General features: G+C 67.7%; 45 protein-coding genes, 1 tRNA gene and 2 pseudogenes. 25 read left to right on the top strand and 23 right to left on the bottom strand.

Going from position 1 to position 41,190, the window contains the following annotated elements:
• Nucleotides 1-117: 117 nt before the first annotated feature.
• The 7 genes from AC0IYU_RS28410 to AC0IYU_RS28440 form a co-directional block, all read right to left on the bottom strand.
• A complete protein-coding gene (locus tag AC0IYU_RS28410; protein ID WP_472124039.1) occupies nucleotides 118-273 on the bottom strand; it encodes a hypothetical protein in 156 nt (51 codons plus the stop codon).
• 104 nt (nucleotides 274-377) lie between these two features.
• On the bottom strand, nucleotides 378-1,448 hold the full coding sequence (locus AC0IYU_RS28415; RefSeq protein WP_472124042.1) for a rolling circle replication-associated protein: 1,071 nt from the start codon (nucleotides 1,446-1,448) through the stop codon (nucleotides 378-380).
• Nucleotides 1,449-1,560: 112 nt separating this feature from the next.
• Entirely contained in the window at nucleotides 1,561-1,710 is a 150-nt protein-coding gene (locus tag AC0IYU_RS28420; protein WP_472124045.1) for a hypothetical protein, read from the bottom strand.
• Complete coding sequence (locus AC0IYU_RS28425) at nucleotides 1,707-1,964, bottom strand: hypothetical protein (RefSeq protein WP_472124048.1); 258 nt, start codon at nucleotides 1,962-1,964, stop codon at nucleotides 1,707-1,709. Before AC0IYU_RS28425 ends, AC0IYU_RS28420 begins: the two co-directional genes overlap by 4 nt.
• Nucleotides 1,961-2,143 (bottom strand): hypothetical protein, encoded by a 183-nt coding sequence (locus AC0IYU_RS28430; protein ID WP_472124050.1) that lies wholly within the window; start codon nucleotides 2,141-2,143, stop codon nucleotides 1,961-1,963. The genes AC0IYU_RS28425 and AC0IYU_RS28430 overlap by 4 nt, the downstream gene beginning before the upstream one ends.
• Nucleotides 2,140-2,343: a hypothetical protein gene (locus AC0IYU_RS28435; protein WP_472124052.1), complete on the bottom strand. Its 204-nt coding sequence runs from the start codon at nucleotides 2,341-2,343 to the stop codon at nucleotides 2,140-2,142. Before AC0IYU_RS28435 ends, AC0IYU_RS28430 begins: the two co-directional genes overlap by 4 nt.
• Before the next feature lie 10 nt (nucleotides 2,344-2,353).
• Nucleotides 2,354-2,647: a single-stranded DNA-binding protein gene (locus AC0IYU_RS28440; protein WP_472124055.1), complete on the bottom strand. Its 294-nt coding sequence runs from the start codon at nucleotides 2,645-2,647 to the stop codon at nucleotides 2,354-2,356.
• 115 nt (nucleotides 2,648-2,762) lie between these two features.
• Between AC0IYU_RS28440 and AC0IYU_RS28445 the strand changes: the two genes are divergently transcribed.
• The 5 genes from AC0IYU_RS28445 (at nucleotide 2,763) to rapZ (ending at nucleotide 6,834) form a co-directional block, all read left to right on the top strand.
• Entirely contained in the window at nucleotides 2,763-2,948 is a 186-nt protein-coding gene (locus AC0IYU_RS28445; protein ID WP_472124058.1) for a hypothetical protein, read from the top strand.
• A 135-nt stretch (nucleotides 2,949-3,083) separates the two neighbouring features.
• The gene (locus AC0IYU_RS28450; RefSeq protein ID WP_108143154.1) at nucleotides 3,084-3,347 is read left to right on the top strand and encodes a hypothetical protein; all 264 of its coding nucleotides are present in this window, start codon (nucleotides 3,084-3,086) and stop codon (nucleotides 3,345-3,347) included.
• A 10-nt stretch (nucleotides 3,348-3,357) separates the two neighbouring features.
• The gene (locus AC0IYU_RS28455) at nucleotides 3,358-4,275 is read left to right on the top strand and encodes an NAD kinase (RefSeq protein ID WP_472124060.1); all 918 of its coding nucleotides are present in this window, start codon (nucleotides 3,358-3,360) and stop codon (nucleotides 4,273-4,275) included.
• A 1-nt stretch (nucleotide 4,276) separates the two neighbouring features.
• Entirely contained in the window at nucleotides 4,277-5,959 is a 1,683-nt protein-coding gene (recN, locus tag AC0IYU_RS28460) for a DNA repair protein RecN (RefSeq protein WP_472124063.1), read from the top strand.
• Nucleotides 5,956-6,834, top strand: a complete 879-nt coding sequence (gene rapZ / locus AC0IYU_RS28465) for an RNase adapter RapZ (RefSeq protein ID WP_435437051.1) — start codon at nucleotides 5,956-5,958, stop codon at nucleotides 6,832-6,834. The genes recN and rapZ overlap by 4 nt, the downstream gene beginning before the upstream one ends.
• A gap of 12 nt (nucleotides 6,835-6,846) precedes the next feature.
• Here the strand turns inward: rapZ and mutY are convergent, their stop codons facing one another.
• From mutY to mutM, 3 genes are all read right to left on the bottom strand, one after another.
• Entirely contained in the window at nucleotides 6,847-7,881 is a 1,035-nt protein-coding gene (gene mutY / locus AC0IYU_RS28470) for an A/G-specific adenine glycosylase (protein WP_435485098.1), read from the bottom strand.
• Between the two features lie 34 nt (nucleotides 7,882-7,915).
• Entirely contained in the window at nucleotides 7,916-9,877 is a 1,962-nt protein-coding gene (locus AC0IYU_RS28475) for a dynamin family protein (protein ID WP_472124066.1), read from the bottom strand.
• 98 nt (nucleotides 9,878-9,975) lie between these two features.
• Complete coding sequence (mutM, locus tag AC0IYU_RS28480; protein WP_472124069.1) at nucleotides 9,976-10,788, bottom strand: bifunctional DNA-formamidopyrimidine glycosylase/DNA-(apurinic or apyrimidinic site) lyase; 813 nt, start codon at nucleotides 10,786-10,788, stop codon at nucleotides 9,976-9,978.
• Nucleotides 10,789-10,870: 82 nt separating this feature from the next.
• Between mutM and AC0IYU_RS28485 the strand changes: the two genes are divergently transcribed.
• The 8 genes from AC0IYU_RS28485 (at nucleotide 10,871) to AC0IYU_RS28520 (ending at nucleotide 17,500) form a co-directional block, all read left to right on the top strand.
• A complete protein-coding gene (locus tag AC0IYU_RS28485; RefSeq protein WP_472124071.1) occupies nucleotides 10,871-12,718 on the top strand; it encodes a tetratricopeptide repeat protein in 1,848 nt (615 codons plus the stop codon).
• Nucleotide 12,719: 1 nt separating this feature from the next.
• The gene (locus AC0IYU_RS28490) at nucleotides 12,720-13,253 is read left to right on the top strand and encodes a lipoprotein insertase outer membrane protein LolB (RefSeq protein WP_472124074.1); all 534 of its coding nucleotides are present in this window, start codon (nucleotides 12,720-12,722) and stop codon (nucleotides 13,251-13,253) included.
• Nucleotides 13,250-14,146 (top strand): 4-(cytidine 5'-diphospho)-2-C-methyl-D-erythritol kinase, encoded by an 897-nt coding sequence (gene ispE, locus AC0IYU_RS28495; protein ID WP_472124076.1) that lies wholly within the window; start codon nucleotides 13,250-13,252, stop codon nucleotides 14,144-14,146. The genes AC0IYU_RS28490 and ispE overlap by 4 nt, the downstream gene beginning before the upstream one ends.
• A 70-nt stretch (nucleotides 14,147-14,216) precedes the next feature.
• A tRNA-Gln gene (locus tag AC0IYU_RS28500) sits at nucleotides 14,217-14,293 on the top strand.
• 140 nt (nucleotides 14,294-14,433) lie between these two features.
• The gene (locus AC0IYU_RS28505; protein ID WP_435437044.1) at nucleotides 14,434-15,408 is read left to right on the top strand and encodes a ribose-phosphate pyrophosphokinase; all 975 of its coding nucleotides are present in this window, start codon (nucleotides 14,434-14,436) and stop codon (nucleotides 15,406-15,408) included.
• Nucleotides 15,409-15,503: 95 nt separating this feature from the next.
• The gene (locus tag AC0IYU_RS28510) at nucleotides 15,504-16,190 is read left to right on the top strand and encodes a 50S ribosomal protein L25/general stress protein Ctc (RefSeq protein WP_472124078.1); all 687 of its coding nucleotides are present in this window, start codon (nucleotides 15,504-15,506) and stop codon (nucleotides 16,188-16,190) included.
• 143 nt (nucleotides 16,191-16,333) lie between these two features.
• The gene (gene pth, locus AC0IYU_RS28515; protein WP_435447407.1) at nucleotides 16,334-16,966 is read left to right on the top strand and encodes an aminoacyl-tRNA hydrolase; all 633 of its coding nucleotides are present in this window, start codon (nucleotides 16,334-16,336) and stop codon (nucleotides 16,964-16,966) included.
• 36 nt (nucleotides 16,967-17,002) lie between these two features.
• Complete coding sequence (locus tag AC0IYU_RS28520; protein WP_472124080.1) at nucleotides 17,003-17,500, top strand: hypothetical protein; 498 nt, start codon at nucleotides 17,003-17,005, stop codon at nucleotides 17,498-17,500.
• 11 nt (nucleotides 17,501-17,511) lie between these two features.
• Here the strand turns inward: AC0IYU_RS28520 and AC0IYU_RS28525 are convergent, their stop codons facing one another.
• Nucleotides 17,512-17,787, bottom strand: coding sequence for a YfhL family 4Fe-4S dicluster ferredoxin (locus AC0IYU_RS28525; protein ID WP_435437040.1), 276 nt, complete (start codon nucleotides 17,785-17,787; stop codon nucleotides 17,512-17,514).
• A gap of 103 nt (nucleotides 17,788-17,890) precedes the next feature.
• Between AC0IYU_RS28525 and AC0IYU_RS28530 the strand changes: the two genes are divergently transcribed.
• The 6 genes from AC0IYU_RS28530 to AC0IYU_RS28555 all read left to right on the top strand — a co-directional run bounded on the left by AC0IYU_RS28530 (nucleotide 17,891) and on the right by AC0IYU_RS28555 (nucleotide 24,868).
• Entirely contained in the window at nucleotides 17,891-18,841 is a 951-nt protein-coding gene (locus AC0IYU_RS28530) for an ABC transporter permease (protein ID WP_435485091.1), read from the top strand.
• Nucleotides 18,838-19,713, top strand: coding sequence for an ABC transporter permease (locus AC0IYU_RS28535; RefSeq protein WP_472124083.1), 876 nt, complete (start codon nucleotides 18,838-18,840; stop codon nucleotides 19,711-19,713). Before AC0IYU_RS28530 ends, AC0IYU_RS28535 begins: the two co-directional genes overlap by 4 nt.
• A gap of 15 nt (nucleotides 19,714-19,728) precedes the next feature.
• Entirely contained in the window at nucleotides 19,729-20,718 is a 990-nt protein-coding gene (locus AC0IYU_RS28540) for an ABC transporter ATP-binding protein (RefSeq protein ID WP_472124086.1), read from the top strand.
• Entirely contained in the window at nucleotides 20,715-21,545 is an 831-nt protein-coding gene (locus tag AC0IYU_RS28545; RefSeq protein ID WP_472124089.1) for an ATP-binding cassette domain-containing protein, read from the top strand. The genes AC0IYU_RS28540 and AC0IYU_RS28545 overlap by 4 nt, the downstream gene beginning before the upstream one ends.
• A gap of 120 nt (nucleotides 21,546-21,665) precedes the next feature.
• The gene (locus AC0IYU_RS28550) at nucleotides 21,666-23,159 is read left to right on the top strand and encodes an ABC transporter substrate-binding protein (RefSeq protein ID WP_472124091.1); all 1,494 of its coding nucleotides are present in this window, start codon (nucleotides 21,666-21,668) and stop codon (nucleotides 23,157-23,159) included.
• A 221-nt stretch (nucleotides 23,160-23,380) separates the two neighbouring features.
• A complete protein-coding gene (locus tag AC0IYU_RS28555) occupies nucleotides 23,381-24,868 on the top strand; it encodes an ABC transporter substrate-binding protein (RefSeq protein ID WP_472124094.1) in 1,488 nt (495 codons plus the stop codon).
• A gap of 63 nt (nucleotides 24,869-24,931) precedes the next feature.
• Here AC0IYU_RS28555 and AC0IYU_RS28560 read toward each other — a convergent pair whose 3' ends face one another.
• Nucleotides 24,932-25,558, bottom strand: coding sequence for a YitT family protein (locus AC0IYU_RS28560; protein ID WP_435437033.1), 627 nt, complete (start codon nucleotides 25,556-25,558; stop codon nucleotides 24,932-24,934).
• 52 nt (nucleotides 25,559-25,610) lie between these two features.
• Nucleotides 25,611-26,471: a LysR family transcriptional regulator gene (locus AC0IYU_RS28565; RefSeq protein ID WP_472124096.1), complete on the bottom strand. Its 861-nt coding sequence runs from the start codon at nucleotides 26,469-26,471 to the stop codon at nucleotides 25,611-25,613.
• Nucleotides 26,472-26,582: 111 nt separating this feature from the next.
• Here AC0IYU_RS28565 and AC0IYU_RS28570 point away from each other — a divergent pair, with 111 nt between their 5' ends.
• On the top strand, nucleotides 26,583-26,981 hold the full coding sequence (locus tag AC0IYU_RS28570; RefSeq protein WP_472124098.1) for a tautomerase family protein: 399 nt from the start codon (nucleotides 26,583-26,585) through the stop codon (nucleotides 26,979-26,981).
• Between the two features lie 65 nt (nucleotides 26,982-27,046).
• Entirely contained in the window at nucleotides 27,047-28,405 is a 1,359-nt protein-coding gene (locus AC0IYU_RS28575; protein ID WP_472124100.1) for a tetratricopeptide repeat protein, read from the top strand.
• A gap of 16 nt (nucleotides 28,406-28,421) precedes the next feature.
• Here AC0IYU_RS28575 and AC0IYU_RS28580 read toward each other — a convergent pair whose 3' ends face one another.
• Nucleotides 28,422-29,117, bottom strand: coding sequence for a histidine phosphatase family protein (locus tag AC0IYU_RS28580; protein WP_472124103.1), 696 nt, complete (start codon nucleotides 29,115-29,117; stop codon nucleotides 28,422-28,424).
• 31 nt (nucleotides 29,118-29,148) lie between these two features.
• Nucleotides 29,149-29,790, bottom strand: coding sequence for a Yip1 family protein (locus AC0IYU_RS28585; RefSeq protein ID WP_472124106.1), 642 nt, complete (start codon nucleotides 29,788-29,790; stop codon nucleotides 29,149-29,151).
• A 125-nt stretch (nucleotides 29,791-29,915) separates the two neighbouring features.
• Between AC0IYU_RS28585 and AC0IYU_RS28590 the strand changes: the two genes are divergently transcribed.
• A complete protein-coding gene (locus tag AC0IYU_RS28590; protein ID WP_472124109.1) occupies nucleotides 29,916-30,626 on the top strand; it encodes an alpha/beta fold hydrolase in 711 nt (236 codons plus the stop codon).
• A gap of 158 nt (nucleotides 30,627-30,784) precedes the next feature.
• Nucleotides 30,785-32,536: a methyl-accepting chemotaxis protein gene (locus AC0IYU_RS28595; protein WP_472124112.1), complete on the top strand. Its 1,752-nt coding sequence runs from the start codon at nucleotides 30,785-30,787 to the stop codon at nucleotides 32,534-32,536.
• 6 nt (nucleotides 32,537-32,542) lie between these two features.
• Here AC0IYU_RS28595 and pxpA read toward each other — a convergent pair whose 3' ends face one another.
• From pxpA to AC0IYU_RS28625, 6 genes are all read right to left on the bottom strand, one after another.
• A complete protein-coding gene (gene pxpA, locus AC0IYU_RS28600) occupies nucleotides 32,543-33,283 on the bottom strand; it encodes a 5-oxoprolinase subunit PxpA (protein ID WP_472124114.1) in 741 nt (246 codons plus the stop codon).
• A 25-nt stretch (nucleotides 33,284-33,308) separates the two neighbouring features.
• Nucleotides 33,309-34,307 carry a 5-oxoprolinase subunit C family protein gene (locus AC0IYU_RS28605; RefSeq protein WP_472124117.1) on the bottom strand — a complete coding sequence of 333 codons (999 nt, stop codon included), beginning with the start codon at nucleotides 34,305-34,307 and terminating at the stop codon, nucleotides 33,309-33,311.
• On the bottom strand, nucleotides 34,304-34,951 hold the full coding sequence (gene pxpB, locus AC0IYU_RS28610; protein WP_472124130.1) for a 5-oxoprolinase subunit PxpB: 648 nt from the start codon (nucleotides 34,949-34,951) through the stop codon (nucleotides 34,304-34,306). Before pxpB ends, AC0IYU_RS28605 begins: the two co-directional genes overlap by 4 nt.
• 147 nt (nucleotides 34,952-35,098) lie before the next feature.
• Nucleotides 35,099-35,602, bottom strand: coding sequence for a pantetheine-phosphate adenylyltransferase (gene coaD / locus AC0IYU_RS28615; RefSeq protein WP_435437023.1), 504 nt, complete (start codon nucleotides 35,600-35,602; stop codon nucleotides 35,099-35,101).
• A gap of 43 nt (nucleotides 35,603-35,645) precedes the next feature.
• Entirely contained in the window at nucleotides 35,646-36,308 is a 663-nt protein-coding gene (locus AC0IYU_RS28620; RefSeq protein ID WP_472124119.1) for an RsmD family RNA methyltransferase, read from the bottom strand.
• Nucleotides 36,309-36,342: 34 nt separating this feature from the next.
• Nucleotides 36,343-36,978 (bottom strand): LysE/ArgO family amino acid transporter, encoded by a 636-nt coding sequence (locus tag AC0IYU_RS28625; protein ID WP_472124122.1) that lies wholly within the window; start codon nucleotides 36,976-36,978, stop codon nucleotides 36,343-36,345.
• A gap of 76 nt (nucleotides 36,979-37,054) precedes the next feature.
• Here AC0IYU_RS28625 and AC0IYU_RS28630 point away from each other — a divergent pair.
• Nucleotides 37,055-37,965 (top strand): annotated as a pseudogene (locus AC0IYU_RS28630) (LysR family transcriptional regulator ArgP).
• A gap of 10 nt (nucleotides 37,966-37,975) precedes the next feature.
• Here the strand turns inward: AC0IYU_RS28630 and AC0IYU_RS28635 are convergent.
• Together AC0IYU_RS28635 and AC0IYU_RS28640 are read right to left on the bottom strand one after the other, a co-directional pair.
• On the bottom strand, nucleotides 37,976-39,364 hold the full coding sequence (locus AC0IYU_RS28635) for a M16 family metallopeptidase (RefSeq protein WP_472124125.1): 1,389 nt from the start codon (nucleotides 39,362-39,364) through the stop codon (nucleotides 37,976-37,978).
• A gap of 14 nt (nucleotides 39,365-39,378) precedes the next feature.
• Nucleotides 39,379-40,827 (bottom strand): M16 family metallopeptidase, encoded by a 1,449-nt coding sequence (locus AC0IYU_RS28640; protein ID WP_472124127.1) that lies wholly within the window; start codon nucleotides 40,825-40,827, stop codon nucleotides 39,379-39,381.
• 29 nt (nucleotides 40,828-40,856) lie between these two features.
• On the opposite strand from AC0IYU_RS28640, the pseudogene AC0IYU_RS28645 reads away from it, so the two are divergent.
• Nucleotides 40,857-41,190, top strand: a pseudogene (locus tag AC0IYU_RS28645) (hypothetical protein); the annotation flags it as partial.

Here is a 41,190-nt window from a genome sequence, read left to right on the forward strand (position 1 = left end):
CGCAAGGCTCAGCGCTGAAACTTCATCAGGCCGCGTACAAAGTCCGCTTGATTGCGCGAACCTTCCAGCCGAGGACATAGCCGGTCATCCAAGCCAGCAAAAACGCGCCAACCATCGTCATTCGGTGCACTCCTTCGAGCAGCCAGGCATGGCGGGCATCACAGCGGTCACGGGCACTGCGCCGGTCCATGGGTTCTTCCACTTGCTCAGCAGATGCACGCCACCCCAGACGAGGCCGAGAACGACGATCCATGCAGTGATGCGGGCTTTCATGCGGTGTCTCCAGCCAGGTAGCCGAGGCCAAACGTGATGACGGTCGAGACCGCGTAGAGAACGTCCATCAGCGTTGCAAATTGATCGGTGGTCATCGCTTTTCCTCAATGCACGGTGACGGGCTCAGGAAGCCACGAGAAGGGGCCGGTGGGCGATCCAGCGTCATTGCCGAAGTCGAATCGCGGCGTGTTGCGCACTCGCATAAAGCTCGAAAAACCGCCGCCTGTTGGTGCGAACTCAGATTCGAGAAGCTGGCCGGTCTCAGCATTGATGTAGCCGCCTCCCTCCGCAGGTCGGAAGCGGTCTTGCACCGAAGCATTCCCCTGCACATACGCAGGCCACAGAACCCAGCGCTTAAAAGCAGCGCCAGCTTGATCAAGGCCACCGACACCAGAGATTCGAGCGCCACGAGGGAACCCTCCTATGCTTTTGCTTTCGAGCTTGCTGGCGTACTTCATGAGGTAGCCGATGGGCTGGGTTGCTTTCTTGGTATTCGATGCACCGTGCGGCCACCAGGCGGCCTCGTAGACGCCCTTTCGCTTGCGGCGACGGTCGGCATAAGGCATCGAGACACCATCGGGCAGGAAGAAGATGCAGTGGTAGTGCAGGACGCCACGGCCAATGCCATCGGCACGCTTGCTTCCGTCTTGAATCTCTGCGACCCAGACATAGCGCAGCCGCTGGCCGGGGCACCGGTCCTTGAACCACTCGCGCACCTTGCGGATGTAGTCGGACACATGGCGCGGCTTCCAAAGGGTCTGACCGGTGCCAGCGTCCTTCTTGTCCGCATAGGTGAGGGTCACCATCACGTTATTTGTCGGCGGTGCCTCTACGAGGTTCATCAGGCACTTCGCGCCCACGCCGATGGCCTTGCGAAGACGGGTGACACGGGCTTGCGCCCGGTCGATGGTGATGCACTGCTCTGCCCACCGCATGGCGGTTGGGAGAGCAGCAAAACCACTTGTTGATACTGAGACAAGCCCGCGCGCTGCGCGCGCTTCTGCAGCCTCACCGGCCAGCGCGAATTCGCGAGCCGAGAACGCACGGAGGGCTTCGACGGATGCGGCGCGCGCGGCATCGACTTGCGCCTGATGCGCGCCAACGTAATGACGGCCCAGGTGCGCAACGAACTGGGGGCCGCGATCCGGCTTGATGGGGCCAATAAGGTAGCTCATGCACCGATTCCGTTGATCCAGAGAACGGCATTGGCGACAAGCCAAATCGAGCCCAGCAGGTACGTGGGCAAGAGCGCGACGCCGAGCGCCACAGCGATGCAGTGCCAGAGCTTCACAGCGTCGCCTCGATCAGCGATGCCGCCAGCACACGCAGGTTGCGCGCGATGACTTCTTCGTAGGGGGACAGAGCGCGAAGCTCGCCACCGTCGCGGGCTTCGAGCCAGTAACGGAGGCGGAGGAAGTTGCGGGCCTGTGCGCTCACTCACGCTTCTCCTTGACACCACCAGGAGCGAACAGCACGTGATGCGCTTGTTCTTCCGTGAGGCCGGAGTGCCGGGCATAAAGCCGCACCAGATCGTTGGCACGATGCACAGCTTCGACCGATGCGTTGACGGCATCGCGGGCGCATTCGCCCAGGTCGAGCAGAAGCTGTTCGGGTGCCGGGCACTTCACAGCGACTTTCCGACGCTCAACCTTCGTCGCGTACGCGGACATTTCGGCCAGAGTCGTATTCACAGCGACCTCACGCAATCAATGGCGATCTGCTGGTACGCGCCGATATCCGCGACACGAGAGAACATGTCCATCAACACCACGATGCAGAAGAGCAACGCAGCAGCGCTGATCAAGATGTTGCAGGCGATGCGCGAGCCGTCGAGCAAGTCATCCACCGTCAACAACTTGAGCGGCTTCACAGCGACTCTCCGGCCACCGGCACACCATCCGCCAGGTATGCAATGTCGATATCGGCAGGCGCGTGGTTGTCGCCGAGCGAGATCGTCACTTCGAGCGAGTCCGCGCCATGCTCGTTCATGCCTTCAACGAGCAGCGCCAGTAGCGAGGCTTCGAGGTTGACTCGACGCACCGCGCTCAAGACCTTGGGGTCTGCGAGCATGGTGCAACCCTCAGGCGGTCTTAACGCGAGCGGCGACCGGAGTCAGCCGGACGTTGCGGAGCAGCAACTTGCCGTCCACGACTTCGAACGCCGAGGGGTGCAGGGTGTAATCGCCAGCAGCGTGGGGAGCTTCGTCGCGGTTCAGCAGGAAGCCGAACTTTTCGGGGTAAAGCGCCGGATTGCCATCGCGATCCACGGTGTGAGCGTAGGCCGTCTGCTTGCGGATCGACTGTTGGGAACCGTCTTTCTTCGACGTGTAGGGAATGGTTTCGGCCGTGGCCTGTGCGATGGTGATGCGGATCATTTGGCTGACTCCAAAAGTCGTGCGACGTTGCACGCGAAGGCCCTGCACGCAGGGCTATCGTGTGAAACGTCAGACGCGGAAGCCCGCCCCGGACTGGCCGTTACGATGCGGCCCTATGACCGTCAATCCCTTGCTCTTTTGGTCCATTTGCGCGATGGCGGCTATCGGCTTCGTGCAAGCGCTCGCCACCGTCTTCAAACGCGAACCGGAGACGAGTTCACTGTTCGACAAACCGGTGGCACCCGATGGATTCGTCTGGGTGCTGGTGCCAGTGGCGGACGCAAAGAGGTTGGATCGGTGATGCAAGGCGGCTCCTGTTGCGTTAATCACAACGATTAACGTCACGGAGAGTAACCATTAATCACCCTGTTTAACAAGCCTTCCGTATGATTCCACAGCTTGAGTTACCGTTAAACAACATGAGGACTTGTCTGATATGAAAACGACCATGAATCTGCTAAGCACCGCAGAAAAGGTGCGCGATCTGTCGGCGTGGGCACGCGAACTCGGCTTATCGAAACAAGCGCTCTACAACTGCAAGTACCGAGAGCATCTGAGCCCAGCGATTGCGGGAGCCATGGCGGAGCATCTGGGCGAGGACGTCGATAAGTGGATCGTCATCGCAGCGTTGGAATCTGAGAAGGACAGCGCCTGCAAAACGCGCATGGTGTCGCGAATGCGCAAGGTTTTGATGTTGTAATTTGTGAGATATGACCTCTCGCTTCCGTTACGTCGCCCTGATCGGCAAATACCAGGCTTCCGGCGCCCGAGCGCAGGCGGACGCACGCGACGGGGTGATGGAAGACATCGGCACATTTCTCGAATCGCAGGGCTGCACGGTTTTCGTCGAGCGCTCGACCTGCGAAGAGGCAGAGGAAGACGAAGGCGCCCCGGCCCATCCGCGCTACGAAGCCCTGTCGGTCGAAGAAATCGGCCAGCGCTGCGACCTCGGCCTGGTGGTCGGCGGTGACGGCACCATGCTCGGCATCGGCCGGCAGCTCGCGAGCTACGGCATTCCCTTGATCGGCATCAACCGCGGCCGCCTCGGCTTCATCACCGACATTCCGCTGGACAACTACCAGGCCACGCTGATTCCCATGCTGGCCGGCGAATACGAAGAAGACCACCGCAGCCTGATCCACGCGCGCGTCATGCGCGACGGCGTCTCGGTGTTCGACGCGCTCGCCATGAACGACGTGGTGGTCAACCGCGGCGCCACCTCCGGCATGGTCGAGCTGCGCGTGTCGGTCGGGCGGCACTTCGTGGCCAACCAGCGCGCCGACGGGCTGATCATCGCCACGCCCACGGGCTCGACGGCCTACGCGCTGTCGGCCGGCGGCCCGCTGCTGCATCCGGCGGTGCCGGGCTGGGTGCTGGTGCCCATTGCGCCGCACACGCTGTCGAACCGCCCCGTGCTGCTGCCCGATGCCGACGAGATCGTGATCGAGCTGGTCGGCGGGCGCGACGCCAGCGCCAATTTCGACATGCAGTCATTGGCCTCGCTCGCCATCGGCGACCGCGTGGTGGTGCGCCGCTCCGACTTCCGCGTGCGCTTCCTGCATCCGCGCGGCTGGAGCTATTTCGATACCTTGCGCAAGAAACTTCACTGGAACGAAGGGGGCTCCTGACATGGCGCTGCGACGCATCGCACTGCGCGACTTCGTGATCGTGCGATCACTCGAACTCGACCTGTCCGGCGGCTTCACGGTCTTGACCGGTGAAACCGGCGCGGGCAAATCCATCCTGATCGACGCGCTGCAGCTGGCGCTGGGCAACCGCGCCGACGCGGGCGCGGTGCGCGAAGGCGCCGAGCGGCTCGACGTGAGCGCGGAGTTCGACGCCGACCCGGCCCTGGACACATGGCTCGACGAAGGCGGCTTCGAAGCCGGCGACGCCCTCCTGCTGCGCCGTACCGTCGACCTGCAGGGCCGCAGCCGCGGCTGGATCAACGGCAGCCCGGCCACTGCCACGCAACTGCGCGAACTCGGCGACCACCTGCTCGACATCCATGGGCAGCACGCCTGGCAGAGCCTGACGCGGCCCGAGCCCGTGCGCGGCCTGCTGGACGCCTACGCCGGCGTGCGCACCGACGCGCTCGACGCAGCCTGGCATGGCTGGCGGCAGGCGCTTTCATCGCTCGAACACGCGCGCTCGGCGCAAGACTCGCTGCAGCGCGAACGCGAGCGGCTTCAATGGCAGATTTCCGAAGTCGCCAAGCTCGCACCGGGCGCGGACGAATGGGAAGAGCTGTCGACCAACCATTCGCGCATCTCCAATGCGCAGGCCCTGATCGACGCGGCCCAGGGTGCCAGCCAGGCGCTGGAGGACGACGACCATGGCGCCCTTGGCGCCCTCACGCGCGCGGCCACGCTGCTGCAGAACTGCGAGCACATCGAGCCCGAGTTCCGCAACCTGGGCGAAGTGCTGGCTTCCTGCGTGGCACAGGCCTCCGATGCGGCGCATTCGTTGCACGGCTACCTGCGCGACGCCGACGCGGACCCCCGCGGCCTCGCCGAACTTGACGAGCGCATGGGCTTGTGGATGTCACTCGCACGCCGCTACAAGCGCACGCCCGCCGACCTGCCGGCGCTGCTGGCCGGCTGGCAGGCCGAGCTGCAGGCGCTCGACGCACAAAGCGATCTCGAAGGCCTGGAGCGCGCCGAAGAAGCCGCGCAGCAGGTCTACATGAAGGAAGCCAAGGCCCTCGGCAAGTTGCGCAAGCAGGCTGCGCCGCGCCTCGCGCAGGCCGTGACGCAAGCCATGCAGGGCCTGGGCATGCAGGGCGGGCGTTTCGAGGTCGAGCTGCAGCCGCTGGCGCAGCCCGGCCGCGCCGGCCTGGAAGAAGTGGCGTTCCTCGTGGCCGGCCACACCGGCAGCACGCCGCGCGCCATCGGCAAGGTGGCCTCGGGCGGCGAACTGTCGCGCATCGCGCTGGCCATCGCCGTGACGACCAGCCAGCTCGGCGCCGCACAGACGCTGATCTTCGACGAGGTCGACGCGGGCGTCGGCGGCGCTGTCGCCGAGACGGTCGGCCGGCTCATGAAGCAGCTCGGCCGCGACCGCCAGGTGCTCGCCGTGACCCACCTGCCGCAGGTGGCCGCCTGCGCCGACCACCACCTCGTGGTCGCCAAGCGCCAGACGGCGGCCGCCGGCAAGGAGGGCCCGCGCACCGAGAGCGGCGTGTCCCGCCTCGACGACGACAACCGCGCCAAGGAAATCGCCCGCATGCTGGGCGGCGAAAAGGTCTCGCAGACCTCCCTGGCCCACGCCCGCGAAATGCTGGGCCACAAGACCTCCGTGACCGCGCCATGAACCTCGATCTCGTGCTCATCACGGGCATGTCGGGTTCCGGCAAGTCGGTGGCCCTGCATGCCATGGAAGACGCCGGCTACTACTGCGTCGACAACCTGCCGCCCGAGCTGCTGACGCCCTTCATTGCCCTGCAACACGAACAGGAAACCCCGCGCGTGGCCATTGCCATGGACGTGCGCAGCGGCGTGTCGCTGCCGATCGTTCCGCAGCAGCTCGAAGCGCTGCGGCGCGACGGCGGCATTTCGCTGCGCTCGCTGTTCCTCGATGCGACGACCGATGCCCTGCTGCGCCGCTATTCGGAAACCCGCCGCCGCCATCCCCTCTCGCGCCAGGAAGGCCGCACCGACGTGCCCGAACAGCATCGGGTGCTGGTGCAGGCCATCGAGCTGGAGCGCGAACTGCTGGCCGACCTGCGCGACGGCGCCGACGTGATCGACACCAGCCTGATCCGCCCGGCGCAGCTGCAGAGCTACATCAAGTCGCTGATCTCCGCGCCGCAGAACGCGTTGACGCTGGTCTTCGAGTCGTTCGCCTTCAAGCGCGGCGTGCCGCTGGATGCCGACTACGTGTTCGATGTGCGCATGCTGCCCAACCCGCACTACGTGCCCGCGCTGCGGCCGCTCACGGGCCGCGACGAGCCGGTGATCGAGTGGCTGCGCGAGCACGACGACGTGGCGCGCATGTACGACGACATCGAGCAGTTCCTGTCGCACTGGCTCGATGCGCTGGCGCGCGACCACCGCAGCTACGTCACGGTGGCGATCGGCTGCACCGGCGGGCAGCACCGCTCGGTGTTCCTGGTCGAGCAGCTGGCGCGGTCTTTCGGCGCGCGATGGGGTGCGCTGAAGCGGCACCGCGAACTCGACGCGACCTGAGGCCGCCCGCCTCTAGGCCTCGCTGCCCTCCAGCAGCTTGCGCATCGGCGCCGGCAGCCCCAGCCGGCTCCATTCCTCTGCAGAGACCCAGCGCGCACCGTCGCCTTGCGGCTGGCCGCCCTGCAGTTGCACGGGGTGCAGATGCAGGTCCTTGTGGGTCAGCACATGCACGAAGGCCGGCAGGTCCTGCGCATCGCGCTGCGCGGTGGCGGGCAATGCGGCGAGCAGCTCTTCGCGGCTGTCGAACACTGGCAGGCAGTAAAGCCCGGCCCAGATGCCCTTGGCGGGGCGCTTTTCCAACCAGGCACGGCCCTGCGCATCTCGCGCGAGCAGCACCCAGAGCGACTGGGCGCTGCGCTTGAGCTTGCGGGTCTTCACGGGATAGCGCTCGGGCGTCCCTTCACGCAAGGCCGCGCAGGTCCTGTTGACCGGGCAGATCATGCAGCTGGGCTTGCGCGGCAGGCACACGGTGGCGCCCAGGTCCATCAGCCCTTGTGTGTAGTGCGCAATCGCCTCGCGCTGTTCGGCGGGCGGCAGCAACTCGGTCGCCAGGTCCCACAGTGCGCGCTCCTGCGCCGATGAAGACATGTCGCCCGCGAAACCGAGCACGCGCGTCAGCACGCGCTTCACGTTGCCGTCAAGGATGGCGACGCGCTCGCCGAAGCAGAAGGCTGCGATCGCCGCGGAGGTCGACCGGCCGATGCCCGGCAGCGTGACGAGTTCGACGGCGGTGCGCGGAAACTCGCCGCCAAAGCGCGCAACCACGTCCTGCGCACAGCGGTGCATGTTGCGCGCACGGCTGTAGTAGCCCAGGCCGCTCCACAGGCCGAACACCTCGTCTTCCGTGCCGGCGGCCAAGGCCTTCACGTCGGGAAAGCGTTCGAGAAAACGCGCGAAATAGCCCAGCACCGTCGTGACCTGCGTCTGCTGGAGCATCACCTCCGACAGCCACACGCGGTAGGGGTCGCGGGTGTTCTGCCACGGCAGCTGGCTGCGCCCGTGGGTGCGCTGCCAGCTCACGATCTGTGCGGCGAAATCGGGGGGCAATGGCGAAGAGACAACCGCCTCGGCGGCGGAACGTTCAGGCCGCACGCAATTCGCCGGCCGTGGCCAGGGGCGGCGGCTTTCCCGGCTGCGCGATCAGCGACGTGAACTCGCGCAGCCGCACGTGCAGCTCGGCCAGGTCGCGCTCCTGCGCGGCCAGCTCGATCAAGCGCTCGTCCAGGTTGCCCGCCGCGCTCTGGATGCGCTCGATGGCCTCGATGCGTTTGCTGAAATTGCGCCGGCGCTCCTTGAGCTGTACATCGATCTGCGCGCTCGCGCCCTTGCTCCAGCGCTCGACCTCGGTCATGGCGGCTTCGTTGACGAGGCGCAGACGGCTGGCCAGCGCGCGCACCAGCTTGTCGCAGAAATCGGCCTGCGCCAGCTTCAGCAGGTTGCCCACGCCCAGGTAATGGATGTGGCTGCGTTCGATCTGGCTGAGCTCCTGCTCGAAGCCCGTGAGATCGGGCTCGGCCGGCGCCTGCAGCGTGAAGCCCTGCTCGGCGTTGAGCTGGCGGAAGGTGGCGTGCAGCATCGACTGGATCTCGGCCGTGGTCGCCTGCACTTCGCGCAGGTTGTTGCGCAGCGAGTCGAAGGTCTCTGCGTACACCTTGCGCACGTTGAACTTGACGCCCGGGCGCTTGAGCGCGGCCGACAGCCGCACCATGTCGGCCTTGAGCGCGGTACGCCCGAGCACGGCGTACACCTCGCGCAGCAGCTTGCCCTGCACCGAGCGCAACGCCAGGATGCGCGTGTTGCTGCCCTCGAACTCGGCGTGTTCCTGGTCGATGCGCGCACGCATGTGGCGGATCACCGAGACGTTCTTGCCGCGCAGGCCCTGCAGTTCGAGCGCCTGCTCCGACAGGTCGCGCTGGCGCACCTTCAGGATGCGTTCGGCTTCAGCGCGCAACGCGGTCATGCCGGCATCGACCGCCAGCCGCAGCATGGTCTCGCGCTTGCCGAGCACGCCTTCGCCCAGCAGCGATTCGAGCGCCGGCAGGCGGCTGGCCTGCAGCAGTTGCGCGTCGTGCTGGATCTTGGCCTGCAGCCCCTTTTGCGCCGACACCGGCAGCACCTGCGCCAGCGGCACTTCGAGCAGACGGGCCGCGCCTTCGCGCTGGCGCTCGATCTGCTGCTCGATGTGCTCGGGCGTGCTCAGCGTGTCCCACATCGTGTCGATCTTGTTGAGCACCACGAAGCGCGTGTCGTTGCCTTCGTCCTCGGTGATCAGGTGTTCGCGCCAGATCGAGAGGTCGGAACGCGTGACGCCGGTTTCGGCGCCCAGGATGAAGACCACCGCATGCGCCTGCGGAATCAGGCTCACCGTGAGTTCGGGCTCGGCGCCGATCGCGTTCAGGCCGGGCGTGTCGAGAATCACCAGCCCCTGCTCCAGCAGCGGGTGCGGCATGTTCAGCACCGCATGGCGCCAGCGCGGGATTTCGACGCGGCCTTCGGCGTCCTGCACCGGGTTGTCGTCGGGTGTGTCGTCGTTCCAGAAGCCCAGCGCGCGCGCTTCTTCCTTGCCGACCCAGCGCACCTCGGCCACCTTGCCCATGGCCTGCGCAAGCTGCTCCGCGTTGGCGACGTCGATGGCGATCTCGGTCCAGCGCGTGGGCTTCTCGCGCCAGTGGGCGAGCGAGTGAGGTTCCAGGCGGGTCTCGATCGGCAGCAGCCGCAGCTTGGGTGCCAGCGCGGGGTCGTAACCCAGTTCGGTCGGGCACATCGTGGTGCGGCCCGCGCTCGCCGGCATGATGCGGCGCCCGTAACCCGCAAAGAAGATGGCGTTGATCAGTTCCGACTTGCCGCGCGAGAACTCGGCGACGAAGGCGACCATGACCTTGCTGGTGCGGATCTGTGTTTCGAGCCCGCGCAACCGTTCGGCCACCGACTGGTCGAGCAGCTCGTTCTCGGTCAGCCAGCGGGACAGCCACTGCAGCCGGCGGGCGAAATTGCTTCGCCACGCGCCGTGCTGATCGAGTTGTTGGTTGAAAGAGCGGCTCAAGGGGAATGTGTAAGAAAGAGCTTACAAATATAGCATCGGCAGGCCTGCAACAACCGTTTCCTGGATATTCCGTTGGCTGTGTTGGCGGCGTCCCACGCTTACTTCTGGCAGACGGGGCAATAGAAGGTAGAGCGCTGCCCCTGGCGCAGCAGCTTGATCGGCGTTGCGCAAACCCGACAGGGCTCGCCCGCACGGCCGTAGACCGTTGCTTCGAGCTGGAAATAGCCGTTCTTGCCGTCCACGTTCGAGAAGTCGCGCAGCGTGCTGCCGCCCTTCTCCACCGCCCGCGCCAGGATCTCGCGCACGGCCGCATGCAGCTTGGCGGCGCGCGGACGGCTGATGCGCGCCGCCGAAAGCGTCGGTCGTATGCCCGCCTGGAACAGCGCCTCCGACGCATAGATGTTGCCCACCCCCACCACCACGTCGCCCGCCAGCAGCACCTGCTTGACGGCGCTCTTGCGCTTTTTAAGACCCGCATGGAAGGCATCGAGGTCGAAGCCGTCGCCCAGCGGCTCCATGCCCAGGCCGCCGAGCAGCTTGATGGCCCAGGGGGCGTCTTCGTGGTCGACGTAGACCACGGCGCCGAAGCGGCGCGGGTCGTTCAGCCGCAGGGTGCCGCGGTCGGTCACCAGGTCGAAGTGGTCGTGCGTGCCGGGCGGGGGCAATGCCATGTCGAAACGCAGGCTGCCCGACATGCCCAGGTGCAGTAGCAGGATGCCGCGATCCAGGTCGATCAGCAGGTACTTGCCGCGCCGGCGCACCTGCAGCACATGGCGCCCGGCCAGCGCCTCGGGCAACACCATGAGGGCCCACCGCAACGGCTTGCCGATGCGCACCGCGTCGATGCGCGCGCCGGCGATGCGGTCGGCAAAACCGCGCCGGGTGACTTCGACTTCGGGTAATTCGGGCATGAAAGGTAAATCTCCGGCAAACGCGCGCAGCGGCGAAGCCCCCGCGCGGCGCTCGTTCAAAAGCCTGGATTATTATGGTCAGATGAATCTTTCGCCCCGCCGACACCGCCTTGCGGCGGCCGCGTCTCTCGCCTTACTGGCTTGTGCCGTTCACGCACAGACATCAGATCCCGCAGCCCCTACCAGCCCCGCGCCGGTCATCGAGCGGTCCGCACCGCCGAAGCCAGCGGCCAGGCCGCGGGTGGTCGCTGCCAAGCCGGTGAGCGAGCCCGAAGCACAGCCCTCGGCGCTTACCGCCGACCTGTTCTACGAAATCCTGATGGGCGAAATGACGACGCGCTCCGGCGACCCCGGCTCGGGCTACGCGCTGGTGCTGGACGCCGCGCGCCGGCTGCGCGACGGCAAGCTGTTCCAGCGCGCAGTGGAGATCGCACTGCAATCGCGCTCCGGCGACGCCGCCCTTGCCGCGGCGCGCGCCTGGCAGGAAACGCTGCCGACCTCTCGCGACGCACGGCGCATCGAGCTGCAGATTCTGATTGCGCTGAACCGCATCGGCGAAACGGTCGAACCGCTGCGCGCCGAGGTGGCCGCCACCTCGCAGATCGAACGCCCGCTGCTGATGGCCGTGATCGCGCGCAACTACTCGCGCGCCTCGGACAAGAAGCTGGCGGCCTCGGTGGTCGAACAGGCGCTGGTCGACGAACTCAAGAGCCCCGCCACCGGTGGACTGGCCTGGGCCACCGTCGGGCGGCTGCGCCTCAATGCGGGCGACGTGTCGGGCGCCCTGGACGCCGCGCGCAAGGGCCAGGACATCGACCCCGCCTCCGACGCACCGGCCGCGCTGGCGCTCGAATTGATCGACCCCGGCCAACCGCTGGCCGAGCCGATCGTCACGCGCTTCCTGAGCAACAACCCCAAGGCCTCGCCCGACCTGCGCGTGGCGTACGCGCGGGTGCTGGTCGAGAACCGCCGCTTCAACGACGCCGCCACGCAACTGCAGGCCGTCACGTCCTCGCGGCCCGACCTGGCGGAGCCATGGCTGCTGCTCGGCAGCCTGCAGATGCAGTCCAGGCAGGACGCAGCGGCCGAAGCCTCGATCAAGCGCTTCATCGAGCTGTCGGGCAGCCAGGCCGCCAAGGATACGGACGATGCCGACCGCAAGCGCGGCGTGGCGCAGGCGTATTTCGCACTCTCGCAGCTGGCGGAGCGGCGCAAGGACTATGCGGCCGCGGAGCGCTGGCTCTCGCGCGTGGATGGCACCGAGGAAGTGGTGGCCGCGCAAACCCGCCGTGCTTCGCTGCTGGCACGCCAGGGCAAGCTGCCGCAGGCGCGCGAAGTCATCCGCGCCCTGCCCGAGCGCACCGCGGAAGACAAGAAGCAGAAATTTCTTGCCGAAGTGCAACTGCTGCGCGACGCGAAGCAATACCAGGCCGCCTACGACATGCTGGCCCAGGCCTCCGCGGCTGCACCGGACGACAGCGACCTCGTCTATGACCAGGCCATGGTGGCCGAGAAGCTCAACCGCCTGGACGACATGGAGCGCCTGCTGCGCCGACTGATCGAGCTGAAGCCCGAGAGCCAGAACGCGTACAACGCGCTGGGCTATTCGTTCGCCGATCGCAAGATCCGTCTCGACGAGGCGCGCACGCTGATCAAGAAGGCGGTGCAGCTGGCACCGAACGATCCGTTCATTGCCGACAGCCTGGGCTGGGTCGAGTTCCGGCTCGGCAACACCGACGAGGCGATCCGCGTCCTGGAGGCCGCTTACAAGACGCGGCCCGACCCGGAAATCGGCGCACACTTCGGCGAGGTGCTGTGGACCATTGGCCAGAAAGACCGCGCGGTCACGATCTGGAAGGAAGCGTTGCTGAGCGACGCCGAGAACGAGACCCTGCAGGAAACGCTGAAGCGCCTGCGGGTCAAGCCGTAGCATGGTGCGCACAGCGGCACTGTCGAGCGCACAAGTCGACCACGGCCGCCGCGCTCTTCTGGCAGCAGGCGGCGCGGCGCTTCTCGTGATGGCGGGCTGCGCCCAGCTGTCGGGCGGCCCGTCAACACCGAAGACCTCGGACAGCTGGAGCGGGCGCATGTCGCTGCGCATCGAGAGCGAGCCGGTGCAGACCTTCGCCGCGCTGTTCGAGCTGCGCGGTTCGGCTGAAGCCGGCGACCTCACGCTGACCACCCCCATCGGCAGCACGCTCGCTCAACTGCACTGGACGCCCGGCGAAGCCCTGTTGAAGGACGGCAGCAACACGCGGCGCTTCGACTCGGTCGATGCACTGATCGAGGCCGCCACCGGCGCCGCCATTCCCGTCGGCGCGTTGTTCGGATGGCTCGCGGGGCGCAACGACACCGTGCCCGGCTGGAAGCCCGACCTGGCGCAGCTCGGCAACGGCCGCCTGCAGGCCTTGCGCGAATCGCCAGGTCCACGCGCGGACCTGCGCATCGTTTTCGAACGGTCATGAAGGCGATCTACGACCTTCCCGCGCCGGCCAAGCTCAATCTCTTCCTGCACATCACCGGCCGTCGCGACGACGGCTACCACCTGCTGCAATCGGTCTTCATGCTGATCGACTGGTGCGACACGCTGCACGTCGAGCTGCGGCGCGACGGACAGCTGAGCCGCGAAGACCTGACGACGGCGCTGCCCGCGGACGACCTGGTCCTGCGCGCGGCGCGCGCGCTGCAAGCCCATGCCGCACCAGGACAAGGCGCACACATCGGCGTGGCGAAGCGCGTTCCGGCGCAGGCGGGCATGGGCGGAGGATCTTCGGATGCCGCGACCTGCCTGCTCGCGCTCAATCGCCTGTGGGGCCTGAACCTGCCGCTGTCGCGGCTCTCGCAGATCGGGTTGACGCTCGGCGCCGACGTGCCGTTCTTTCTGGGTGGACGCAACGCGTGGGTCGAAGGCGTGGGCGAGCAACTGACACCGGTTACACTCCCTCCCGCCTGTTTCGCGGTGGTCAAGCCTCCTGAAGGACTCGATACCCGATTAATTTTTTCAGCAACAGATCTTGAACGTGCTTCTCCTGTTGCTATAATCACAGGCTTTGCTGCAGAGAGCGAATCGCTCGAAGCGACGAACCCGGAAAGCTCGGTTTTGAGCGACTCGGTTTTCGACTTCGGCCACAACGACCTGCAGCCGGTTGCCCAGCGACTTTGCCCCGCGGTCACCGACGCCATCGAATGGCTCGGAACCCAGGGACTGAAGGCACGGATGACCGGCTCCGGAAGTTCGGTGTTCGCGAAAATGCCGCAACCGCCGCAGAAAGCGGAACTGCTGGAAGCCCCCAAGGGCTGGCAGGTTCGTCAATGCAGCAACCTGGAAGTTCATCCGCTGTGCGGGTGGGCAACCTGAAGATAGTCGATCCGTTCATTCGGTTCGACGCGACATATATCGGTTGATGGTGAAAACCATCGACCCGTGTAGGGGAGTCGCCAAGCTGGTTAAGGCACTGGATTTTGATTCCAGCATGCAAAGGTTCGAATCCTTTCTCCCCTGCCAAATCTTCAAAGACTGCGGCCCAACGGCCGCAGTCTTCGTTTGCAGCCCACCCGCTGCAATAATCGGCGGCTCACCGGCCGCCACGCATCACCAACCTTTTGGCGGCTTCCTCAGCCAATTCGCTCAGCCGGGACGCGCTCATGCAGGCTAATCACCCTGACTTCATGGTTTTCACCGGCAACGCCAATCCAGGCCTTGCTGCAGAAATCGCGCACAACCTCGGCACCACGCTGGGTGCCGCTCGCGTCGGTCGCTTCTCGGACGGTGAAGTCACCGTCGAGATCAACCAGAACGTGCGGGCGCGCGACGTGTTCGTGGTGCAGTCGACCTGCGCACCCACCAACGAAAACCTGATGGAACTGCTGATCATGGTCGACGCGCTCAAGCGCGCTTCGGCCGAACGCATCAGCGCCGTGATCCCCTACTTCGGCTATGCCCGCCAGGACCGCCGCCCGCGCTCGAGCCGCGTGCCGATCTCGGCCAAGGTCGTGGCCAACCTGCTGGAAACCGTCGGTGTGGAACGCGTGCTCACGATGGACCTGCACGCCGACCAGATCCAGGGCTTCTTCGACATTCCCGTCGACAACATCTACGCCTCCCCGGTGCTGCTGGGCGACCTGCGCGCGAAGAACTACGAAGACCTGATCGTGGTGTCGCCCGACGTCGGCGGCGTGGTTCGCGCCCGCGCGCTGGCCAAGCAACTGAACTGCGACCTCGCCATCATCGACAAGCGCCGCCCGAAGGCCAATGTCAGCGAAGTCATGAACGTGATCGGCGAGATCGACGGGCGCAACTGCGTGATCATGGACGACATGATCGACACCGCGGGCACGCTGGTCAAAGCGGCCGAAGTGCTGAAGGAGCGCGGCGCCAAGAGCGTCTACGCCTACTGCACGCACCCGATCTTCTCGGGCCCGGCCATCGAGCGCATCACGCAGGGATCGGCCCTCGACGAGGTGGTCGTGACCAACACCATTCCCCTTTCCGACGCGGCCCTGGCCTGCGGAAAGGTTCGCCAGCTCTCCGTGGCACCGCTGATCGCCGAAACGATCCAGCGCATTGCCAAGGGCGAGTCGGTGATGAGTTTGTTCTCGGACCAGGACAACCTGTTCTGATCTGAGCAAAAAGCGGGCGCCCCTCCACTTTCGGACAGGCGCCCTTGTTGAACCGGAGTCGCACTGGTCGCGGTGGACTCCTACAGGAGCTAACTATGAAATTCGTCGCTTTTGAGCGCGCCAAGCAGGGCACGGGTGCGAGCCGCCGTCTCCGCACATCGGGCAAGACCCCCGGCATCGTCTACGGTGGCGACACCGAGCCGCAACTGATCGAAATCGATCACAACGCGCTGTGGCACGCCCTGAAGAAGGAAGCCTTCCATGCGACCGTGCTGGAAATGGAAATGGGCGGCAACGTCAGCAAGGTTCTGCTGCGCGACGTGCAATACCACCCGTTCCGCCAGCTGGTGCAACACATCGACTTCCAGCGCGTCGATGCCAAGACCCGCATGACCCTGAAGGTGCCCCTGCACTTCAAGGGTGAGGAAGAGTCCGATGCCGTCAAGCTCGAGCAAAACCTGGTCAACCACGTCACGACCGAACTGGAAGTGAACTGCCTGCCGTCCGAACTGCCTGAGTTCATCGAAGTCGACCTGTCGGGTCTGAAGAAGAACGGCACCGTCACGCTGAAGGACATCAAGCTGCCCCGCGGCGTGAAGTGGGTCAGCCACGGCAAGGTCAACCCGGTGCTGGCTTCGGCTGTGGCGCCTGCCGCTGAAGAAGTCGATGCTCCCGTCGAAGGCGCCGTGGCTGCCGACGCAGCTCCCGCACCGGCCGGCAAGGGCGGCAAGGCTGCTCCGGCTGCCAAGACCCCCGCGGCCAAGACGCCTGCCAAGAAGTAATTCACTTCCAGCCGTCCGCTGCATCAGAAGGCCCGCCTCGTGCGGGCCTTTTTGTTTCCTGCCCGCACCGCGCGGGCCTTTTTGTTTCCCGCCCGCACCGCGCGGGCCTTTTCGCTTTTCCGCGGACGGGATAATCCACGACCATGATCAAGCTGTTCGTCGGCCTCGGAAACCCGGGCCCTGAGTACGAAGCCACGCGCCACAACGCGGGCTTCTGGTGGATCGACGCCCTCGCGCGCGACTGGAAACTCAACCTCGTGCCCGAGCGCAGCTACCACGGCTTCGCCGCGCGCACCACCATCGCAGGCCAGAGCATCTGGCTGCTGGAGCCCCAGACCTTCATGAACCTGTCGGGCAAGTCGGTCGGCGCCCTGGCGCGCTTCTTCAAGATCGCGCCCGAGGAAATCCTCGTGGTGCACGACGAGCTCGACGTGGTCCCGGGCCAGGCCAAGCTGAAGTTCGGCGGAAGCCATGCCGGCCACAACGGCCTGCGCGACATCCACGCGCAGCTCGGCACCGGCGACTACTGGCGGCTGCGCCTGGGCATCGGACACCCCGGCGTGAAGTCGGAGGTCGTCAACTGGGTGCTGAAGAAGCCGCTCAAGGAACAACGCGAAGCGATCGAGGACGCCATCGTCCGCACCCTGCACGCGGTTCCCGCGCTGGTGGCAGGCGAGATGGAGAAGGCGACCTTGCTCATTCACACGAGCAAACCGCCCCGGCCCAAACCGCCGCGGCGGGAGCCCGGCGACGGGGGCACGCCTGCCGCCACCTAGCCGGCCACCGGAGTGCAGGGAGGGAGAGAAATAAAAATGAGCCAGAAGAGAAAAAGAAGAACGACAGGGCGGCATGCAGCAGTCGCTCTGTTTCTGATAGCAGCATGCGCAGGATCCACGGGCGTGAATGCCCAGGATGCGGCGCAAACCTGGCGATGCGGCAACACCTATTCCGACCGCCCCTGCGAAGGCGGCAGGCAGGTCAAGGTGGAAGACCCCCGCAGCGACCAGGACCGCCGGGCGGCCGACGCCGGCGCACGCAATGCACAGATCCAGGCCGACCACCTGGAGCGCACCCGGCTGTCGCAGGAAAAGGCGGCCCATGACCGCGACCAGCGGGCCGCTCGTGAAGCAAGAAGCGCGTCCATGGCAGAAAGACGGCTCGCCATGTCCGAGCAAAGGGAGCGGGACCGTGCCCGCAAGGCGCTCAGCGAGCCGAACAAGTCAAGCATGAGCTTCAAGGGACCGCCTGGCGAGAAGCAGGCCGGCGACGCCCCGAAGAAAAAGAAGCAGAAGCGCAAGTCCGCCGACTGAACGAACGCGGGCTAGACACCGGCCGAAGCCGCCGTCACCTTGATCGCCGTGAGGCGCTGGTACTTCTGCATCAGCGTCTCGCGGCTTTCCACATGCTCGGGGTTCAGGGGAATGCAGGCCACCGGGCAGATCTGCACACACTGCGGCTCATCGAAGTGGCCGACGCATTCGGTGCACTTGTGCGGGTCGATTTCGTAGAACGCCTCGCCCATGTAGATCGCGTCATTCGGGCACTCGGGCTCGCAGACATCGCAGTTGATGCATTCGTCGGTGATCATGAGGGCCATCCCCCGATTATCGGCGCGTCGATGCCGGCAATTGACGGTGAATGACAAAGGCCACATTCACGGCACATTTGTTGCAGGAGTCAGTTATGCTGCGCCCCGCCCCATGAGTCTGTTTTTAATAAAGCGCCTTGCCACGCTGATCGGCACCTTGATCGGCGCCTCGGTCATCGTTTTCCTCGTCCTCGAGATCCTGCCCGGCAACGCCGCGCAGATGCTCATGGGCCCCGATGCCTCGCCAGAGGCCGTGGCGGCCCTGGCCACCAAGCTGGGCCTCGACCTGCCCGCGTGGACGCGCTACTGGCACTGGATCGCCGGCCTGCTCACCGGCAACCTCGGCGACAGCTATGCCTACAGCTCGCCCGTGCTCGACCTGATCCTCGAACGCCTGGCGCTCACCGTGCCGCTCGCCATGATGGCGATGGTGCTCACGGTCGTGATCGCGCTGCTGGTCGGCGTCACCGCCGCCGCGCGCCACAACAAGCTGGGTGACGTCGGCCTCATGGGCATGGCCCAGGTCGGCATCGCCATTCCCAATTTCTGGTTCGCGATTCTTCTGATCCTCGTGTTCTCGGTGCAGCTGCAGTGGTTCTCCGCCGGCGGCTTCGAGGGCTGGGGCGAAGGCTTCTTCGCGGGCATCAAGTCGTTGTTGCTGCCTGCCTTGTCGCTCGCCGTGGTCCAGGCTGCGATCCTCGCGCGCATCACGCGCTCGGCGGTGCTCGAAGTGATGCGCGAAGACTTCGTGCGCACCGCGCGCGCCAAGGGCGTGTCGCAGCGCATGGTGCTGTGGACCCATGTGCTGCGCAACGCCATGATCCCGGTCATCACCGTCATGGGCATGCAGTTCTCCGAGCTGCTGGCCGGCACCATCGTGGTGGAGAACGTGTTCTACCTGCCGGGCCTCGGGCGTCTCATCTTCCAGGCCATCAGCAACCGCGACCTCATCGTGGTGCGCAACTGCGTGATGCTGCTCGCAGCCATGGTGGTCATCGTGAATTTCGTGGTCGACGTGCTGTACGCCGTGATCGACCCGCGCATCAAGGCCAGCGACATATGAGCAGCATCACAGCTCCGAGCGCCGCCGCGCTCAAGGTTCCCGGCTTCTGGCGCCGTGCGCTGCAGCATCGCAGCTTCGTGCTGGGCGGCGTGCTGACCCTGCTTTTGCTGCTCGCCGCCGGCGTCTCGCTGGTGTGGACGCCCTGGTCGCCCTACGACATGGACATGGCCAACAAGCTGAAGCCGCCATCGGGCTCGCACTGGCTGGGCACCGACACCTACGGGCGCGACGTGGGTTCGCTGCTGCTGGTGGGCGCGCGCGCGTCCATCCTCGTGGGCGTGATCGCGGTCGGCATCGGCCTCGTGGTCGGCACGGCGCTGGGCCTGCTCGCCGCCGCCCGGCGCGGCTGGGTCGAGGAAGCCATCATGCGGCTCACCGACTTCACGCTCGCCTTCCCCGCGATCCTCTCGGCGATCATGATGACGGCCGTGTTCGGCGCGGGCATCGTCAACGCGATCATCGCGATCGGCATCTACAACATTCCCACCTTCGCGCGCATCACGCGCGCATCGGCCAACGCCATCTGGTCGCGCGAGTACGTGGCCGCCGCGCGCGCCTGCGGCAAGGGCCCCTTCGCCATCACCATGCAGCACGTGCTGCCGAACATCTCGGCCGTGCTGATCGTGCAGATCACCATCCGCTTCGCCATCGCCATCCTCGCGGAGGCCGCGCTCTCCTACCTTGGCCTGGGCACGCAGCCGCCGCAACCCTCGTGGGGCCGCATGCTCAGCGAGGCGCAGACCATGATGTTCCAGTCGCCCCTGCTCGCGGTGTTCCCGGGCCTGGCCATCGCCTTTGCCGTGCTGGGCCTGAACCTGCTGGGCGACGGCCTGCGCGACCTGCTCGATCCGCGCCTGGCCCGCGCAAGGTGACCCAAGGTAAGTCAGATGCCACTTCTCCAGGTCAAGGATCTCCACATCGAGCTGCAGACGCAGCGCGGCCCCGCCGAGGCCGTGCGCGGCATTTCGTTCTCGCTGGAGCGCGGCGAAACGCTGGGCATCGTCGGCGAGTCGGGCTGCGGCAAGTCGATCACAGTGATGTCGCTCATGGGCCTGCTGCCCCCGACCGCCAAGGTCACGGGCAGCATCCGATTCGACGACACCGAACTGGTCGGCCGAGATGAAAAGGCCATGTGCCAGATCCGCGGCAACCGCATCGGCATGATCTTCCAGGAACCGATGACGGCGCTGAACCCGGTGCACACCATCGCGCGGCAAGTGGGTGAGCCGTTGCGCCTGCACCGTGGTCTCTCGAAAGCCGACGCACGCAAGGAAGTGCTCGCACTGCTCGAGCGCGTAGGCATTCCCGACGCGGCCTCGCGCCTCGATGCCTATCCGCACCAGTTCTCCGGCGGCCAGCGACAGCGCATCGGCATCGCGATGGCGCTCGCCTGCGGTCCCGACCTGCTGATTGCCGACGAACCGACCACCGCCCTCGACGTCACCATCCAGAAGCAGATCCTCGAGCTCATCCAGAGCCTCGTGGCCGAACGTGGCATGGGGCTGATTTTGATTTCGCACGACCTCGGCGTGATCGCGCAGACGGTCTCGAAGATGCTCGTGATGTACGGCGGCAGCGTGGTCGAGAGCGGCCCGACCGAGGCCGTGTTCGCGCGCCGCGCACACCCCTACACCCAAGGCCTGTTCGCCGCGCGCCCTGCCATCGGCGCACCGCGCGGCCTGCGCCTGGCCACCATCAAGGGCAGCGTGCCCGAGCTGGTCGACCTGCCGCCGGGCTGCCCTTTCGCGGGCCGCTGCAGCTACACCGTCGACGCCTGCCAGACCACCCGGCCGCCGGCGACGATGCTGCCGAACGACCATGCGGTGCGCTGCATCCGGCTCGAAGAGATCGCCGTGCAAGGAGCGATCGCACCATGAGCGCAACCACCCCCAATTCACCCCTGCTGCAGGTCACCGACCTCGTGCGCCACTACGCGCTGCCGCGCGAGAAGCTCTTCGGCCCGCCGCCCACGGTGAAAGCGCTCAACGGCGTGAGCTTCCAGGTCGAGGCCGGCCGCAGCGTGGGCATCGTCGGCGAATCGGGCTCGGGCAAGTCGACCATCGCGCGGCTGGTGATGGCGCTGGACACGCCCACCTCGGGCTCCGTGTCGCTCGAAGGCCGCGACCTGCACACGCTGTCGAAGAACGAGCTGCGCACCGCGCGCCGCGACTTCCAGATGGTGTTCCAGGACCCGTATGGCTCGCTCGACCCGCGCCAGACCGTGGCACGCATCGTGGCCGAGCCGCTCGAGGCGCTGGCCGAGACCAGCCGCGCCGAGCAGCGCGAGCGCGCTTCGGAAGCGCTTGCCGCAGTGGGCCTGCGCACCACCGACATGGACAAGTACCCGCACGAGTTCTCGGGCGGCCAGCGCCAGCGCATCGCCATTGCGCGCGCGCTCATCACGCGCCCCAAGCTCATCGTGGCCGACGAGCCGGTGAGCGCGCTCGACGTGTCGGTGCAGGCCCAGGTGCTGAACCTCATGCAGGACCTGCAGCAGCAGTTCGGCATCAGCTACCTGCTCATCAGCCACGACCTCGCAGTGGTCAACCACCTGTGCGACGACGTCTGCGTGGTGTGGAAGGGAAAGATCGTCGAGCAGGGCCCGCCCGCCGAGCTGTTCCACCATGCGCAGCACGAATACACGCGCACGCTGCTCGATGCCGTGCCGCGCACGCCCACCGGCGGCACGCTGCTGGCCGGCTGACACCGGAGCCTCTCCTTCGTCTGCCGCCGTCCTTAGGATGAGTGGGTCATAAGCATCTGGTTGCGCGCGCACCCCGGTCTCGCGGATGATGCCTGCCCCTTGTTCGGAGGACTTCGCTTCATGCTCAAAAGACGCACCCTGCTCGCCACCGGCGCCGCAGCACTTACACCGCTGGCCCTGCCGACCTCGGTCTTCGCGCAGCGAAAGAAAGATGCGCTGGTGATCGGCCTCACGCTGGAGCCGACGGGCCTGGACCCCACGGCCAAGGCCGGCGCCGAGATCGCAGAGGTGGTGCTCTACACCGTCTTCGAGACGCTCACCAAGATCAACTCCGACGGCAGCGTCACGCCGCTGCTGGCCGAGAGCTGGGACATCTCGCCCGACCTGAAGACCTACACCTTCAAGCTCAAGCACGGCGTGAAGTTCCAGAACGGCGAGCCCTTCAACGCGCAGACCGTCAAGTTCTCCTTCGACCGCGCGGCCGCGGCCAACAGCACCAACAAGGACAAGCGCACCTTCACCAACATCGCGACGCAGGTGCTCGACGAGTACACCGTGGTGCTGATCAACAAGGAGATCGAGCCCGACCTGCTGTTCCTGCTGGGCCAGGCCTCGGCCATTCTGGTGGAGCCCAAGACGGTGGAGACCAACGCCACCAGGCCGGTCGGCACCGGCCCTTACCGGCTCGACAGCTGGTCCAAGGGATCGGGCATCGTGCTGGCCAAGTGGGAGGGCTTTCGCAACGCGGCGGCGGTGCAGATCCGCAAGGCGAGCTTTCGCTTCATCTCGGAACCCGCCGCGCAGACCACCGCGCTGCTGTCGAACGACGTCGACCTGTTCCCGCACGCATCCGTGTCGCGCAGCCTGGCGCAGTTCCAGAACGACAAGCGCTTCCAGATCGTGTTCAACGCCTCGCGCGGCAAGACCATCCTGGCCATCAACAACAAGCGCAAGCCGCTGGACGACGTGCGCGTGCGCCGCGCCATTGCGGCGGCCATCGACCGCAAGGCCGTGATCGAGGCGGCCGTGGACGGCCGCGGCATTCCCATCGGCAGCCACTACGTGCCGGGCGCGCCGGGCTATGTGGACACCACCGGCATCAACCCCTTCGACATCGAGAAGGCGAAGAAGCTGCTGGCCGAGGCCGGCGTGAAGGCACCGCTCGAACTCGACCTGGTGCTGCCGCCCCCGCCCTATGCACGCCAGGGTGGCGAGCTGATCGCCGCGCAGCTGGCCAAGATCGGCATCGTCGCGAAGATCCAGAACGTCGAGTGGGCGCAGTGGATCAGCGGCACCTACGGCAACAAGAACTACGACCTCTCGCTGATCCTGCACGTCGAGCCCTTCGACCTGGTGAACTACACCAAGCCCGAGTACTACTGGGGCTACCAGTCGGCGAAGTTCAACGAGCTGTTCGACAAGGCGCGCAACAGCGCGCGCCCCGCCGACCGCCTGCGCTACCTCGGCGACGCACAGCGGCTGCTGGCCGAGGACTCGGCCAACGTGTTCCTGTTCCAGCCGCAGTTCATCACGGTGGCGTCGCGCAGCCTGCGCGGCCTGTGGAAGGACACGCCGATCTTCGTGAACGACATCGCGGCCCTGTCGTGGGCCTGAAGTAAACGCCCACAGAGCCGCGCCCTACGGGAACGTCCCGAGGAAAAACCGCCGTGCGGGCCGCGCGGCGGCATACCCGCTGCGAGAGAATGACCGGCTGCGCACGTGGCATCTTTCGTGCTGCGTGTCATGTCTTTCGCCGCGCCGCGCCTCCCTTCGGGGCACGGCGCACGCCGAAGCAGTCATTCGACCCTGGCCCCGTTTTTCCGGAGATCACACGTATGTTGAACCGCCGCACCCTCCTCACCACCGCTGGCGCCACCGTTGCGCTGGCCACCCCGCTCGCCGGCATGGCGCAGGGCAGGAAGGACGCCATCGTGATCGGCATGGCGCTCGAACCGCCGGGCCTGGACCCAACCTCGGGCGCCGCCGCCGCCATTGCCGAAGTGGTGCAGTACAACATCCTGGAGACGCTCACCAAGATCAACGCCGACGGCAGCGTCACGCCGCTGCTGGCCGACAGCTGGGAGATCTCGCCCGACCTGAAGACCTACACCTTCAAGCTCAAGCGCGGCGTGAAGTTCCAGAACGGCGAGCCGTTCAACGCCGCCGCCGTCAAGTTCTCGTTCGACCGCGCCGGCGGCGAGAAGAGCACCAACAAGGACAAGCGCACCTTCGCCAACCTGGCCACGCAGGCGGTGGACGACTACACGGTGGTCGTCATCAACAAGGAGATCGACCCCGACCTGCCCTTCGTGCTGGGCCAGGCCACGGCCGTGATCGTCGAGCCCAAGAGCGCGGACACCAACGCCAACAAGCCGGTCGGCACCGGTCCCTACAAGCTGGACGCCTGGGCCAAGGGCTCGTCGCTCACGCTGAGCAAGTGGGAAGGCTTTCGCAGCCCCGCCACCGCGAAGATCAACAAGGTCACCTTCCGCTTCATCTCCGACACGGCCGCGCAGGCCGCCGCGCTGCTGTCGGGCGACGTGGACGTGTTCGCGCGCATCGGCACGCGCGTGGTGCCGCAGTTCAAGATGAACCCGCAGTTCCAGGTGATCCTGGCCGGTTCGCGCGCCAAGACCATCCTGTCGATCAACAACAGGAAGAAGCCGCTGGACGACGTGCGCGTGCGCCGCGCCATCCTGGCGGCCATCGACCGCAAGGCCATCATCGAAGGCGCGGCCGACGGCTTCGGCGTGCCCATCGGCAGCCACTACGTGCCGGGCGCCGCGGGCTATGTCGACACCACGGGCGTCAACCCCTTCGACATCGAGAAGGCCAAGAAGCTGCTGGCAGAGGCCGGCGTGAAGACGCCGCTCGAACTGAAGATGACCCTGCCGCCGCCGCCGTACGCGCGCCAGGGCGGCGAGGTGATCGTGGCCCAGCTGGCCAAGATCGGCATCGTGGTGAAGGTGCAGAACGTCGAGTGGGCGCAGTGGCTCAGCGGCACCTACGGCAACAAGGACTACGACCTGTCGATCGTGTCGCACGTGGAGCCCTTCGACCTCGGCAACTACGCCAAGTCGGACTACTACTGGGGCTACCAGTCGAAGACTTTCGACACGCTGTTCGACAAGATCAAGAGCACCGCCAACACGGCCGAGCGCAACAAGCTGCTGGGCGACGCGCAGAAGCTGCTGGCGACCGACGCGGCCAACGGCTTCCTGTACCAGCCGCAGTTCCCGACCATCGCGAAGAAGAACGTGAAGGGCCTGTGGAAGGACAACCCGATCTTCGTGAACGACCTCTCGGCCCTGTCCTGGGGTTGAGGCAACTGCAGGGCGCGGGAGCTTTCCGCGCCCTCGGAACAACGGCGGCGCAGCGCAAAAACCTCAAGTGGCCGCGTACCGCCCCGGCTTGTGGTTGATCCACAGGAACAGCCCCATCACCACGGCAGCCACGACCGACCACCCTACCCGCTCGGGTGGAATCACGAACAGTGCGAACAACACCACCGTGCAGTCGATGCCCATCTGCACCTTGCCGGCCGGCCAGCCCCGCTTTTCCTGCAGGTACAGCGTCAACACGGTGGCGCCGCCCAGGCTGGCGCGGTGCCTGGCGAGGAACAGGCAGCCCGTGCCCAGCAGCAGCCCGCCGAGCACCGCCGCAAAGGCCGGGTGCAGGGAATGGATCGACAGATAGCGCGGCGCCCAGTCCGTCATGACCGAGAGCAACGCGATCGCCGAGAAGGTCTTCACCGTGAACGCCCGGCCCATGTGACGCCAGGCGAACCAGTAGAACGGCAGGTTGACCAGGAAGAACAGCTTGCCGAAGCTCACGCCGGTGGCGTAGTGCAACAGGAACGCGATGCCCGCCGTGCCGCCCGTGAGCAGGCCGGCCTGGCCGAACAGCATCATGGCGATGGCGACGAACAGCGTGCCCGAAAAGATCGCCTGCGCGTCGTCGAAACGCGAATGGCGCAGCCAAGCCGGGGTGGAAGTGGGAGGGGGCGCGTCCATGGCACATGTTGACGCAAATCCCGCGCCACCCTGTGCCCATATCCGGGCCGGCTCACGCCAGGTGGGCGGCCAGCATCTCCCGGGCCCGGGTCACGAACGGTGTTTCACCCCGTCGACCGGGCATCAGCTCGAAGGCCACGCGCGGTAACGCAGGCAGCCCGTGCGGCGCAGCCAGCCGCGCCACGCCGTCGCTGATGGCCGACTCGTTGAGGCAGGCCACGCCCAGGCCCGCGGCCAGCGCCGACTGCAACCCCGCCACGCCCGACGCCACGTGCGCCAGCGCGTAAGGCACGCGCCGGCGCCGCAGCAACGCCACCGTGAACTGATGCAGCGAACAGGTGTCCGGCAACGCCAGCAGCCGCAGCGGCTCGCCGCGCACGACCCGCATGCCCGTCGCGCCGAGCCACGCCAACGACTCGCGCCGGATCACCGACGCACGGGGCTGCGCCGCGGAAACACCGGCGATGTTCATCGCGAGGCCCACGTCGAAATCCCCGCGCGCATAGGCCGCACGCAGTGCGTCGCTCTTCAGGATGCCGACGTTCAGCCGGACCTGCGGGTAGCTCTCGCCGAGCCGGCCGAGCAGCCGCGTCAGGTCGCCGGGACGGAAGTAGTCGGTCACGGCAAGCCGCAACTCGCCCTGCAGCGTCTCGCCGTGCAGGTCGCGAAACGCCTCGTCGCTCATCGCCAGGATGCGCCGGGCGTAGCCCAGCAGCCGCAGCCCCGCCTCGGTGGGTGAAACACCCGCCTTGCTGCGCGTGAGCAGCGACTGCCCCGCGCGCGCTTCCAGCTTGCGGATCTGCTCGCTCACCGACGACTGCGACAGGAAGACGCGCGGCGCGGCGGCCGTGAGGCTGCCCGCGTCGACCACCGCCGCGAGCGTGCGCAACTGTTCCAGATCGAAACCCTGCATGAGGCATCCATTCGTTTATCCGATGGGCTTGATCATATCTTCCCGCTTTTCCGAATGATGTGCAGTTCCCACAATCACCCCATCGACCGTTCATTCACACAGGAGTCCGCCATGCCCCACATCGTCGTCCACCTCTCCGGCCAACCCGATGCCGCCCTCACCCGCAAGACCGTCGACGCGGTCGCCGAGCTCACGCAGAGCGTGCTCGGCAAGCAGCTGCCGGTGATCGCCATCACCGTGCAGTACATCGCCGCCGACGCCTGGTTCATCGGCGCCCAGACGCTGGCCGCGCTCGGCAAGTCGGCCTTTCACCTGGACATCAGCATCACCGACGAGACCAACACCAAGGCCGAGAAGGCGCGCTACCTGCGCGAGGTGCATGCGGCAATGGCGAAGATCCGGCCCGACCTGCACGAGGTGTCGTACATCCACGTGATCGACGCGCGCGGCGCGGCCTACGGCTACGGGGGAAAGACGCAGGAGTACCGCCACCAGCAGGCCGGCGTGTAGACAGCGCTTGAACGGGCGCTCCGGGTGGCGTTGAAGCAATGCCGGGGGCATGGCACCATGCCGCCATGCCCTCCGGAAATTCGCTAGCCGCCGACAGCCTCGGCAACCCCCTCACGCTCGACCATCCCGCCAGCCTGCCGCTGGTCGACGACTTCGTCATGGGCTTCATCTCGACCGAGGCGCGCGCGGTCCACCTGATCGCGCTGGCCGAGACCGATGCGAGCCCCATCGTGCAGGCCTATTGCGCCACGCTGCACCTGTTCGCCGAATCGCGCGAAGCCGTTGCCAATGCGCGGCCTTTCCTGGCAAAGGCGCGGGCGGGCGCGCAACGCGCCACGGCGCGCGAGCAGCGCTACATCGCGGCCATCGAGGCCTGGGCCGACGGCGACATCGCCCGCGCCATCGCGCTGCACGCCGAGCAGGCGAACGAGCATCCGCGCGACCTGGTGTCGGTCAAGCTGGGCCAGTACCACTGCTTCAATACCGGCGACTGCCCCGGCATGCTGCGGCTCGCGCTCGCCGTGCTTCCCCACGCGGCCGAGGTGCCCTACGTGCACGGCATGGCGGCCTTCGGCTACGAGCAGTGCCACCTGATGCGCGAGGCCGAGGCCAGCGCGCGCCGCGCCATCGCGCTGTGCCGCAAGGAGCCTTGGGCGCACCATGCGCTGGCGCACGTGATGCTCACCGAAGGCCGGCTCGCCGAAGGCCTGGCGTTCATGCAGGGCGTGAGCGACACCTGGACCGGCCTGAACTCCTTCATGGTCACGCACAACTGGTGGCATGTGGCGCTGTTCCTGATCGACCTGGGCCGCGACGCAGAGGCACTGGCCGTGTACGACGAGCACGCCTGGGGCGTGGTGAAGGACTACTCGCAGGACCAGATCGGCGCGGTCTCGCTGCTCGCGCGGCTGGAGCTCGCGGACATCGACGTGGGCACGCGCTGGGACGACGTGGCGCTCTATCTGCTGCAGCGCCAGGCCGACCATGTGCTGCCCTTCCTCGACCTGCAATACCTCTACGGCCTGGCGCGCGCAGGCCGGCCCGAGGCCGACGTGCTGTTGCGCAACATCGAGGCCTTCGCACCGCATGCGCCGCCGTCGACCCGCGCCGCATGGCAGCGCGTGTGCGTGCCGGCCGCGCACGGCCTGGTGGCGCATGCGCGCGGCGATCTCGCGGCGGCTGTCGAAGGGCTGGGCACGGCGCTGCCGCGCATGATCGAGATCGGCGGCAGCCATGCACAGCGCGACCTGTTCGAGCAGGTGTACCTCGACGCGCTGGTGCGCACAGGTACCGAGGCTTCGCTGACCGGTGCGCAGGGCATCCTGCAGCAGCAGCTCAACGGCCAGCCCGAGTCGCTGCGCCTGCGAAGGCAGGCGGCATCGGTCTACGAAAAGCTGGGGCTGGGCGCGCTGCTGCGCGACTGAACGCGCCGAACCCGAATCACCCCTTGGTCTTCAGGTGCCGCGTCTGGTCGTAGGTAGGCTGCGGCGGCAGGTCGGCCAGGTGCCGCGTGTCGGCCCAGTCGACGATCTCGATGGCCTCGGGCTTGGCCGGGTCGGCGATGCGGATGCGGTTGAAGCCCGCATTCGGAATGTCGCTGGTGCGCGGCCCGCTCAGGCTCAGGCCGCGAGCAGTGCGCCACACCATGTCGAGCACGCCGCCGTGCGTGACCACGATCAGGCGTTGGCCCCGGTACGCGGCAGCGACCGTGCCCAGCGCCGCGATGATGCGCGTGTGGAACTCGCGCGCCGTCTCGCCTTCGGGCATGGCGTGGTCTTCGCGGAACTCCAGCCACTCTTCCCAGGCGCGCGGGTGCAGGCTCTGGATCTCGTCGGAGCGCATGCCCTCGACCACGCCGAAGAACTGCTCGCGCAAGCCCGCCGAAGTGACCACCGGCAGCGACAGCTGCTGCGCGGCGGGCGCGGCCGTTTGCTGCGCGCGCATGAGGTCGCTGCTGACGATGTGCTGCACGGTCTCGCCGGCCAGCCGCAGGCCGAGCCGGCGGGCCTGCTCGTGGCCGATGTCGTTGAGCGGAACATCGGCATGCCCCTGGAAGCGCAGCTCGCGGTTCCAGGCGGTCTCGCCGTGGCGGATCAGGATCAGGTCGGTGGTTGCGTCGGGTTTGGGCGTTGGCATTGCCGCCCATTTTCCACCGTGCGGGCGGCGCTCAGGTGACCGTGGGCACCAGCTGTTGCATGGCCACCACCGCGTCGACCGCCGGCAGGGCGCCCAGGCGCACCGGCGACGGCGTGAGCAGCGACAGCACCCAGGCGATGACGAAGCCGCCGACGATGGCACAGACCACCACCACGGCGGTGTACGCAATGGCCTTGTCCGGCGGGCACTTCATGAGCACCGGCAGCCCGGTGTAGAGCAGGTACACGCCGTACAGCGCCGCCAGCGCGCCGATGACCGACAGCGAGGGCACCAGGCTGAAGATGCCGCCCACGAAGGCCGCCGTGCTGGCATAGGCCGACAGCTTGAGCGCGCCGATCTGGCTCTTCGTGCCCTCGAAGGTGGGTGCCATCGCGTCGATGATGAGCGCAAGCACGAACACCATCACCAGCGACATCACGTAGCCCACGACCATGTTCGCCAGCCCCGCGACGATCGGCACGCGAAAGCTCACGCCGAAGGCGCCGATGCCGACCAGCGACAGGCCGATGAAGCTCGCCACTGCCGGGATCAGCGCGAGGATCATCACGTAGTTCCTGTAGATGGAGGCGGCGTCGGCCGGCTCCTCCTCGATGGCCAGCCATGTGATCTTGGGTCTGAGCAGGATGGACTGGACACGGTCAACCAGGTTCATTGCGGGGTCCTCGACATGGATCCCGAAGTATGGAGCGACAGCCCCCGCACGACTGCTGGCCAGGAAGCCTATGCCATGACCTATGCCGTTACGCTGGTTACCGCATTCGCGCAGAATCCGTCGCCATGCCCAACCTTGTTCTCCTACCCGGTCTTGCCTGCGACGCGCGCATCTGGGAAGCCCAGCTGCCCGCCCTCCCCGCCGCCTTCAACGCCCGCGTGAGCGACGCCCAGCTTCACAACGACAGCATCGAGGGCATGGCCGCGGCCGTGCTGCGCGACAACGACGGCCCGCTGGTGCTGTGCGGCGCCTCGATGGGCGGCATGGTCGCCATGGAGGCGGCCCGCCAGGCGCCCGAACGCATCGCGGGGCTTGCGCTGCTGGGCACCAGCGCGCGGCCCGAAACGCCCGACATGTTCACGCTGCGCGAAGGCGCCATCGCGTACTTCGAGCGCGGCGAGCTGCGCGAGATGATCGAGCCGAACGTCTACTTCGCCTTCCACCCCACGCAGGCGGCCGACCCTGCCATGGTGCAGCGCTACCTGGACATCGTGCTCGGCGCGGGCGCGGAACAGCTCATCCGCCAGAACCGCGCGGTGATGCGCCGGCCCGACGCGCGCCAGCACCTGGATGCGATACGCGCACCGGTGCTGCTGATCTGCGGCAACGAAGACCGCCTGGCGCCGCCCGAGTGCACGCGCGAGATGGCGGCGCTGCTGCCGGCTTCGGAGGTCGTGTGGATCGCCGACTGCGGCCACATGCTGACGATGGAAAAGCCCGAGCAGGTCAACGACGCGCTCAACGCCTGGCTCGACAGGCAGTTCCCTTCCGCCTGAGCCGCTGCGGGGCCGCGTCCCGCTTGACGGCGAACCGGGCGAAGCAGGCGACCGCAAGCCGGCGCCGGTGTCGATGAAAAACGGCAAGAAGAACCCTCATGTTTTTGCCGTTTCCTGCCGATAGAAGTAAGTCGTGCGTCTTACAGGGATAGCACCAAGTGCGTGCCCTGCCGACGCTGAAGACTGCTTTCATCGTCAACTTCATTACTACCGTGAAAAATCTAAAAATCGGCACGCGCCTGGGCCTCGTGTTCGGACTGCTGCTGCTCCTGCTCGCCGCCATCGCCGTCGTAGGCATCAACCGCCTGCGAGACCAGAACGCCACCACCACCCGCATCACGTCGAACATTTCGCCCAAGATCGCGTCCGCGCGCGAAATGTCGTACGTGGCGGTGGACATCGCCCGCATCACGCGCAACCTGATCCTGTTGAACGACGAGGCGGCCAGGAACGCCAACCGGGCGGCGCTGGACAAGGCAAAGGCCGAAGCCGATGCGCACCTGGCGGCGCTGGACAGGCTGGTGGACACCGACCGCGGCCGCGTCCTGCTGGGCACGATCAAGACCACGCTGGCCGACTACCGAGCCTTCACCAACACGGTGGTCGAGCTGGCCATGGCGAACCGCAAGGAAGACGCCACGAACGAGCTCTTCGGCGAGCGCTACAAGACGCAGGCAGCCTACCTGGGCGCGCTGAGGGAGATGGTCGACTTCCTGAGCAAGCAGATGGACACGGCGGCAATCCAGGCCCAGGACGTGGCGGACGCCGCCACCCGGATCATGGCGGTCGCCGCCGTGCTGGCCGGCCTGCTGGGCGTGGCCTCCGCGTGGCTGATCACGCGCTCGATCACGCGGCCGCTCGACCATGCGGTCGAGGCCGCCGACCGCGTCGCGCGCGGAGACCTCAGCCAGGCGATCGAAGCGCACTCCACGGACGAAACGGGCCGGATGCTCACTGCCCTGCAGCGCATGCAGGAAAGCCTGGCACGCACCGTGGGCCTGGTGCGCGGCAATGCGGAGGGCGTGTCCACCGCCAGCGCGCAGATCTCCCAGGGCAACGAAGACCTGTCGTCACGCACCGAGGAGCAGGCCAGTTCGCTGGAGCAGACCGCGGCGTCGATGGAAGAGCTGACCTCCACGGTCAAGCAGAACGCCGACAACGCACGCCAGGCGAACCAGCTCGCCGTGTCGGCCTCGGAAGTGGCGGTGAAGGGCGGCGACGTGGTGGGCAAGGTGGTCACGACCATGGCGTCGATCGATGCCTCGTCGCGCAAGATCGTCGAGATCATCGGTGTCATCGACGGCATTGCCTTCCAGACCAACATCCTGGCCTTGAACGCAGCGGTGGAAGCCGCGCGCGCCGGCGAGCAAGGCCGCGGCTTCGCGGTGGTGGCCTCGGAAGTGCGCAACCTGGCGCAGCGCTCGGCGGCGGCGGCCAAGGAAATCAAGGACCTCATCGGCGACTCGGTGAGCAAGGTGGACGCGGGCACCACCCTCGTGGGTGAAGCCGGCCGCACGATGGACGACATCGTGGGCAGCGTGCGCCGCGTGACGGACATCATGGGCGAGATCACTGCCGCCAGCCAGGAGCAGACGTCGGGCATCGAGCAGATCAACCAGGCCATCAGCCAGATGGACCAGGTCACGCAGCAGAACGCGGCGCTGGTGGAAGAAGCGAGCGCCGCGGCGTCGTCGCTGCGAGACCAGGCGGGCGGCCTGCTTCAGGCGGTGAGCGTGTTCACGCTGGAAGAAGGCCGACATGCGGCCGCGGCCGTGGCCGTGGCGCCCGCCTTCGCACCTGCCAAGCCCAAGCCCAAGGCAACGACGACGACGCCCGTGCGCCCGCGCATGCAAGCCAAGGCGCCGGCGCCCGAGCTGGCCACGGCGCCCGGTGACTGGGAACAGTTCTGAAGCTGTTCAGGCCATCGCCCGCACGGCGATGCCTTCCTGCTGCAGCCGCTCGCGAATGCGGCGCGCAAAGGCCAGCGCATGGGCGCCGTCGCCGTGCAGGCACACGGTCTGCGCATTGACGGCCACGGTGCTGCCGTCGATCGCCGTCACGCGGTGCTCGCGCACGAATGCCAGCGTCTGCGCGATGGATTGCGCTTCGTCCTCGATCAACGCGCCGGGCTGGCTGCGCGGCACCAGGCTGCCGTCGGGCATGTAGCCGCGGTCGGCAAACACTTCTTCCACCGGCGTGAGGCCGGCGCGGCGGGCCGCGTCGATCATGTGGCTGCCGGCCAGGCCGAAGAACTTGAGCGAAGGGTCGAACCGGCGCACCGCCTCGCACAAGGCTGCGGCAAGCTCGGGCTCCTTCACGGCCTGGTTGTAGAGCTGGCCGTGCGCCTTCACGTGCGCGAGCGTGCCGCCCTCGGCCTTCACGATGGCCGCCAGCGCACCCACCTGGTACAGCACGTTGGCCACGATCTCGTCGGGCGGCAGGTGCATGGTGCTGCGGCCGAAGTTCTCGCGGTCCGGAAAGCTCGGGTGCGCGCCGATGGCCACGCCGTTCTGAAGGGCCCAGCGCACGCATTGCTGCATGGTCTTCGCGTCGCCCGCGTGCCAGCCGCAGGCGATGTTGGCGGAGCTCACCAGCGCGAGCAGGGCTTCGTCGCTGCCGGCGCCTTCGCCGAGGTCGGCATTGAGATCGATCTGCATGGGGAAATTCCTTTTATTGGAAAGTCTATGCCGCGCGGGGCCAGCCTGCAGCAGCCAGGCCTTGCGCCACCTGCGCCAGGTAGCGTTGCTGGTCGGCCCAGGCCGCGAGCGCCTGCACCTGGTCGACCTGCACCAGGCGCAGCTTGCCGTTGAGCGGCGCCTGCGCCAGCTTCCAGAGGTCGGCGCGGATGACCACGCCGATGCGCGGGTAGCCGCCCGTGGTCTGCGCGTCGCCCATCAGGATGATCGGCTGGCCCGAAGGCGGCACCTGGATCGTGCCGGGAATCACGCCCGACGACAGCATGTCGCCGGTGCGCTTGCGCTTGAGTTCGGCGCCCGCGAGCCGGCTGCCCATGCGGTTGCTCTGGGGCGTGATGCGCCAGCGCTCGCCCCGCAGCTGCTCGCGCGCGGCCAGGGTGAACTGCTCGAACTCGGGGCCGGGCAGCACGCGCAGCGCGATGGCGCCGTCGGCCTCTTCGGCGCCCCAGTCGGGGCCGCGCAGGCCGAACGCACGGCGTTCGCGTTGTGCGGCGTCCAGGCGCGAGGCGCCCAGCGCCAGCCGGTCGCCCTTGCGCAGCGCGCGGCCTTCGTGGCCGCCGAAGCCGGCCTTGAGGTCGGTGCTGCGCGAGCCGAGGATCTGCGGCACGTCGATGCCGCCGGCCACCGCGAGCCAGCTGCGCAGGCCGGTCTTCTTCACGCCCGAGGCGTTGGCGCCCGCAAGCTTCAGGGTCTGGCCGGCCGCGACCGGCACGCTCCAGCAGGACCGCAGCGGCACGCCGTCGAGGCTGGCGCTGAAGTCGTCGCCGGTGAGCGCGATGCGGGTGCCGGTTTCGAACTGCAGTTCGCACCCGCCCATGGTGAGCTCGAGCCCCGCCGCGCCGTCGGCATTGCCCACGAGCCGGTTGGCCAGCGTGAGCGAGAGCACGTCGAGCGCGCCGCCCGGGCAGATGCCGAGCTGGCGATGGCCGTGCCGGCCCAGGTCTTGCACCGAGGCGAGCAAGCCGGGTTTGCGGATCACGATCATGTCTGCACGCTTTCCACGACGAAGCGCACGCGGTCACCGGGGCGCAGCAAGGTGGGCGGTTCGGCCGTGGGGTCGAACAGCGCGAGCGAGGTCCGCCCGATCAGTTGCCAGCCGCCCGGCGACACCAGCGGATAGATGCCGGTCTGCTCGCCGCCGATGCCGACCGATCGCGCGGGCACCGCGGTGCGCGGCTCGGCGCGGCGCGGTGTGGCGAGCTCGGGCGGCAGGCCGCCCATGAAGGCGAAGCCCGGCAGGAAGCCGAGCAGGTAGACGATGTACTCGCCGGCGGCGTGGCGGCGCACCACCTCGGCCGGCGTGAGGCCGGTGTGGGCCGCGACGTCGGCCAGGTCGGGGCCGTGCTCGCCGCCGTAGGCCACCGGAATCTCCACCAGCCGCCCTTCGATGGCGCCCGGCGCCAGCTTCGGCCAGGCTTCGAGCACCTGCGCGGTGAGCGTGTCGAGGTCGATCGCGGTCGGATCGAAGGTGAGCGTGAGGTTGTTCATGCCCGGCAGCGTCTCGCCGACGCCGGGCCATTGCCTGGCCCACTCGGCCAGCGCCCAGATGCGCTGCTGCTGCGCCAGCGTGGCGGGCCCGGGCAGCTCGCACAGCAGCGCTGCATCGCCCAGCAGATGCAGCCGGGGCAAAGGAATGCCGCTCACTTCACACGGGCCTGCCCGCCGCCCGGAGCACTTCGCGGAACACCGCGGAACCGGCTTTGCCGGGCCGCTGGTGTTGCCCCCGGCGAGGGGGAAGGAGAAGCGACACGAAGTGCGCGAAGCCTGGGGGAGTGCCTATTCACGACCGAGGCTGCGGACCTTGGCAGCCAGCTTCTGCTCCACGTTGGGAGAGACGAACTTGTGGACTTCGCCGCCGAGCATGGCGATTTCGCGCACGAAGGTGCTCGAGATGAACTGGTACTTGTCGCTGGGCGTCAGGAACACGGTCTCGACGTCGGGCATCAGCGAGCGGTTCATGCCCGCGAGCTGGAACTCGTAGTCGAAGTCGGTCACGGCGCGCAGGCCGCGCACCATGGCCTTGCCGCCGCGCGCGACGACGAAGTCGCGCAGCAGGCCCGAGAAGCTCTCGACGGTGACCTGGTCGCTGTAGGGCGTCACGGCCTCGCGGGCCATGTCCATGCGTTCGGAGAGCGTGAAGAGCGCCTTCTTGTGGTGGCCCGCCGCGACGGCGACGATCACCTTGGAGAAGAGCTGGGTTGCGCGCCGCACCACGTCCTCGTGACCGAGGGTGATGGGGTCGAAAGTGCCGGGGTAAACCGCGATCACGTTGCTGGCCATGGTTGCTTCTTCCTCATGCTGCCGGTGCGGCTTGTTCGGCGGATTATGCAGTCGGCTGCGCCACGGGACGCAGCAGATGGGCGTGGACGGCGCCGGCCTTCAGGTAGCGAAAGCCGACGAGGCCGAAGGCGGCGAGTTCCTCGTCGCTCCAGCGGCGCGGCGCCTCGAGGTACACCGAGCCCCCGGCGCGCAGTGCGCGCGCGGCGGCGCGCAGGGACGGCTCGTACAGCGCGACACTTTCGAAGGGCGGGTCGAGGAACACGGCGTCGAGGCTGCCGGCGGCCACGCGCTCGAGCGCGGTGAGGCCGTTGCCACGCTCGACACGCACGGCCTCGGCCGACAGCTTGGTCTTGGCGGCGAGCAACTGCGCGACCAGCGCGGCGTCCTGCTCGCACAGCAGGACATTCGCCGCGCCGCGAGAGGCGGCTTCGAGGCCCAGCGCGCCGGTGCCCGCGAAGGCGTCGACGCACTGCCAACCCGGCAGCGCGCCGCCGCCGACGCCGGCCAGGCTCGCGAGCCAGTTGAAGAGGGTTTCGCGCACGCGGTCGGGTGTGGGGCGCAGGCCGGGCTTGTCGGCCACGGCGAGGCGGGTGCGCTTCCATTCGCCGCCGATGATGCGCACCTCGCTGGGCCTGGTGGGGCGCTTGGGCTTGGCGGGCGCCGAGGGCGCGGACTTGCGGGAGGCTGGGGCGGCTTTCTTGGGCATGCGGCGAGCTTAACGCCGCCGCATACGCGGGGTTTCACAGCCCGGGGAAGGCACGCCGTGCCAGCAGCGCGGCCAGCACGAGCATGGTGCCGCCGACGAGCGCATCGAGCATCTGCCAGGCGCGCGGCCGCGCGAACACCGGCGCGAGCAGGCGCGCACCGAAGCCCAGCGAGGTGAACCACAGCACGCTGGCCACCGACGACCCCGCCACGAACCACAGCTTCAGCAGGCCCGGGTACTGCGCGCCCGCGCTGCCCACGAGCAGCACGGTGTCGAGATAGACGTGCGGGTTGAGCAGCGTGAAACCGGCGGCCTGCGCGACCACGGCCGCGCGCGACACCGAGGCGCCCTGCGCGGTGGCCTGCAAGGCAGCGGGCCGCCGCGAACGCCACAACGCCTTCAGCCCATAGGCGCCGAGAAAGGCCGCGCCGAGCGCCGCGAGCACGGTGGCCAGCATCGGCCGCCCGTTCAGCGCCTGCGCCATGCCGGCCACGCCCGCGCCGATCAGCACCGCGTCGCTGGCCGCGCAGAACAGCACCACCGCGCCCACGTGCTCGCGGCGCAAGCCCTGGCGCAGCACATAGGCGTTCTGCGCGCCGATGGCGACGATGAGAACCAGGCTCATGAAGAGCCCGTTGGCGAAGGCGGTGGAGACGTGTACGGCTTGCATGTCTCGAGGATGCCGCCGGCACGGGCTTAATTCAAACTAAACTTTCTAAAGCCGATTCAGTTTTACTTCATCTCTCATGCTCGACTACGCCGCTCTCCACGCCCTTGCAGCCGTCGTGCGCGAAGGCAGCTTCGAACGCGCGGCGCGCGCGCTGCATGTCACGCCGTCCGCGGTGTCGCAGCGCATCAAGCAGCTGGAGGAGCGCACCGGCGGCGCGCTGCTGGTGCGCGGCCAGCCCTGCGTGGCGACGGAGGCGGGGCTGCAGCTGTGCCGGCACGTGGAGCGCGTGGGCATGCTGGAGCACGAACTGCGCTACGCCCTGCCCGCCCTGGGCATGGACAGCGGCGCGGCCCACGAGCGCGTCACGGTGCGCGTGGCCGTCAACGCCGACAGCCTCGCGACCTGGTTCATGGCGGCCGCCGCCGCATTCGCAGAACAGGCCCCGGCCGCGCTGCTCGACCTCACGGTCGACGACCAGGACCACACGGCCGAGCGGCTGCGCAGCGGCGCGGTGCTCGCGGCAGTGACGGCGCTCGCGCAACCGGTGGCGGGCTGCAACAGCGAGGCGCTGGCACGATGCACTACGTGGCGGCGGCCAGCCCGGCGTTCGTGCGCGCGCATTTCGCCAAGGGCGTGGGCGCCCGCGCGCTCGCAAGCGCGCCGAGCCTGGTGTTCGACCGCAAGGACCGCCTGCAGGCGCGCTGGGTGCGGCGCATCTGCCACCGCAACGTCGAGACGCCGCGCCACTGGATTCCCTCGCCCAACGCCTTCGTCGAGGCGGCGTGCGCGGGCATGGGCTGGGGCATGCATCCGGCCAGCATGGTGGCCGATGCGATTCGCCAGGGAGCGCTGGTGGAGCTGGTGCCCGGCTCGACGCTGCCGGTGCCGCTCTACTGGCAGCAGGCGCGCGCGGCGCCGCGCCTGCTCGGGCAACTGGGCGCCGCGGTGCGCGCGGCCGCCCGCCAGGGCGCGCACGCCCTGGCGTGACCCCGAAGGATCAGGGCTGTGCCTTGTCGGTGGTCTTGGTCCTGGTCTGGGCGTCCTTGCCGCCCACCACCACCGTCACCATGCGATCGGGCTGCAGCTTGCGCTGGAAGGCGGCCTTGATCTCGGCCGCCGTGACGGCGTTCATGCGCGCGGTCCAGGTGTCGAGGTAGTCCAGCGGCAGGTCGTTCCAGGCGATGTTGGCCACGTTACCGATCAGCTTGCGGTTGCTGTCCAGCAGCAGCGGAAAGCCGCCGATCACGTTGTCCTTGGCGGCCTTCAGCTCGCTCGCCGTCGGGCCTTCGGCGACAAACTTGGCCAGCACCTCGCGCGACATCTTCACCGCGTCTTCGGCCTGGTCGGGCCGGGTCTGGAAGCCGATGCGGAACGCGCCCGCCTCGAGCCCTGGCGCAAAGCCGCTGTAGATGCTGTAGGTGAGGCCGCGCTTCTCGCGCACTTCATTCGTCAGGCGCGACACGAAACCGCCGCCGCCGAGCACGTAGTTGCCCAGCGTGAGCGCGAAATGGTCCGGGTCCTTGCGCGGGTAGCCGGGCTGGCCGATGAAGACATGGGCCTGCGCCGAGTCGAACGCGATGCGCTCGTCCTTCGGCGCGGTCAGCGCTGCCACGGGCGCGATAGCGGGGAGCGCCGCGCAGCCATCGGTCGCGGGCAGGCGCGACAGCAGCGCAGTCGCCAGCGTCTCGGCCTCGGCGCGCGTGACGGCGCCCACGATGCTGAGCTTGGCCCGGCACGGCACGATGAGCTGCTCGTAGCGCTGGCGCATGACGGCGGTGTCGATGCGCGCCAGCGTTTCTTCCGTCACCTCCTGGCCGTAGGGATGCACGCCGTACACCGCCTGGGCGAAGGCGCGCCCGGCGATGGTCGCGGGCTTGGTGTTGGCCTCCTTGATGGCGGCGTTGATGCGCTCGCGCTCGCGCTGCCACACGTCGTCGGGGAAGGCCGGCTCGCCGATCTCGCGCGAGGCCAGCGCGACGGCCTTGTTCAGCAGGGCCGGGTCGGACAGCGAGCGCAGCGAGTAGCTGGCACGGTCGGTGCCCGCGCTCACGTCGAAGCTCGCGCCCAGGTCGGCCCAGGCCTCGCCCAGGGCGTTCTGGTCGAGCGCGGGTTCGCCGTTCCTGCCGGCGCGCACGCCCTTCTCGACCATGGCCGATGTGGTGCTCGCCAGGCCGGCCTGCGCCGCCGGGTCGCGGCGGCTGCCGGCGTCGAAGTCGACCTGCACGTCGACGATCGGCAACGCGTTGGTCGCCACCAGGTAGATCTTGGCGCCGTTGGCCAGCGTCCAGTGCTGGATGGGCAGCGCGGCCTGCGCGCTGCCCATGCCAAAAAGGGCAGTTACACCCGTCAGCAGTGCGTATTGCGCTATCTTTTTGAGAGTAAACATGAAATTCGTACCTTTCAGCGCAGCTCGCCTGCGGGCGCCGCGAAGCCGCGGCCGCGCTTGGCCTCGGGCGGCAGGGGACGCAGCGTGGCGACCGTGAGCTGGTCGTCGCCGAAGTATTTGGCGGCCACGGCCTGCACCTGGGCCGGGGTCACGGCCTGCAGCCGGGCGACGATGCGCTCGCTGGCGTCCAGCGGCAGCCCCTGCACCCAGTTGCTGCCGAGTTCGCGGGCCTGCGCCATCACCGAGTCGCGCTTGTAGGTTTCGCTCGCGACCCATTGGGTCTTGACGCGGGCCAGTTCGGCTTCGCCCACGCCGTCCTTGGCGATGCGCGCCACCTGGGCGCGCAAGGCGGCCTCGACCACCTCGGCGCTCTTGCCGGCCGCCGGCACACCGTCGAGCACGAAGAGCTGCGGACCGCGGCCGACGAAGCCCGAATAGGCACCGGCCGAATCGGCAACGCGGTCGGGGCCCTGCGTGAGCGCGCGGTCCAGCCGCGCGCCGGAATAGCCGTCGAGCACGGCGGACAGCACCACCAGCGCCCAGGCGTCGCTGTTGGCGTCGTCGATGCCGGCCAGCTGCGGCGCGCGGAACGCCAGCGACACGTAGGCCTGCTCGGCCGGGGCCTTGAACTCGATGCGGCGGATGCCGCGCTGCACCGGCTCGACGCGCGGCTTGCGCGCGGGCACGGCACGCGAGGGAATGCGGCCGTAGTACTTGTCGGCCATGGCGCGCACCTGCGCCACGTCGACGTCGCCGGCCACCACCAGTACGGCGTTGGCGGGCACGTACCAGCGCTTGTGGAAGTCGCGCACGTCCTCGGGCGTCATGGCGTCGAGGTCGCTCATCCAGCCGACCACGGGGCGGTGGTACGGCGAGGCGATGAAGGTGGCGGCGTTCTGCTGCTCGCCGAGCAGCGCGCGCGGCTGGTCTTCGGTGCGCAGGCGGCGCTCTTCCTTGACCACCTCGATCTCGCGCTTGAACTCGTCGTCGGGCCACTGGTTGTTGGCGAAGCGGTCCGACTCGAGCTTCATGACCTGCTCGAGGCTGCCGACCGGAATCTGCTGGTAGTAGCCGGTGTAGTCACGCGTGGTGAAGGCGTTTTCCTGGCCGCCCAGGGCGGCCACGCGGCGCGAGAACTCACCGGGCTTGATGTCCTTGGTGCCCTTGAACATCATGTGTTCGAGCGCATGTGCCACACCGGAGGTGCCGTCGACCTCGTCCATGGAGCCTACGCGCACCCAGACCATCTGCACCGCCGTCGGCGAGCGCCGGTCGGGCTGCACGATCAGCGTCATGCCGTTGGCCAGAGTGAATTGCTGGGGGCCGGGCGCCGCGGCTGCGGCGGCGGAAGGCGGCGTGGAAGCCGGAGTGGATTGGGCCTGCGCAGGCATGGCCCACGGCGCGAAGAGCGCCATCGCCAGCACCGCACCAGACGCAGCACGGCGTGGCGGGAGGTGTTTCATAGAATGGGTCGGATTGTAAAAAGCTCCTGATGTTCAGTTTCTTCAAGAAAAAACCGCCCGCCGAAACCCCCGACACGCCCGCGCCCACCGCGCCGGCCACGCCCGCACCTGCGCCTGCCCCGGAGGCCGCGCCAGCGCCGGCACCCGCTCGCTCGGTGTTCTCGCCGTCGAGCTGGTTCGGCGCGAAGCCGGCAGTGGAAGAAACGCCTGCTGCGCCACCGGTTGCGCCGCCACCGCCTGCGCCCCTCCCGCCGCCGCCGCCTCCTCCTGCCGCGGTCCCTGTGCCGGCGCTGGCGCAGTTCGAGGAGAAGGGCGCGCGTGGCTTCCGCTACCGCTTCCCCTACATCTTCGGCGGCTTCACGG

It is taken from the genome of Variovorax sp. AC103, from assembly GCF_979254005.1.

What these genes read in the sequence shown, in the direction of transcription:
- AC0IYU_RS28575 (WP_472124100.1), top strand. Translation starts at nt 27,047, where the DNA reads ATGCCCTCCGGAAATTCGCTAGCCGCCGACAGCCTCGGCAACCCCCTC.
- AC0IYU_RS28570 (WP_472124098.1), top strand. Translation starts at nt 26,583, where the DNA reads ATGCCCCACATCGTCGTCCACCTCTCCGGCCAACCCGATGCCGCCCTC.
- AC0IYU_RS28565 (WP_472124096.1), bottom strand. Translation starts at nt 26,471, where the DNA reads ATGCAGGGTTTCGATCTGGAACAGTTGCGCACGCTCGCGGCGGTGGTC.
- AC0IYU_RS28620 (WP_472124119.1), bottom strand. Translation starts at nt 36,308, where the DNA reads ATGCCCAAGAAAGCCGCCCCAGCCTCCCGCAAGTCCGCGCCCTCGGCG.
- pxpA (WP_472124114.1), bottom strand. Translation starts at nt 33,283, where the DNA reads ATGCAGATCGATCTCAATGCCGACCTCGGCGAAGGCGCCGGCAGCGAC.
- rapZ (WP_435437051.1), top strand. Translation starts at nt 5,956, where the DNA reads ATGAACCTCGATCTCGTGCTCATCACGGGCATGTCGGGTTCCGGCAAG.
- AC0IYU_RS28580 (WP_472124103.1), bottom strand. Translation starts at nt 29,117, where the DNA reads ATGCCAACGCCCAAACCCGACGCAACCACCGACCTGATCCTGATCCGC.
- AC0IYU_RS28535 (WP_472124083.1), top strand. Translation starts at nt 18,838, where the DNA reads ATGAGCAGCATCACAGCTCCGAGCGCCGCCGCGCTCAAGGTTCCCGGC.
- AC0IYU_RS28510 (WP_472124078.1), top strand. Translation starts at nt 15,504, where the DNA reads ATGAAATTCGTCGCTTTTGAGCGCGCCAAGCAGGGCACGGGTGCGAGC.
- AC0IYU_RS28490 (WP_472124074.1), top strand. Translation starts at nt 12,720, where the DNA reads ATGGTGCGCACAGCGGCACTGTCGAGCGCACAAGTCGACCACGGCCGC.
- AC0IYU_RS28640 (WP_472124127.1), bottom strand. Translation starts at nt 40,827, where the DNA reads ATGAAACACCTCCCGCCACGCCGTGCTGCGTCTGGTGCGGTGCTGGCG.
- AC0IYU_RS28590 (WP_472124109.1), top strand. Translation starts at nt 29,916, where the DNA reads ATGCCCAACCTTGTTCTCCTACCCGGTCTTGCCTGCGACGCGCGCATC.
- ispE (WP_472124076.1), top strand. Translation starts at nt 13,250, where the DNA reads ATGAAGGCGATCTACGACCTTCCCGCGCCGGCCAAGCTCAATCTCTTC.
- AC0IYU_RS28520 (WP_472124080.1), top strand. Translation starts at nt 17,003, where the DNA reads ATGAGCCAGAAGAGAAAAAGAAGAACGACAGGGCGGCATGCAGCAGTC.
- AC0IYU_RS28445 (WP_472124058.1), top strand. Translation starts at nt 2,763, where the DNA reads ATGACCGTCAATCCCTTGCTCTTTTGGTCCATTTGCGCGATGGCGGCT.
- AC0IYU_RS28455 (WP_472124060.1), top strand. Translation starts at nt 3,358, where the DNA reads ATGACCTCTCGCTTCCGTTACGTCGCCCTGATCGGCAAATACCAGGCT.
- AC0IYU_RS28440 (WP_472124055.1), bottom strand. Translation starts at nt 2,647, where the DNA reads ATGATCCGCATCACCATCGCACAGGCCACGGCCGAAACCATTCCCTAC.
- AC0IYU_RS28410 (WP_472124039.1), bottom strand. Translation starts at nt 273, where the DNA reads ATGAAAGCCCGCATCACTGCATGGATCGTCGTTCTCGGCCTCGTCTGG.
- AC0IYU_RS28550 (WP_472124091.1), top strand. Translation starts at nt 21,666, where the DNA reads ATGCTCAAAAGACGCACCCTGCTCGCCACCGGCGCCGCAGCACTTACA.
- mutM (WP_472124069.1), bottom strand. Translation starts at nt 10,788, where the DNA reads ATGCCCGAATTACCCGAAGTCGAAGTCACCCGGCGCGGTTTTGCCGAC.
- AC0IYU_RS28625 (WP_472124122.1), bottom strand. Translation starts at nt 36,978, where the DNA reads ATGCAAGCCGTACACGTCTCCACCGCCTTCGCCAACGGGCTCTTCATG.
- AC0IYU_RS28485 (WP_472124071.1), top strand. Translation starts at nt 10,871, where the DNA reads ATGAATCTTTCGCCCCGCCGACACCGCCTTGCGGCGGCCGCGTCTCTC.
- AC0IYU_RS28605 (WP_472124117.1), bottom strand. Translation starts at nt 34,307, where the DNA reads ATGATCGTGATCCGCAAACCCGGCTTGCTCGCCTCGGTGCAAGACCTG.
- AC0IYU_RS28545 (WP_472124089.1), top strand. Translation starts at nt 20,715, where the DNA reads ATGAGCGCAACCACCCCCAATTCACCCCTGCTGCAGGTCACCGACCTC.
- AC0IYU_RS28540 (WP_472124086.1), top strand. Translation starts at nt 19,729, where the DNA reads ATGCCACTTCTCCAGGTCAAGGATCTCCACATCGAGCTGCAGACGCAG.
- AC0IYU_RS28415 (WP_472124042.1), bottom strand. Translation starts at nt 1,448, where the DNA reads ATGAGCTACCTTATTGGCCCCATCAAGCCGGATCGCGGCCCCCAGTTC.
- AC0IYU_RS28555 (WP_472124094.1), top strand. Translation starts at nt 23,381, where the DNA reads ATGTTGAACCGCCGCACCCTCCTCACCACCGCTGGCGCCACCGTTGCG.
- coaD (WP_435437023.1), bottom strand. Translation starts at nt 35,602, where the DNA reads ATGGCCAGCAACGTGATCGCGGTTTACCCCGGCACTTTCGACCCCATC.
- AC0IYU_RS28560 (WP_435437033.1), bottom strand. Translation starts at nt 25,558, where the DNA reads ATGGACGCGCCCCCTCCCACTTCCACCCCGGCTTGGCTGCGCCATTCG.
- AC0IYU_RS28585 (WP_472124106.1), bottom strand. Translation starts at nt 29,790, where the DNA reads ATGAACCTGGTTGACCGTGTCCAGTCCATCCTGCTCAGACCCAAGATC.
- AC0IYU_RS28525 (WP_435437040.1), bottom strand. Translation starts at nt 17,787, where the DNA reads ATGGCCCTCATGATCACCGACGAATGCATCAACTGCGATGTCTGCGAG.
- recN (WP_472124063.1), top strand. Translation starts at nt 4,277, where the DNA reads ATGGCGCTGCGACGCATCGCACTGCGCGACTTCGTGATCGTGCGATCA.
- AC0IYU_RS28435 (WP_472124052.1), bottom strand. Translation starts at nt 2,343, where the DNA reads ATGCTCGCAGACCCCAAGGTCTTGAGCGCGGTGCGTCGAGTCAACCTC.
- AC0IYU_RS28635 (WP_472124125.1), bottom strand. Translation starts at nt 39,364, where the DNA reads ATGTTTACTCTCAAAAAGATAGCGCAATACGCACTGCTGACGGGTGTA.
- AC0IYU_RS28450 (WP_108143154.1), top strand. Translation starts at nt 3,084, where the DNA reads ATGAAAACGACCATGAATCTGCTAAGCACCGCAGAAAAGGTGCGCGAT.
- AC0IYU_RS28530 (WP_435485091.1), top strand. Translation starts at nt 17,891, where the DNA reads ATGAGTCTGTTTTTAATAAAGCGCCTTGCCACGCTGATCGGCACCTTG.
- AC0IYU_RS28505 (WP_435437044.1), top strand. Translation starts at nt 14,434, where the DNA reads ATGCAGGCTAATCACCCTGACTTCATGGTTTTCACCGGCAACGCCAAT.
- pth (WP_435447407.1), top strand. Translation starts at nt 16,334, where the DNA reads ATGATCAAGCTGTTCGTCGGCCTCGGAAACCCGGGCCCTGAGTACGAA.